The sequence below is a fragment of the Solwaraspora sp. WMMD406 genome, assembly GCF_029626025.1.
Lineage (GTDB): Bacteria > Actinomycetota > Actinomycetes > Mycobacteriales > Micromonosporaceae > Micromonospora_E.
In genome coordinates, this window is sequence record NZ_JARUBF010000001.1 from 2,359,123 (window position 1) to 2,416,165 (window position 57,043).

Genomic DNA, 57,043 nt, shown 5'->3' on the forward strand with positions numbered 1-57,043 from the left:
GGCGTCCAGCCGCAGCTTGGTGTAGGTCAGATCGTCGTCGTTGAGCAGCAGTACGTCGGCGGCGCGCTGACCGGCCAGCTCACCGATCTCGGTACGTTCCCCGCTGATGTCGACCTCGATGCGCTGCCGCCGCACGAGCGCCCCGTCTGCCAGGTCGTAGAGACCGATCCCGATCCGGTGCGTCCGCAGGGTCGGATGTCCGGCCGGCGCCTCCTGACAGACCGTGACCCGCTGGTACGTGCCGTCGGCGGCGACCGTCAGTTCCGGCCGTACGGTGTTGACCTGCGCCGTCTCCAGCCACTGCGCGGCGAACTTGCGCAGCTCCCGGCCGGAGGCGGCCTCCAACTCGGTGAGCAGGTCGTCGAAGGTCGCGTTGCCCCATGCGTGCCGCTGGAAGTAGGTGCGCAGCCCGGCCAGGAAGGCGTCCAGGCCGACGTACGCGACCAGTTGCTTGAGCACGCTGGCGCCCTTGGCGTACGTGATGCCATCGAAGTTGACCTCGACGGCCGCCAGGTCGGGCATCTCGCAGTAGACCGGGTGGGTGGAGGAGAGCTGGTCCTGCCGGTAGCCCCAGTTCTTGCGGACCGACAGGAACGTGGTCCAGGCGTCGGCGAACCGGGTCGCCTCCGAGTTGCACCAGTGGCTGGCCCATTCGGCGAACGACTCGTTGAGCCACAGGTCGTTCCACCAGCGCATGGTGACCAGGTTGCCGAACCACATGTGGGCCAGCTCGTGCAGCACGGTGTTGGCCCGCTGCTCGTACTCGAAGTCGGTGACCTGGGAACGGAACAGGTAATGGGCCTCGGCGTGCACGACCGCGCCGAAGTTCTCCATCGCCCCGGCGTTGAAGTCCGGCACCCAGATCTGGTCGTACTTGGGCAGCGGGTAGCGCACCCCGAACTGTTCCTGGAAGAAGTCGAAGCCCTGCGTGGTGATCAGGTGCAGGTCGTCGACGTCGAGGTACTGGGCCATGCTGGCCCGGCAGAAGTAGCCCAGGTCGACGCCGTCGTGGCCGCGCCGGACCTCGTGGTACGGGCCGGCGCACAACGCGGTGATGTACGTGCTCATCCGCGCGGACTCGGCGAAGTGGACCGTCTTGGTGCCGGCACCGGCACCTGTGTCGGCCGGCTGTTCGCTGGCGACCGGCATGTTGGAGATGACCCGCCAGTGTGCCGGCACGACCGCGTGCCAGGTGTAGACGCTCTTGAGATCGGGCTGGTCGAAACAGGCGAAGACTCGCTGCGCGTCGGCGGTCTCGAACTGGCTGTAAAGATAGGTCTCGCCATCGACCGGATCGACGCTGCGGTGCAGACCCTGCCCACTCGCCGAGTAGAGGAAGTCGGCCTCGACGACCAACGTGTTCTCGGCGGCCAGGTCCGGCAGGGGCAGGCCCGCCTCGGCAGACCAGCCGGCCGCGTCGAGCGGGTGTCCGTTGAGCGTCGCGGTGTGCAGCCGGTCGGCCGCCACCTCGATGAAGGTGCTCGCTCCCGGTTCGGCGCAGCGGAAGGTGACCGTCGTCGTCGAGCGGAACACCCGGTTGTCCGTGGCGTTGCCGGCGGCGGACAGGTCCAGGTGGATGTCATACCCGGTCACCTCGAGCAGGCGGGCCCGCTCAGCCGCCTCGACCTGGGTCAAATTGCGCACTCCAGCCACCGTGTGCCTCCGTCCGAATCGTGCTGCCGTCGGCGTCGACGGCGCCGGAGCCAGCTGGGAATGACTCCGTGCGGACAAGTCTTTCACGTCATGAACACTTGGCGAGGCCGGCCCACATTTCGGACGCCGGGTAGGTTGGCCCGGTCCAGCCAAGGAAGCCAGGTAACGGTGACTGTCCCCGACCAAACCGAAAGAGGGAGTCCGATGTCCGACCGACAGACCGTCCAAATGTGGTTCGACCCGATCTGCCCCTGGGCGTGGCTGACCTCGCGCTGGTTGCTGGAGGTCGAACAGGTCCGCCCGGTCGACGTCCAGTTCCGGGTGATGAGCCTGTCCATGCTCAACGAAGGCCGTGACCTGGGGCCGGAGTACAACGAGATGATGCTACGGGCGTGGGGTCCGGTCCGGGTCAGCGTAGCGGTGCAGGAACAGCACGGTGACGAAGCGGTACGGGCGCTGTACACCGCGCTCGGCAACCGGATCCACCTGGAGAAGCAGGAGTTGGGTCCGGACCTGTACTCGGCCGCCCTGACCGAAGCCGGCCTGCCGGTGTCGCTGGCCGGGCTGGCCGACGACCCGGAGTGGGACGGGCCGCTGCGGGCCAGCCACTCGGCCGGCATGGCTCCGGTCGGCATGGACGTCGGTACGCCGGTGATCCACGTCCCGAACTCCGACGGCACCGACCCGGTCGCGTTCTTCGGGCCGGTCGTCACCCCGGCGCCCAAGGGCGAGGCGGCCGGACGGCTCTGGGACGGCGTACTGCTGGTCGCCGGAACGCCGGGATTCTACGAGCTGAAGCGTTCCCGTAACGAGTCTCCCACCTTCGACTGACCCGGATCAGCGGCGCGCTGCACAGCCAGTCGCAGGCGATCAGCAGGTGAACGTGCGGCCGTACGGCGACTTCACGACGTTCGGCGTGTCGCCGCACGGCGCACGTGACCGGCCGCAGTCCCGGTCGTTGCCCAGGATGTTCACCCCGCCGGCCGACTTCGCCGGCCCACACCACCGCATCGGAGGTCAACATGCTGGTCGACATCGACTCCGACTACTGGGACCTGCCCGTGCTGCGCGAGGCGATCGCGGCTCGGGTGTGGGGATCGCACGACAGCAGCCGCTACCGGGTCGAGTCCCGCACCGGGCAGGCCGCCGGCCTGCCCGCGCCGCAACAGCCGGTGGTGCCGGCCGCCCGGACCGGCGGCGGGCGGCACCGCCGACCGACCCCGGTCGGGTGATTCGGTGCCGCCGGTCGGCCCGCCGGGTGAGTCCGCACCGCCCGGCGGGCCGCCCGGCGGGCCGACCGGGCGAGCCGACCGGGCGAGCCGACCGGGCGAGCCGACCTCCGCCGACGGGGCGTCCAGCGGGTGGACACCACCGATGTATCGGTCGTCACAGCGGGTGCCGCCGGTAGCGTCCGCGCCATGACGGTTGTGCACCCGATTCCCCGCGCCTGGATCACCACCGGTGACACCGGGGCGCAGAATTACGACGAGTTCGCCAACGACGCCGAAATCACCTCGATCATCACGGCGAACCCGCACAGCGCGCTCGCCGTGGAAATGCCGCACCTGGCACCGGAGAGCCTCGGCCGCTCCTTCCTGGATTGTCTGCCGGCGGCGGCCCAGCGGCTCGCCGAGGCCCGCCAGGACGGCAGCTACACCCCGGCGGAGCGGGTCGTCGTCCTCTACCGGATCACCGAACCCGCCAGCGACACCGCCGCGTACGGCCTGTTCGTCATGGTCGACACCGACCAGATCTCCACCAAGCCGGACGAGCCCGGACTGGTGATCCGCAACGAGGACGTGTTCATCGCCAAGGTCCGCGAGCGGGTGGCGTTGGCCGAGGCAGTCGGACACCTGCTCTCACCGGTGCTGTTGTTGCAGACCGGACGGGGCGACGAACTGCACGTCACGCTTGCGAAGGCCTGCGACGCGGCCGGTGCACCGGCCGCCACCGACCTGGACCAGGCCGGCCGGACACACGCGATCTGGCCGGTCGGACCGGGCGAGCTGCAGGACGAGCTCTGCGCGTTGGCCGGCGGAGGGGATCTGGTCGTCGCCGACGGCAACCACCGCAGTCTCGCCGCCCAACTCGGTGAGCTGCCCCGGTTCCTCGCCGTGGTGACCACCCCACCGTCGGTGTCGATCCAGCCGTACAACCGGTTGGTCGGCGAGCTGTCCCACAGCCCGGACGAGGTGCTGGCCGGGCTGCGTGCGGCCGGGGCGACGGTGGAACCGTTGGCCGGGGAGCCGACCGTGCCCGTACAGGGCGGCGCGGTCGCCCTCTACCTGGCCGGGCGGGGCTACACAGTGACCCTGCCGGCCGGGCCGGGCGACCTGGTGGACAACCTCGATCACGCGTTGGTGGAGCGGGTGCTGCTGCGCGGCGTGCTCGGCCTCGACCCAGGCGACAAGCGCATCACCTACGTCGGCGGCGACTATCCGGCCGGCTGGCTGACCGCCGAGGTCGACGCCGGGCGGGCCGAGCTCGCGGTGTTGATCGCCCCGGTCACCGTGGCCGACTTCGTCGCGGTCAACCTGGCCCGCCAGAAGCTGCCGCGCAAGAGCACCTGGTTCACCCCGAAGGCGCGTGGCGGCCTGGTGCTCGCGGAGATCGCCTGATCCGCTGGCGGAGATCGCGTGACCCCCACGCGGAGATCTGCTGACCCGGGTGTGCCACGGCCGAGCCGACGCTGACAGACTGCGGGTATGCGCGTCTACCTGGCAGCCGATCACGCCGGCTACGAGCTCAAGGTGCACCTGGTCAACCACCTCGCTCAACAGGGGTACGAGGTGATTGACGTCGGACCACCCGAGTTCGATCCGGACGACGACTACCCGGCGTTCTGCCTGCACGCGGGCGCTCGGGTCGTCGCCGACCCCGGCAGTCTCGGGGTGGTGATCGGCGGCTCCGGCAACGGTGAGCAGATCGCCGCGAACAAGGTCGTCGGGGTCCGGGCGGCGCTGGCGTGGAACCTGGAGACGGCGCAGCTGGCGCGGACACACAACGACGCCAACGTCGTCGCTCTCGGCGCCCGCCAGCACACCCTCGACGAGGCGACCACCCTGGTGGAAGCGTTCCTGGCCACCGGCTTCTCCGGCAACGAGCGGCATGCCCGGCGGATCGCCCAGGTCGCCGCGTACGAGGTGGACCGGGAGCTCCCGCCGCTGCCCTGACCACGGGCGGTGCGGGACGGTCAGCCGCCCCGGCGGGGGAGTTCCTCGCGCGGCACCCAGTGCCGCCGGACGATCGTCAGGTCCTCGGCGGCGGCGAGGTCCGCCTCGCTCGGCCGGGACGCGTCCCGCGCCCGCAGCGCCGCGCCCGGGCTGACCTGCGACGTGCCGGAGCCGACCAGCCCGCGTAGCCCGCGATCGGTGTCCCGGTCCTCGGCGGCACCATGGTGCCCGCCGGCCGTACCCGTGGCACCGGCCGGGCGACCCGACCCGGACGGACCCGACGCCGCTGGACGGCGGGGTCGATGCGCCGATCCGGGATCGGGCCGCCGGGGCGTGCCGACCGGGCCGGACCCGGTGCCGCTGTCCCCGATGCCACCCACGCCGCCGACTCCGTCCGGCTCCAAGTCGTGCACCTCGGGTGTCGTCGCGCTGATCCCACCCGTCGTCGCCGGGGGTCCGTCAGCGGCCAGCGCGTCCGGTACGTCCGCACTCGTGGTCGAGTCCGGCCCGGCACTCGTCGTGCTGTGCCGATGCCGGCGCCGCCGTCGTTCGGAATCCGCCATCCGCCGACCGTACCGTGGCGGTTGCGGGTTTCAGAAGATCTCGACTCCGGCCGGGGACCGGTCCCAGCCGAACGCGATCGTCGCCTCGGCCACCGCGCCATGACGAAGCTCCCGGATCAGTCCGGCGTCGGCCAACGACCGCAGCGACGACCCGCCCAGATAGACCGCGCCCAGATCGCGGACGTCGCAGGCCAGATCGCTTGGTTCGGTGCTGGGTACACATCTGGCGCGTTCCCGGTCGCCGGTGAGCCGCCACCGGCCGGTGTTCTCCGGCACCAGTGGATCGGTGACGTCGATCACGAGGTCGACGGCTGCGGCGTACCGGCGGGCTTCGAGCGCCGCCGCGACGTCGACCAGCCGGACCCACAGGCTGTCCGCCAGCGTCGCGCCCAACTGGCGCGGCTCGTCGACCAGCTGGATCAGGGGCTCGTCCACCGCTCCGAACGAGTAGCCGACGCTACGGCTCAGATCGATCGTGGTCAGAAACCGCCACAACGCGAGGTACGCCGGGGGTTCGGTGGCGGCCACCTCGATCACCTGCACATGTGCCTTCGGCCCCCGGGTGTCCCAGCCGCCCCGGGAGCGCCACAGCGCGTACCCGTCGACCCCACCGGGCCCGTCGTGCAGCACGGCGCGCAGCGCGGTCTGGCTTTCCCGCCGGGCCGGGGGGTCGGCCAACACGTTGCGCCACCACCGGTCGTCCCGGCTGGACCACCCCGGCCGGCCCGGACGTAGCCGTTCGTAGACCGTGGCCATCTCCGGTCGCAGTTCGTCGGGATCCCCGCTGCGCAGTCGGGCGTCGCCGGCGTCGGCCGGCAGGCGCAGTTCACGAAGGTCGATGTCGAATATCAGCCGCTCGGCGGCGAGCCCGTAGCCGAACCGGGGATAGATCCGGCCTTCGCTGGCCCACAGCACGGCGATCGGCTCCCGGCCCTGGTCGCGGACCTGCCGCAGTTGCCGCCGCATCAACCGGGTGAGCAGCCCTCGTCGGCGGTGGGTCGCGGCGACCGCGACCATCGTGACGTGCGCGGCCGGCACCACCGCGCCGGGCACGGTCAACTCCCGGGTGTACGCCCCGGCGTGACCGACGATCCGGCCGTCGTCCACGACGGCGAGTGACCGTGCCGGTTCGTAGACGCCACGTTCGATCTCCGTCAGGTCGGGATCCGGGTTGTTGTGGAACGCGGCGTGCAACAGGTCGAGAGCGGGTGCGAAATCCTGCGGCAGGCCGTCCCGGATGGGCAGCGGGGAATCGGTCACCCCGCATGTCTAGCCGATCGGCGGCGGGTCGGCGACCAATTTGCCGGCTCGCTACGCTCGGATGTGAGGGCAAGCGGTACGGGGTTCCGCCCGCAGCCGTGGGGAGGAAGCATGCAAGACCAGAACACTCCGTGGGCCGAACGTACGGTCGAGGTGCCGCCGCAGCGCCGGCCCGGTGGCGACCCCGGGGGCGCGGGCGGCGACGGCGCGGAGATCTTCCAACGGGGAGTGGCGCAGGTCGGTCGGGCCACCGCACCGACCGAGACGTTCACCGCACCGCACGAGCCGACCGGCACCGGTTGGCCGGACGCGGCGGGTCCGGGATGGTCCGACGGCCGGGCGGCCGCCCCACGCCAGCCGATCAGCTATCATCTCGCCCAGTTGCGGCGCGGCGGCGAGTGGAGTGTGCTCGGCGGGCTGTTCGCCTTCGTCTGTTGGGGGATCTGGGCGATCTCGGCCCGGGGCAACCTGGTCAGCCCGGTTCTGACGTTCCTGTTGACCCTGCTGGTCGGGGTGGGGCTGTTCGCCCTGTGCCGGGTGATCGGTCGCGTGGTGCTCGAACGGCAGCTGGGCCGGGTACGGCGTACCGCCCGGGCGGCGCACATGGTCGCCGGGGCCTATCTCATCGCGGTCGGCTTCGCCTATCTGCGGCAGACCGAATGGGTGGTCAGCGCGTGGAACTGGATCACCGGCTGGTTCTGACCGCCGCCCGAACTCGGTGATCAAGGACCGATACGGTGAAGGCATGCGCGGTTGGGACAGGATGCTCCTGGTGGTCTGGTGCTTTCTGCTGGCCGCCGCCCAGACCGCCGCTTTCGTTGGGGTTTGGTGGTTCTTCGTCCGGACCCCGCGCGGCCAACTCCTCGACACCATCGCGCTGACCGGCAACTCGATCGGGCAGGACGAGACCTACGCGCCGGCGAGCACCGTACTCAGCGTCGTCTCGGTCGCCTCGCTGGCGCTGGCCACCGGGGTGATCGGGTTCATCGCGCTGATTCGTGGCCGGGTCCTGCTCGCCGTGGTGGCGACCGTGCTGATCGGCGGGTCGAACCTGACGACGCAGCTGGTCAAGTACGGCACCGGCCGGCCGGATCTGGGTATCGACCCATACGAGGCCTACACCAACAACAGCCTGCCCAGTGGGCACACGACCGTAGCGGCGTCGGTGGCGGTGGCGTTCATGCTGGTCCTGCCGGCCGCGCTGCGCGGAGTCGGCGCACTGATCGCGGCGGCGTACGCCGCGATCGCCGGGGTGGCCACCCTGTCCGCGGGCTGGCATCGGCCCAGCGACGCGGTGGCGGCGATCCTGGTGGTCGGGGCCTGGGCCGCCGCCGCCATGCTGGTGCTGGCGCTCGGGCAACGCGACGATCACGAGGTACGCCTGCGGGACCGGCATCCGACCTCGTTGGCGCTGCTGGTGATCGGCGGGGTGGCGGCCCTGGCGGTGGCCGGGCTGGCCATGGTGTTCACCAACGAGGTCATCGGCGTACCGCTGACCGATCTGAGCCGACGCCGGTTGTTCGTGGCGTACGCGGGCAGCGCCGCTGGCATCGCCGGCACGGCGGCGATGGTGACAGCGCTGGTGTTGGCGACCGCGCACCGCGCGGTGCCGGCGCAGCGCCGGCTGACCGACGACCACGTCGTCGCCACGGATTCCCCGGCGGTGCCGGGCCGATAGACATCGGCTATCGGGCCGGTAGGCACCCGTGAGCGGTCGGCTATCGACGGCGGCAAGATCTCAAGGATCTCGATCGAGCGGGGAACCGTACCCGATCCGGCCACGTCTCAGCGGGTATGACGACTATTCGAGGCGTACGGGTGGCGGTCACCGCCGTTTCCCTGCTGCTGCTCGCCGCCGCGTGCGGACAGAATGCCGGTGTCGACTCGTCGGGCGACGCGGCCGCTGGCGGATCCTCGTTGCCGGCCGACACGCTCGTGCTGCGGGTGGACTACACCGGGGGCTTCACCACCCCCGCGATGCTGGCCACCCGACTGCCGATGATCAGTGTGTACGCCGATGGCCGGGTGATCACCCAGGGCCCGACGATCCTGGTCTATCCCGGCCCGGCCCTGCCCAACCTGCAGGTGCAGACGATCAGCGCCGAACAGGTGGACGACCTGGTCAAGCAGGCGCGCGCCGCCGGTGTCGGTACCGAACAGGACCTGGGCACCCCGCCGGTCGCGGACGCGGCGTCGACCCGGTTCACCGTCCGGACCGAGGAGGGCGTCGAGCAGCTGGAGGTGTACGCGCTGGGCGAGGCCGACCTGGGCGGGTCGGGGCTGACCGCCGAGCAAACCGCCGCCCGGCAGAAGCTGCAGGCGTTCGCTGACTCGCTGACCGAGCTGTCCGGCACGTCGGCCGAGGACTCCGCGCCCTACACCCCTACCGCGATCGCCGCGGTCGCCGAGCCGTGGGTGTCCGGCGACGAGGGTCTCGGCGAGCAGCCGGAGGTCGCCTGGCCCGGCCCGGAACTGCCCGGTGAGTCGCTCACCGAGACCCTGCAGTTGGGGTGCGTCACCGTCACTGGTGACAGTGCCTCGGAGCTGCTGACCGTGGCGGCGGACGCGACCACCGCCACCCCGTGGACCTCGGGTGGCAAGCGCTGGACCGTCACCCTGCGGCCGCTGCTGCCGGACGAGACCGACTGCGCCGATCTCGCCGCCGCGCGCTGACCCCAGCCAGCCGGCCTTCCCAGCTCGCCGCCGCGCGCTGACCCTCCCCAGCCAGCCGGCGAGCCGGGGCCCGGGTACGCGGTTCGTCCCGCGTACCCGGGGCCCGGACAAGGACATTGGACATATGGACGTGGACAAGGACGTGGATGTGGACCGGTCGCGCGGTGGCGCGGTGGTCAGTCCGGTTCGTAGCCGAGGTTGGGGCGCAGCCAGCGCTCCACCTCGGCCAGCGGCATCCCGCGTCGGGCGGCGTACTCCTCGACCTGGTCGCGTCCGATCCGCCCGACCGTGAAGTACCGGGACGACGGGTGCGCGAACAGCAGCCCGCTGACGCTCGCCGCCGGGGTCATCGCCCCGGACTCGGTCAGGCTGATCCCGGCCTGACCCGCGTCCAACAGGTCGAACAGGTGCCACTTCTCGCTGTGGTCCGGACTGGCCGGGTAGCCGAGCGCCGGGCGGATGCCCCGGAACCGTTCGGCGTGCAGGTCCGCCACGTCCGGATCGGCGTCCGGTTCGTACCACTCCCGCCGGGCCCGCAGGTGCAGGTGCTCGGCGAACGCTTCGGCCAGCCGGTCGGCCAGCGCCTTCACCATGATCGCCCGGTAGTCGTCCTGCGCGGCCTCGTAGCCGCCGGCCAGCTCCTCGGCACCGTGGATGGCGACCGCGAAGCCGCCGAGGTGGTCGCCGGACGGGGCCACGTAGTCGGCCAGGCACCGGTTGGGCCGACCGGCCGGCTTGGTGGTCTGCTGCCGCAGCATCGGTAGCCGCACCAGCTGGTCGGCGTCGCCGTCGAGCACCAGGTCGTCGCCGTCGGAGCGGGCCGGCCAGAACCCGTACGCGCCGTGGGCCCGCAACGACCCGTCGGCGATGATCTGGTCGAGCATCGTGTTGGCGTCGTCGAACAGTTCCCGCGCCACCGGCTGCTCCAGGATCGCCGGATACTTGCCCTTGAGCTCCCAGGCGAGGAAGAGGAACTGCCAGTCGATCATCGGCCGGAGCTCGTCGAGACTCGGCTGGACGTAGCGCACCCCGGTGAACGCCGGTACCGGCAGCTCGTCGAAGGAGACCGTCTCCCGGTTGGCCCGCGCCTGGGCCAGGCTGAGCAGCGGCTGCCGACGGTTGGTGTGCTGCTCGCGCAGCCGCTCCTGCTCGACCCGGTTGTCGCTGTCGAACTGCTCCATCCGGTCGGCGCTGAGCAGATCGGAGACCACCCCGACCACCCGGGAGGCGTCGAGGACGTGCACGGTGCTGCCGTCGTACGCTGGCGCGATCCGCACGGCGGTGTGCTGGCGGGACGTGGTGGCCCCGCCGATCAGCAGCGGCAGCTTCAGCCCTCGGCGCTGCATCTCCCCGGCGACGGTGACCATCTCGTCCAGCGACGGCGTGATCAGGCCGGACAGCCCGATCGCGTCGGCGTTCTCGGCGATCGCGGTGTCCAGGATCTTCGCGGCCGGCACCATCACCCCGAGGTCGATCACCCGGTAGTTGTTGCAGCCCAGCACCACCCCGACGATGTTCTTGCCGATGTCGTGCACGTCGCCCTTGACGGTGGCCAGCACCACCGTGCCGGGCCCACGCTCGCCACTCGGGTCGACCGCGGTGCCGGCGGCGGTGGCGTCCTGCCGGGCCTGCTCCTTCTCGGCCTCCAGGAACGGCTCCAGGTAGGCGACCGACCGCTTCATCACCCGGGCGCTCTTGACCACCTGCGGCAGGAACATCTTGCCGGAGCCGAACAGGTCACCGACCACCTTCATGCCGTCCATCAGCGGGCCCTCGATCACGTCCAGGGGCCGGGCCGCCTGCTGGCGGGCCTCCTCGGTGTCGGACTCGATGAAATCGACGATGCCGTGCACCAGGGCATGCGACAGCCGGGCGGCGACCGGTGCGTCGCGCCAGGACAGGTCGACGGCGCGTTTCGTACCCGAGCCGGAGACCGTACCGGCGAAGGTGACCAGCCGGTCGGTGGCGTCCGGCCGGCGGTCGAACAACACGTCCTCGACCAGCTCCAGCAGGTCGGCCGGGATGTCCTGGTAGACGGCGAGCTGGCCGGCGTTGACGATGCCCATGTCCAGCCCGGCCCGTACGGCGTGCAGCAGGAACGCCGAGTGCATCGCCTCGCGGACCACGTCGTTGCCCCGGAACGAGAACGACAGGTTGGAGATGCCGCCACTGGTGCGTACGCCCGGGCAGCGCTGCTTGATCTGCGGCAGCGCGTCGATGAACGCCTTGGCGTACCCGTTGTGTTCGCTGATCCCGGTGGCCACGGCCAGCACGTTGGGGTCGAAGATGATGTCGGTCGGCTCGAAGCCGGCCTCCCCGGTGAGCAGGTCGTACGCGCGGGCGCAGATCTCCACCTTGCGTTCGGTGGTGTCGGCCTGGCCCTGCTCGTCGAAGGCCATCACGACGACGCCGGCGCCGTACTCGCGGATCTTGCGGGCCTGGTCGAGGAAGACCTCCTCGCCTTCCTTGAGGCTGATCGAGTTGACCACGGCCTTGCCCTGGACGCACTTGAGCCCGGCCTCCAGCACGCTCCACCGCGAGCTGTCGATCATGATCGGGATCCGGGCCACCTCCGGCTCGGTGGCGATCAGGTTGAGGAAGGTGACCATCGCCTGTTCGCTGTCGAGCAGGTCGGCGTCCATGTTCACGTCGAGCAGGTTCGCCCCGCCCCGGACCTGGTCGAGCGCCACGTCCACGGCGGCCTGGAAGTCGCCGGCCTCGATCAGCCGGCGGAACTTCGCCGATCCGGTCACGTTGGTCCGCTCGCCGATCATCACGAACCCGGTGTCCGGGCCGATCTCGAACGGTTCCAAACCGCTGAACCGGCTGGTCGCCGCCGGCTTCGGCACGACCCGGGGAGGTGCCCCGGCGACGGCCTCGGCGATCTTCGCGATGTGCGCCGGAGTGGTGCCGCAGCAGCCGCCGACGAGGTTGACCATGCCGGAACCGGCGAACTCGCCGACCAGCGCCCCGGTCTCCTCAGGCGTCTGGTCGTAGCCGCCGAACGCGTTCGGCAGCCCGGCGTTGGGATGGCAGGCGGTGAACGTGTCCGCGAGTCGGGTCAGCTCGGCCACGTGTGGCCGCATCTCCTCCGCGCCGAGCGAGCAGTTCACCCCGACGACAAGCGGATGGGCGTGTTCGACGGAACGCCAGAACGCCTCGACGGTCTGCCCGGACAGGGTCCGACCGGACAGGTCGACGATCGTGACGGAGATCCACAACGGCAGCTGCGGTACGGCCTCGCGGGCCGCCGCGATCGCCGCCTTGGCGTTGAGCGTGTCGAAGATCGTTTCGATCAGCAGCAGGTCGACGCCGCCCTCGGCGAGCGCCACCATCTGTTCGGCGTACGTCGCCTTGACCTTGTCGAAGGTGACCGCCCGGTAGGCCGGGTCCTCCACCCGGGGCGACAGCGACAGGGTGACGTTGAGCGGGCCGACCGAACCGGCCACGAACCGGCCACCGAACTCGTCGGCCGCCTGGCGGGCCAGTTGCGCCCCGCGCACGTTCATCTCGTGCACGTACGCTTCCAGCCCGTAGTCGGCCTGGGCGATGCTGGTCGCGGTGAACGTGTTGGTGGTGGTGATGTCCGCGCCGGCGGCCAGGTACTGCCGGTGCACGTCGAGGATCACGTCCGGCCGGGTCAGGTTGAGCAGGTCCGGGTCGCCGGTGACGTCGCGCGGGTGGTCGCCGAACCGGTCGCCGCGATAGTCGTCCGGGGTGAGCTTCGCCCCCTGCAGCATGGTGCCCCACGCGCCGTCGAGGACCGCGATGCGTTGGCTCAGCAGCTCGCGGAGCCGCTGCTCGCTGTCGCCTGAGCGGGACAAATCAACCACTGGCTACCTCCGTATCGCTCGGAGGCGCCCTTGAACCGCTGGTCACACCCCCGCTCGCGGGATGATCGGGGTCGAGCGTGGCGGGTGTACGCCCGTCGCAGCGCCTCTCGGCCCCGCAAAGAGTCTAACCCCGGCGGTGGGGGACACACCGGTGTCCAGGTTGCTGTGGTGTTCGCACACGTGTGCGGTAGCTTCGGTGACCGGCCCGCCGCCATCCGGCGCGAAGCTACCCGCGCCCGCGCGGTGCTGGCGGATGGAAGCCCGCGCGGTGCCGGCGGATGGAAGCCCGCGCGGTGCCGGCGGATGGAAGCCCGCGCGGTGCCGGCGGATGGAAGCTCGCGGCGACGGCCGACGAAGGCTCGAAGAGGAGATGTATCAGCATGGGCAGGAAGACGGTTTACGTCTCCGACTTCACCGGCGCGGTCCTCCAACCCGACGACGAGGTGGTCCGGATCGTCGTACTCGAACACCCGGATCTGGTCGCCGGACCGGTCCGGTTGGAGGCCAGACCGGCCGAGGTGGAGAGCATCGACGACGCGGCGCTCGACGTGGCCGTGGTGGAGATCCACGACCAGCACGACGGCGGCGAGCCCCGCCGGGTGGTGCTGACGGCCAGCGAGTTCGACGCGCTCGCCACCGACGTGCCGATGGCGCAACTGCTGCGGACCGCCGAACGGGTGAAACCCGCCAAGACCAGCCGGCGGGCGGCCACGGATCGGCTCGACTACGCCACCCTGGAGCACGCCGGCAAGCCGCACCGGGGCAAGACCACCGACGAGGAGGCACGGCTGGTCCGCGAACACCTCGACGAAATCAACAAGCGGCTCGCCGACGAAGGCCTGCGGCAGATCGATCCCACCAACCCGAGCACGCCGACCGGTACGGCTTCACCGTCGGTTAGCAGCCGCCCTGAGCCCGGGGTGCCGAGCCGCCGTGGGCCGGCGATTGCGACCCGGCGTGGAGTGTCGGTCCGCCTCGGCATACTCCCGGTCGTGCGGGCGGCGCCTCGCCCGTCGTGAACGACCGGGAGGATGGCATGGAGACTGACCATACGGGGGCACCTCGGGCGGAGACCCTGCTGGCGATCGGGACCGGAAAAGGGCTGTTCGTCGCGGCCAGCGGCGACGACCGGCGGAGCTGGCAGGTCAGCGGCCCGCACTTCCCGATGACCGCCGTGTACGCGGTGGCCGTCGACAAACGTCCGGCCGTACCCCGGCTACTGGCCTCGGTGGCCAGCTCGCACTTCGGGCCCAGCGTCGCCACCAGCGACGACCTCGGCCGTACCTGGTCGGAGCCGGAGCAGCCCTCGGTCGCCTTCCCGGCGGACACCGCCACCAGCCTGGAACGGGTCTGGCAGCTGGCCCCGGCATCACCCGCCGAACCCGGCGTGGTCTACGCCGGAACCCAGCCGTCGGCGCTGTTCAAATCGACCGACGGCGGTGCCAGCTTCGAGCTGGTCCGCCCGCTGTGGGAGCACCCGCACCGGCCGGACTGGGACGCCGGGTACGGCGGCCAGGCGATCCACACCATCCTGCCCGACCCCCGGGATCCGACCGCCGTGCTGGTGGCGATGTCCACCGGAGGCGTCTATCGCACCGGTGACGGCGGGGCCAGCTGGGCACCGGCCAACACCGGCATCCGCGCCTGCTTCCTGCCCGACGAGTGGCCCGAGTTCGGCCAGTGCGTCCACAAGGTGGCCCGCGACGCGGTCGACCCGGACCGCCTCTACGCGCAGAACCACCACGGCGTCTACCGCTCCGACGACGCCGGTGCCAGCTGGTCGTCGATCGCCGACGGGCTGCCCAGCGACTTCGGCTTCCCGATCGTCGCGCACCCGCACCGCCCCGGGGTGATCTACACGTTTCCGTTGGTGGCCGACTCGCGCCGGTTCCCGGTCGACGACCGCTGCCGGGTCTTCCGCTCCGCCGACGCCGGCACCACCTGGCAGCCGCTCACCGCCGGGCTGCCGCAGCACCCCTACTATCCGGCGGTGCTGCGCGACGCGTTGACCGTCGACGACGCGCCGGTGGCCGGCGTCTATTTCGGCACCCGCAGCGGCGACGTCTACGCCAGCCGGGACGAGGGCGACACCTGGCAGGCCGTCGCCACCGGGCTGCCCGACGTGCTCAGCGTCCGGGCGGCGACGGTCTGAGACGGGCGGTGTGACGATGGTGACACTACGGGTGCCAGGTCCGTTACGCGCCGACAGCGGTGGGCAGTCCCGGCTCACCGTCCCCGCGTCCGGGTCGCTGCGGGCGGTCCTCGACGAAGTGTCGCGCCGCTGGCCGCTGCTGGCCCGCCGGATCCGTGACGAGCAGGGACAGGTCCGCCGGTACGTGAACGTCTACGTCGACGGGGTCGACCATCGGCACGCCGGCGGCCTCGACATCGCCGTGCCCGACGGCGCCGAGGTGCAGGTGATCCCCTCGGTGGCCGGCGGCTGACCTGAGGCAGGATGCGGTGGGTGTCGCGCCTGTTGATGGACCTCGGCCCGCTGCGGGCCAGCCCGCCGTACCGCCGGATGTGGGCCGGCACCGCGCTGTCCGGGATCGGCACCAGCCTGACCACCGTCGCCGTCGGCCTGCAGGTGTACGCCATCACCGGTTCGACGTTCCACGTCGGCCTGGTGGGACTGTTCGCCGTGGTGCCGCTGATCGCCCTGGGCCTGTACGGCGGATCGATCGTCGACGCGTACGACCGCCGTCGGGTGGTGATCACCACGTCGGTGGGTCTGCTCCTGGTCGCGGTCGCGTTCGCCGTCCAGGCCTGGTTCGACGTCGGCCGGGTCGGCCTGCTGTACGCCCTGGTAGCGGTGCAGAACGGGCTGTTCGCGGTGAACAACCCGGCCCGTACCTCGATCGTGCCGAGGCTGCTGCCGATCGGCCTGCTGCCGGCGGCGAACGCCCTCACCGGCCTGTCGATGGGTCTCGCCTACACGGTCGGACCGCTGCTGGCCGGTCTGCTGGTCGGCTGGTGGGGTTACGCCGCGACGTACGCCGTGGAGGTGGGGCTGCTGACGGTGGCGTTGGCGACGTTGATCGCGCTGCCGCCGGTGCCGCCGGAGGGGACCGTACGCCGGGCCGGGCTGGCCTCGGTCTGGGAAGGGCTGCGCTTCCTCGGCACCCGTCCCAACGTACGGATGACGTTCCTGGTCGATCTGGCCGCGATGGTACTGGCCATGCCCCGGGTGCTCTTCCCGGCGATCGGGGCGACCGCGCTCGGCGGCGGCGCGACGACGGTCGGCGTGCTGACCGCCGGGATCGCCTTCGGGATGGTGACCGCCAACCTGCTGTCCGGCCCGCTGGGCGGGGTCCGTCGGCAGGGGCAAGCGGTGCTGACGTCGGTGGTCGTCTGGGGCGCCGCGATCGCCGTCTTCGGGCTGATCGTCGCGGCGGCACCGGGACCGGCGCCCGGCGGTGGCGCGCACCCGATGCTGTGGGCGGCGGTCGCCGTGCTGGTGGTGGCGGGTGCGGCGGACGCGGTCAGCGGGGTGTTCCGGATGACCATCCTGCAGGCGGCGACCCCGGACGGGCTGCGCGGCCGGCTGCAGGGCGTGTTCATCGTGGTGGTCGCCGGCGGCCCGCAACTGGGTCAACTGGTGCTCGGCAGTACCGCCCAGTTCACCGGGGAGGCGTTGGCCGCCGTCGCCGGCGGCCTGGCCTGCGTGGCGGTGGTGGTGGCGCTGGCCCGCTACCAGCCCGCCTTCGCGCACTACGACGCCCGCGATCCCACCCCGTGACGACGACGCCCGCGGTCCCACCCCGTGACGACGACGCCCGCGGTCCCACCCCGTGACGACGACGCCCGCGGTCCCGGCCGGTGACCGGACGGCACAATGAAGCCGACCGGCACACCCCCGCCGGCATCCCGCGCCGAAGGAGTCGCCCGATGGAGAGGTTCACCGACCGGATCGCCGTGGTCACCGGTGCCGCACAAGGCATCGGCGCCGCGATCGCCCAGCGGCTGGCCGCCGAGGGCGCCGCCGTGGCGGTGGTCGACCTCAGCGCCGAGCGGGCCCGGCCGGTGGTCGAGACGATCACCGCCGCCGGTGGCCGCGCCGTGGCGCTGGGCTGCGACGTGACCGACCCGGCGGCCGTGACCGCGATGACCGACGAGGTCGTCGCCACGTTCGGCCAGCTCGACATCCTGGTCAACAACGCCGGCATCACCCGGGACAACCTGCTGTTCAAGATGCCGGCGCAGGACTGGGACGCGGTGTTGACCACCAACCTGTCCAGCATGTTCCACTGCTGCCAGGCCGCCCAGCGGCACATGGTCCCGGCCCGCTACGGCAAGATCGTCAACCTGAGCAGCCGCTCGGCGCTCGGCAACCGGGGTCAGGTCAACTACGCGGCGGCCAAAGCCGGGGTGCAGGGACTCACCGCGACCCTGGCGATCGAACTGGGCCCGTACGGCATCAACGTCAACGCCGTCGCGCCGGGCTTCGTGGCGACCGCGATGACCGCTGCGGTCGCCGCCCGGATCGGGATGGACACCGAGCAGCACCGTCGCCAGGTCGCCGAGCAGACCCCGTTGCGCCGGGTCGGCCGGCCGGAGGAGATCGCCTCGGTGGTCGCCTTCCTGGCCAGCGAGGACGCCTCCTACGTCAGCGGACAGACGTTGTACGTCAACGGGGGCGCGCGCTGACGACATCGGTCCCGCGCCGCCGGTTCGCCTGGCGGCGGGACCGGGGCTGACCGGTTCGCCTGGCGGCAAGACCCGTGCCGACCGGTACTTCTGGCGGCGGGACCAGGGCCGACCGGTCACCTGGCGACCGCCCGGCGGGCAGGCCGACCGCTGCCCGGTCGGCCCGTCCGTCCCCACCGGGTAGCCGATCATGGTCGCCCGGCAGCCAAATACCGGGTGGCACCGGTTTACCCCGGACCCCGGTCACCGCAGACTCGGACCCCATGAGCCGTCGCAAGACCGTTGTCCTCGGTGCCGCCGTCGTGGCCGTGGTTTCCCTCCTGGCCGCTGTCGCCGTCGTGGTGTTCGCCCGGGGCGGCGGTGTCCCGTTGAGCGCCCGCGACGACGAGGCCGGCGTCTCGGTACGGGTGGACGGCTCGGCGGTCGACGGCCGGGGCGCGACGCTGCGGGTCGCGGTCGCCGACGACGCACCCGACTTCCCCGAACCCAGCATGATCACCCCGCTCGGCGCGGTGGTCGACATCGCGCTCGACGGCGGCGAACTCACCGGGGCGGCCACCATCACGTTCGACTATCCCGCCGACGCGCCGGTCGACGACATGTTCATCGCGACCTACGTGGCGGACTGGGGCCAGTGGCTGCCGCTGGGCGGTGACGTCGACCCGTCGTCGCGCACCATCTCCACCCAGACCCGGCACTTCTCCTACTGGGTGGTGGCCGCCTGGGACCAGGAGGAGACCGCCGCCCAGGCCGCGCTGGCCCTGCAACGGGGGGTCAACGCCAACCGGTACGTGGCCGGAATCGCCGGGATCCTCTCCGTACCGCCGCCGTTGGAGTGCCGCTATCAGGCCCTGCCGGTCCGGGTGGAACGGACCAACTGGGTGCCGGGCCTGGAGACCTGCGCCCAGTTCCATCCCGACCGCGACGGCACCTACACGTTCAGCATCGGCAACACGGTCGGCTATCCGCTGTTGCTGGAGTTCCCGCCGGCGTTGACCGTCGAGTCGGGGCCGAACTCGGCGACCGGTCCGACCGGTCGGGAGAACATCTACACCGCCCTGATCGAGGACGTCCGGACGCTGATGGGAGACACCGCCGTGGTGCTCAGCTCCGGCACCCGCGTCACCTTCCGGCTCGACCCGGCGAAGTTGCCCGAGTCCGGCACGATCACCCTGGCCGCCCGGCTGGACTACGGCCACGTCCTGCTCGACGCCACCGGGCTGCTGCTGCAGCTGCTGTTGCCGCTGAGCCCGGACAGCAAGGCGTTGCAGCTGTGGCGTCAGTCGGAGAAGTACCTGCAGACGGCGCAGTGCATTCTGACCGAGAGCATCAAGCTGGCCGAGGTCGTCGGCAATCCGGCCGGCCGCAGCCTCGGGCAGTGGGTCACCGCCGCGACGACCGCCTACTACGAAGGCGTACTGCGCTGCGCCGACGCGATCGTCGACTTCGTGCTGAAGTTCATGGAGAAGCCGGCGGACGCGTACGTCGAAGGGATCTTCAACGCGCTCAGCAACAGCCTGCGGGGCCTGGTGAAACGGCGGCTGGACGCCGTACTGGCGATCTGGCGCAACAGTGGGGCGATCCGGGAGCTGCTGTCCGGCACGGTGGAACTGGCCCGGCAGGCCTTCACCGGGGACAGCGGCCGGCGGTCGCTGCGCCTGGCCGTCACCGATCCGCCGCTGGACCGGCTGCACGAGGTGATTCCCCGCCCGTCGGAGGGCAACTTCCGGGCCGGGACCAGCGCCGCCGACTTCGTCGTCGCGCAGGAGGACCGGTACGCCCCGTTCGGGCCGTACCGGGGTTGCGAAGGCGACCCGGAGTGGCAGCTGAACTGGGCGTCGGTCCCGCACGGCACCGGCTATCTCTACCTGGACGGCGCCAGCGATCTGATCAGTGCCCAGGTCCAGGTCGGCCACGTGCCGGCCGGGCAGCGGGACGCGGTCGAGGCGTACCTGCGGCAGCTGGCCGGCACGGACCAGTGCCGGGCCGAACGGTCCGAGTACGACGTCACCGACTACGGCGTGGTGGTGACCGCCAAGGACTATCCGGCGGTGACCCTGGTGCTCAACGCCCTGGAGCAGACCCCGGACTACACGACGACCGGCACCGTCTGGTGTGGCTTCGACCCGCGCACCGGCTATCTGATCACGTTGCAGACCCAGCCGTTCGACAATCCCGAACTGCCGATCGGCGAGTTGACCGAACACAGTGAGACCGCCTGGTATTACCTGGTGAAACGGGCGGAGGCGATGCTCGGCACCGGGCTGGCACCGGCGTCGTAGACCCGACGAGGTCTGCTGTGGACGGCGATCGGCGGTAGGCTCTCGAAGGTGACCAGCATCCTGGTGCCCTACCATCTCGACGAATACCTGCCCGAGCTCGACGTACCCGGGTCGGCGACGACCACGGTCATGCTGGCCCTGCCCGAGGCCGCCGACTCGTGGTCGCGGATGGCCTGGCTGTACGGCGCGGTCGCGGCGACCGTGTCCGGGGCGGTGGCCGCCGGCTCACGACCGGTGGTGTTCTCCGGCGACTGCACCACCTCGCTCGGGGCGGTCGCCGGTCTGCAACGGGCCGGTGTCGACCCGGCGGTGGTCTGGCTGGACGCCCACGGCGATCTGCAGACCCCGGAGACGACGGCCAGCGGCTATCTCGGCGGCATGCCGTTGCGGCTGCTCACCGGCTACCGTCCGGAGCTGATCGGGTCGGCGCTCGGCCTCACCGCCGTGGCCGAGTCCCGGATCGTGCTCGGCGACGGCCGGGACCTCGATCCACCGGAGGCCGACTACCTGCGGGGATGCGCGATCCGCCGCCGTCCGGTCGACGAGTTGACCGCCGAGGTGCTGCCGGACGGTCCGATCTATTTGCATCTGGACGCCGACGTGGTGGATCCGGTGGACCTGCCCGGTCTGCGGTTTCCCGCGCCGGGTGGCCCGCATCTGGAGTCGGTCGCCGACGCGGTGCTGCGGGTGGTCGACACCGGCCGGGTGGTGGCTGTCGGGGTCGCCTGCACCTGGGATCCGGGGCACGGGTCGGCGGCACGGTTCGGCCCGCTGGTCAAGGAGATCATCAGCCGGCTGACCTGACCCGGGCCGAGGCGCGCCGGGCCGGCCGGTTCAGCCCGCGTCGACGGGCCGGCAGGCTCAGCCGGTCGCGTCGAGCGCGGCGCGCCAGCCACCGGCGGCGGTGACGTCGACCGCGTCCCGTACGCCGTGTTCCTCGGTGAGGAATCCGGCGACCCGGCTGCCGTCGTCGAGTTCCACCGACCCGAGGCCGAGCGGCGCCGGTACGGTGGCCAGCAGCGCGCCGACCGCCTGATGCGGCAGTCGCCACACTTCGACGGCGATACCGCCGGCCGGGCCGTCGCCGGTGTGCAGCAGCCCGGGGCGAGGCAGACCCGGTCCGGGCAGCCGGTAGAGCCGGTAGCCGGGTGCGGTACGGGCCCGGTACGCCAGCCGTCCGCCGAGTTCGACGAGCTGCGGGTTGAGCGGCAGGCCGGTCAGGTGTGCCCCGGCGACCGCGACCGCGATCGAGCCGCTGTCCTCGGCGAGGCCGGCGTTCGTGGCCGGCTCACCGCACCAGGTGGCGGCCAGGTCCAGCAGCGGCGCGTCGGCGAACGCCGGGGCGATGAACTGGACGCCGAACGGCAGCCCGTCGGGTCGGGTCCCGGCCGGTACGGCGACCGCGCACAGATCGAGCAGGTTGACGAAGTTGGTGAACCGGCCGAGGCGGGCGTTGACGCCGATCGGGTCGGCGGCGACGTCGGCCAGGGTCGGGTGGCCGGGGGTGACCGGCAGCAGCAGCGCGTCCACGTCGGACCAGATCGGTTCGCTGTCGCGGCGCAGCGCGGCGAGCCGGTCCAGGCCGGCGAACACGTCCGGCCCGGTGACGTCCCGGCCGCGTCGCACGATCGCGCGGACCGTCGGGTCCAGGTGCGGGCCGTCCGGTTCGAGCAGGTGCCCGAACGCCGCCCACCGGGCGGCCAGCCACGGTCCGTCGTAGAGCAGCCGGGCGGTGGCCAGGAACGGGGTGACGTCGACCGTGACGACGTGCGCGGCGACGTGGCGCAGCCGGGTCAGCGCCGCCTGCCAGGCGGCCTCGTGCGCCGGGTCGAGGTCCAGCGGAGCATCGGGTACGGCGACCACCCGCATCCGGGCGGCGATCCCGGCCGGTAAGCGGGCCGGCAGCGGCCGGGACCACGGGTCGTCCGGGTCGGCCCAGGTCAGCGCGGCCAGCGCCGGGCGGGCCTCGGCGACGGTACGGGTGAACGTGGTGACGCAGTCCAGCGAGGCGCAGGCCGGCAGCACGCCGGCGGTGGAGACCAGCCCCCGGGTCGGCTTGACGCCGACGATGCCGTTGAACGCGGCCGGCACCCGGCCGGAGCCGGCGGTGTCGGTGCCCAGGGCCAGCGGCACCAGACCGGTGGCGACGGCGAGCGCGCTGCCCGAGCTGCTGCCGCCGCTGACGTGCGCCGCGTCGGCCACGCTGTGGCAGGCCCCGTACGGGCTGCGGGTGCCGACCAGGCCGGTGGCGAACTGGTCCAGGTTGGTCTTGCCGACGACGACGGCACCGGCGTCGACGAGGCGCCGGACGGCGGTGGCGGAGGTGGTCGCCGGGCGGTCGGCCAGGGCTGGGCAGCCGGCGGTGGTGGGGTGTCCGACGAGGTCCAGGTTGTCCTTGACGGCGACGGCGGTGCCGGCGAGCGGGGCGGCCGGGTTGACCCGGGCAGCGGCGTCGGCCACCTCGGCCGGGTCGAGCAGGGTGATCCAGATCGGCTGGTCCGGGTCGGTGGCCTGGCGGGCGGCGAGGACGGCGGCCACGGGGTCGTGGCGCACTGGTGCGGTCGATGTCACGTCGGGTGAACCTCCGAGGGCCGGGGGACAGGGCTGGTCGGGAACCCGGCGCGGCCGCGCCGGACCAGTCCCGTCCCCCGGAAGCTGGGCGAGGTGGGGTGGGGGTCAGGACGAGGGGATCTGGCCGACGACGCCCTCGACGAAGTAGTCGATCGATTCGATCGTCTGGTAGTCGGGGATGGTGCCGGCCGGTACCCGTACGGTGCCGGCCTGGTCCACGACCGGCCCGGCGAACGGTGAACCGTCTTCGGCGCTGATCCGTTCCTTGGCCTGCTCGACGAGGGCCTTGGCCTCGTCGGTGACCGCCGGCCCGTACGCGGACTGCACGAACGGGTTGTCGCCGGTCTTGAGTCCGACCCGGTAGTTGGCGTTGTATTCGCTGCCGGTGAACTCTCCGGCGAGGATGGTCTCGACCATGGTGGTGTAGAGCGGTCCCCAGTCCCATTCGGAGCCGGTGAGCCAGCCGGTCGGGGCCAGGTCGCTGGCGTCGGCGTGGTAGCCGACGGTGTAGGCGCCGGCCGCCTCGGTGGCCCGGATGATGGTGGCGGTGCAGTCCTGGTGTTGGCTGATCACGTCGACGCCCTGGGAGAGCAGGCTGTTGGTGGCTTCGGCCTGTTTGGCCGGGTCGCACCAGCTGGAGGTGTTGACCACGTACGTCTGCACGTCGGGGTTGACCGACGCGGCGCCGAGCTGGAAGGCGTTGATGTTGTCCAGGGTCTGCGAGATCGGGAACGCGTAGACGTACCCCAGCTTGTTGCTCTTGGTGGTTGTTCCGGCGATGATGCCGGCCAGGTAGACCGGTTCGTAGACGGTGCCGAAGTAGGTGCCGAAGTTGGGGGGCGCGTCGCCGTCGACGATGTTTCCCTGTTGCAGCACCACGACGTCGGGGTTGGCGGCGGCGACCTTGAGCGCCGGGTCCTTGTGCCCGTACGAGGTGGCGAAGATGATCTTCGCGCCCTTGCGGATCATGCTTTCCATCACCCGGGTGGCGTTGTCGTCCTCCGGGACGTTCTCGGCGGTCAGCACCTCCAGGTCCGGGTACGCGGCGGCGACGGCCTGACTGCCTTCGTACGCGGCCTGGTTGTAGCCGTAGTCGTCCTTGGGTCCGACGAAGATGAAGCCGATCGCGGTGCCGCCGGTGCCGGGGGCCTCGGCGGCGTCGCCGGTCGGCGCGGCGGTGGTGGAGTTGGTGGCGCAGCCGGCCAGCAGCACGGCGGTCGTCGCGGCGGCGGCCAGCGCGACCAGCGGACGTCGGCGGGACAGTCTTCGCATGCTCATCTGGTGTTCCTCCGGTGATCTGGTCGGGGAGCTATCTGGGGATCTATTTGGCGGGGGTCAGTTCGAAGACCCGGGACAGTCCTTCGGGGGCGGCGTTGCTGCGTCGGCGGCCGAGCAGCACCAGCGCGACGATGGTGACCAGGTACGGCAGGGCGTCGAGGGCGAACTGGTTGAACCCGAAGCCCCGGGCCTGCAGCGCGGGGGACAGGGCGAGCGCGACCCCGAACAGGTAGGCACCGCCGACGGCGCGCAGCGGATGCCAGGCGGCGAAGATGACCAGGGCGACGGCGATGAAGCCCCGCCCGGCGGTCATGTTCTCGAACCAGGCGTTGGCGTACGCGGTGGCCAGGTGCGCGCCGCCGACGCCGGCGAGCAGCCCACCGGTGACCACGGCAAGGTAGCGGACCAGCTGTGGGGAGTGCCCGTACGCGGCGAGCACCTCGCCCCGCTCGCCGGCGCCCCGGATCGCCAGGCCGGGACGGCTGCGGTAGAGCAGCCACCAGATCGCCGGGGCGAGCAGGTAGGAGCAGTAGACCAGCGGGTCGTGCTGGAAGAAGATCGGTCCCAGCGCGGGGATGTCGGACAGCAGCGGGATCGGGTACGGCCGGAACGGGCTGATCGCCCGACCGACGTACGCGGCCCCGAACATCGAGGTCAGCCCGAGGCCGAGGAAGAGCACGACCAGGCCGGTGGCGAGCTGGTTGGCGGCCCGGCCGAGCACCATCACCGCGTGGACCAGGGCGAGCAGGCCGCCGGCGGCGGCACCGGCGACGACTCCGGCCCACGGGCTGCCGGTCTCGGCGGTGACCGCGTAGGCGGCGAGTGCGCCGGTGAGCATGCTGCCCTCGGTGCCGAGGTTGATCACCCCGGCGCGTTCGGCGATGGTTTCGCCGAGGGCGGCGTAGAGGATGGCGGTGCCGCCGCGCACCCCGCCGGTGAGGACGTCGACGATCACGACTTGCTCCTTCGGTTGAAGCCGAGCACGACGAGCAGCACGATGGCCATCAGGACGTTGACCGAGGCGGCCGGTAGGCCGGCGTCGATCTGCAGGCTGTCGCCGGCCATCGCGATCGCCGCCAGCAGCAGCGCGGCCAGGCCGACCCGTAGTGGTCGGTGCAGCGCCAGCCAGCTGGCCAGGAAGCCGACGTAGCCGAAGTTGGTGGTCATGCCGGGGCGCAGCTTGAACTCCGTACCGGCGAAGTGGACCAGCCCGGCCAGGCCGGCGAGTGCGCCGCCGACGAGCATCGAGGTGACCAGCAGGGTGCCGACCCGCAGGCCGGCGCGGCGGGCCGCTTCCGGGTTGCCGCCGACGACCCGCAGCCGGAATCCCCAGCCGGTGCGCGCCATCAGCCACCAGATGGCGGCCAGGGCGATGCCGGCGACGACGATGCCGGTGTTGAGGGTGCCGCCGGGGACGAACAGGGGCAGCCGGGCGGTGTCTTCCAGCGGCCGGCTGGCCGGTTGGCCGAAGCCGGAGGCGTCCTTCCACGGGTCGTAGATCAGCAACAGCATGATGTCGATGGCGATGAAGTTCATCAGCAGCGTGGTGATCGCCTCGTTGACCTTGACGGTGAGCCGCAGGCCGGCGGCGATGCCGGCCCAGATCGCGCCGCCGGCCATCGCCGCGACGATCATCAGGGCGAGCACGACCGGGCCGGGCAGGCGCTGGTCGGTGACCAGGCCGACGCCGGCGGCGCTGACCGCGCCGATCACGATCTGACCTTCGCCGCCGACGTTGAGCAGGCCGGCCCGAGCCGGTACGGCGACCGCGAGCGCGGCCAGCACCAGCACCGAGGCCCGGACCAGTACGGTCTGCGCCTGGGCCGGGTCGGCCAGGGAGAGCAGCATGTCGGCGTACATGGTGAACGGGTTGACGCCTTTGGCGGCGGCGAAGGCACCGAAGATCAGCGGTGCGGCGAGTACGGCGACGACGACGCGCAGCCACAGTCGCGGTCGATTGTCGACAGTTTTTGCTTGTTCGGGGGCGGGGCGTACCAGCGTGTCGGTCACCTCAGGTCACTCCCCACCCGCAATGTCGTGCTCGCCGCCACCAGCGCCGCCGCCACCAGCGCCGCCGGCGTGGTTGCCGCCCAGCATCAGTTGACCGATCGCGTACCGGTCGGTGCTCACCGGCGTGACGACCCCGGCCAACTCCCCGTTGTGCAGCACCGCGATCCGGTCGCTGATCGACAACAACTCGTCGAGATCCTCCGACACGACCAGCACCGCCGCGCCCGCGTCCCGCTGCTCCAACAGCAGCTCCTGGGTCCGCCGGGTGGTCGCGATGTCCAGCCCACGACTCGGGTACGCGGCAACCACCACCGTCGCCGGTGCCCCCAACGCCCGGGTCAACACCACCCGCTGCACGTTGCCGCCGGACAACTCGGCCACCACCCGGTGCTCCGGTGCCATCCGCAGCCCGGCGCGCTCCTCCCGTACGGCCGCGCCGGCCCGTACCGCCCGCCAGTCGATGCCCAGCCCACGCCGGACAGCCGACAGGTCGGCCAACGCCATGTGCTCGGTGATGGTCAAGCCCGGCACCACCGCGTCGGTCAGCGGATCCTCCGGCACCCCGACCGCCCCGGCGGCCAGAGCCTGCCGGGGCCGGCCGCGCAACTCGGTATCCCCGATGTGGACCGTCCCGGCGGTGGCCCGGCGCTCACCGAGGATCACCTCGCACAGCTCCCGCTGCCCACTGCCGGCCACCCCGGCGACCCCGACGAGTTCACCGGGGCGCAGGTCCAGATCGACGCCGCGTAACGCCGGCTCACCCCGGTCACCGGTGACGTCGACGCCGCGCAGCCGCACGATCGGCGCCACGTCAGCGCCCGGCGGCTCCCGGTGACTGGCCAGACCCGGCACCGACCGGCCCACCATCGCCTCGACCAGTTCGGCGTCGGTGTGGTCGGCCGGGTCGGCGTTGCGCAGCACCACCCGCCCGCCGCGCAGCACCGTCACCCGGTCGGCGATCGCCCGCGCCTCACCCAACTTGTGGGTGATGATGATCATCGACAGTCCGTTGGCCCGCAGCGCCCGTACCGCCGCGAACAGCGCGTCGACCTCCTGCGGGGCGAGCACACTCGTCGGCTCGTCCAGGATCAGCAGCCGCGCACCGGCCATCAGCACCTTGAGGATCTCGACCCGCTGACGTTCCCCGATCGACAGATGGGCCACCAGCGCGTCCGGGTGCACCGGCAGCCCGTACCGCCGGGACTCCTCGGCGATCCGCGCGGACAGCGCCCGCCGCTGGAACCGCAGCCCACGACCCGGCAGGGCCAGGGCGATGTTCTCGGTGACGGTGAACGCCGGGATCAGCCGCATGTCCTGGAAGACCATGCCGATGCCGGCCGCGCGGGCCGCCGCCGGCGAGTCGATCGCCACCGGTACGCCGTCCACTCGCAGCTCACCGGCGTCCGGCCGGTACACCCCGTAGATCAGCTTCATCAGTGTGCTCTTGCCGGCACCGTTCTCGCCGAGTACGGCGTGCACCTCGCCCGGTGCCACGTCGAAGTCGACGCCGTCGTTGGCGACGACCTCACCGAATCGGCAGGTCAGACCCCGTACGGACAGCAGTGCGGTGGTGCTTTCCACCGCCGCCGCCACGGCGGTCATGACAGCTCTCTAGTCTCGACGGCCATCATCCGGGTCAGGGCCTGCGCGGCCCGTTGCTCGACGACGGCGACGGATTCCCCCAAATGCATCGTGAACCTCCGGTGGGCGGTGTCGAGGTCGCCGCCGAGGACGGCCTCCAAAATGCCGAGATGCTGGGTGATCGTGCGATCGATCCGCTCGGCGGAGAGAAAGTCGTGCATCCGGACCACCCGGATGCGTTCGTTGACCACGCCGAGCATCCCGGCGAGAGCGTTGTTGCCGGCGGCCTCGGCCAACCGGACATGGAAGCTCTCGTCGAGCAGCACGAACCCGGGATCCGGGTCCGGGGTGTCGCGGCGCAGCACCAGCCAGTCGTCGCGCAACGGCTCGACGACGGACAGATCGTGCGGTTCACCGGTTTCGGCCGGGCGGTGCAGCGCGGCCAGTTCCAGCGCGCGACGCACCTCGTACAGCTGCCGGACCTCGACCAGGTTGGACGCCGCCGGTACGTAACCCCCGTCCGGCAGGCGTTCGACGAGGCGTTCGGCGTGCAACCGGGCCAGGGCCTGGCGGACCGGGGTACGCGACACCGACAGCAGGCTGGCCAGCCGCTCCTCGCCGAGCCGGATCCGCAGCGGGAAGTCGCCGACCAGCAGCCGCCGCTTCAGCTCGGTGTAGGCGTGCTCACCGGCCTGCGTACGCGGGGGTGTGTCCAGTCTTGTATCCAACGCCGGATCCATGAACGGACCGTAGGGGCGATGTGCTTCGGAGGTGTTTCCTGACGGTAAGCAGCCCGACGCGGCAACGAACACACCGCATCGGGCTCGTACAAATCGCGGAATCTACCGGTATAGCCGCTGATTATTGGTCAACGACCGGTGGAACCGTCGATCTGCTCGCGCAGGATGTCGGCGTGGCCGGCGTGCCGCGCGGTCTCCTCGATCATGATGCACCATCACCCAGCGCCGGGTCGGCGGCAGGCCGCGCCCCGGTGGCCGGGGCGCGGGACCGGCAAGATCGGTCCAGCCGTCGACGACCTGGTTGGCCCGCGCGATCGTCTCCCGGTAGTCGGCCAACAGGCCCTCTACCGTCTCCTCGGGACCCGGCCGCAGGGCGGCGCGCAGGTCGGCGATCGGCTCACCGAGGGAGTAGAACCGTTCGACGTGGGCCAGATGTTTGATCAGCCCCAGCAGACTGGTGCCGGACGGCACCCCGGCGGTACGGACCTGCGGATCCGGCGTGCCCGCGGCCTTGCCGGCGATCGAGTCCCGCAGGTAGTCGAGAAATCCCTGCAGGGTGGCCTTCTCACCGGGAGCGGTCCACGCCGGCCCGGTGTCCTTGCGCCTGCGCCGTGGCGCCGAGGCGTCGGCCGATCCGTTTCTGGCGCCGGCCGCTCCGTTCCCGGCATCAGCCGATCTCGCCGGCGCGCCACACGATCAGCACGTTGTCGGTGACCGTCGCGGTCTGGCCATCCGGCCCGGTCGCCCGCCGCTGCGGCATGTCCGCACGCAGCACCTGCCACTGACCGGGGTCGAGATCGAGTCCGGCGGCCACCTCGTCCGGGGTGGGGAAGCGGGCGTCCGGGTCCTGGTTCCACGACCAGGGGGCGGCGGAGCCGTGGTCGACGATCAGCAGCCGGCCGCCGGGCCGCAGCGCCAACGCGGCGGTACGCAGCACCCGGCTGCGGTCCAACGCGAACGGGGTGTGGAAATACTGCGCGTTGACCAGGTCGAACGTCCCGGCGGGGAAGCTGCGCGCCAGATCGTGCCGTTCAGCGGTGACCTGGTCGCCGAGACCGAGCGCGTCGGCCTTTGCCGCGACGCGGGCGACGGCCGTGGCGGAGATGTCCACGGCGGTGACCCGCCAGCCGCGCCGGGCCAGCCAGAGGGTGTCGCCGCCGGGGCCGCAGCCCAGGTCCAGGGCGGTGCCGGGCGTCAGCGCCTCGGCGGTCTCGACGAGCATCGGGTTGGCCGGCCGGTCCGAGGCGGCCACGCTGCCGTGCAGCCCCTCCCAGAACAACTCGGGGTCGGTGCCCAGCGGCGGGCCCTGCCATCCATTCATCGGTTTCCTCCTTCGACGAACAGCATCCTGACCACCGCCCGACAGTTGCAAGAAAAATTGCCGATCCGCATCATGGGTGCCATGAGTGTCACCGCAGCGGACGTCCTCGCCGGGGTCGGGCCACGGCTGCGTGCCCTACGCCGGGCACGTGGCGTCACCCTGGCCGGCCTGGCCGAAGAGACCGGTCTGACCCCGAGCACGCTGTCCCGCCTGGAAAACGGCAAACTCCGCCCGACACTGGAGCAGCTGCTGCCGTTGGCGCGGGCACACGGCGTACCGCTCGACGACCTGGTCGCCGCCCCACCCACCGGCGACCCGCGCATCCACCTGCGGCCCGTCCGGCGCTCCGGGCTGACGATCGTGCCGCTGACCCGACGGGCCGGCGGCGTCCAGGCCTACAAGGTGATCTACCCACCGGCGGGCCGGTCACCCACGATGAAGCTGCAGACCCATGACGGGTACGAATGGTTCTACGTACTCAACGGGCGGATCCGGTTCATCCTCGGCGACCAGGAGTTCCAGCTCGGCCCCGGTGAGGCCGCCGAGTTCGATACCCGTACGCCCCACTGGATCGGCAGCGCCGACGCCCAACCAGCGGAGACGCTCACCCTCTTTGGCGCCCAAGGCGAACGCGCCCACCTGTCGCCGAAACGGACGGGGTGAGACCAGAGCCGCCATCGAGCTCGATAACACGGATCGATCGTTGGCTCGCCGGCAGGCGCTCCAACATGATCACCTGTTCCCGAACCAGCCGTCGCAGCTCGGGCCAACCTCGCCGCAAGCCGCTACAGCAGACCAGCTCAATGACTCGCAGCGGGGAGCGAACGGCCCGATGGCGCACCGACCGGCTGGGGGCCGGTTGGGCCACCACGGGTTACGATGCCGTCATGAACTTCGAGCGGATCACCGTCAACCCTGCCCAGATGGGTGGGGCGCCGTGCATCCGGGGGCTGCGCATCCCGGTCGCGACGGTGGTGGCGATGGTCGCGGACGGCATGAACGCGGACGAGATCGTGTCAGAGCTGCCGGACCTGGCCGTTGATGACGTCTGGGAGGCACTGCGCTTCGCGGCCGAGGCTGTCCGGGAACGGGAACTCCCGTTGCATCACGCCGCATGAGGTTCCTGGTCGACAACAACCTGTCGCCGACGGTGGCGATGGATCTACGCTCTCACGGACACGATGCCGAGCACGTCAGGGACTACGGCTTGGCTGCGGCGCCGGATGAGGTCGTACTGGAGCGGGCGCGTCAGGAACAGCGGGTGCTGATCTCCGCAGATACTGACTTCGGCACTCTGTTGGCATCTTCCGGGGCTGATGAACCGTCCGTGTTGCTGGTGCGCCGGATCAGCGGGCGTCGGGCTGCACAGATCGTCGCGATTCTGGTGGCGAACCTCGACGCGATCGCCGACGACCTGGCCAGCGGAGCGGTCGTGGTGGTTGGTGAGGACTGGCTGCGAGTCCGGCCGTTGCCCATCCTGCCCAGCAAGTGACCCCTTGCCGCTGCTCGTTGATTTGGATCGACGTGCGACGGCAGATGAGCTGGCACTACGCCGGGGTGAGCCAGCGGTGATGGCGTCGCAGATGGAGCACTTGGTCTCGCTGGCGCAGCGGCCAACTGCCGACGGCTCCGTACCTGGTGTGGTCCTGGGCCGTTGGTTGTTTGTTCAATCCACTCTGCAGCTGAGGGTAGTGCCGGCAGAGCCTTGACCTGACCGCAAGCATGGGTGGGAGATGGACCTGAACAGCGTGCGCTGGCGCAAGTCCAGCAAGAGCGACACCGGCAACTGCGTCGAGGTCGCCGACAACCTTTCTGGGCGCGTGTTCGTCCGGGACACCAAGGATCGCGACGGTGGCACGCTGCCTTCGGCTCGGCCGCGTGGTCGGCGTTCGTCGAGCTGGCCAAGGCCCGCGGACCCGACCATCTTGGCGACGGCCCCGTACCGGACGCGGTGCGGAGCCGTCGGTTGATCACCGGGTTGCGGTGGCGAGGCGGCGGACGGCCTCGTCCATCTGGTCGGCCGGGGCGGCGGCGTAGGTCAGGCGTAGGTGTGGGGCCGGTGGTTCGGCCGCGTACCAAGGACGACCAGGGAAGACGACCACGCCTTCGGCGGCGGCTGCTGCGGTGAGGGCGACGTCGTCGGTGCCGTCGGGCAGTGTCACCCACAGGTGTAGTCCGCCCCGCGGCACAGTGGTGGAGACGAGTTCGGGCAGGTGCCGGCGCAGCGCGGTCAGCAGCGCGTCTCGCCTGGCGCGAAGAGCGGTTCGCAGCGTACGTAGATGTCGTGGCCAGGCCGGGGCGGTGACCAACTCCAGGGTGGCCTGTTGTAGCGGCCCAGCGACGAAGAAGTCGTCGAGTAGTCGGGCGGCCCGAAGCCGGGCACCGGCCGGGCCGCGCGCGCCCAACGCCGCCACCCGCAGGCCGGGAGCTGCGGACTTGGTCAGCGAGCGCAGATAGACCACGTGCCCGTCGATGTCGTCGGCGGCCAGTGGCGGCGGAGCTTCGCCGTCGATGGTGAGGTCGCGGGCGTAGTCGTCCTCGATCAGAAACGCCCCGGCGTCGCGTACCGCCGCCATGACCGCCGCCCGGCGGTGCGCCGCCAGCGTCGCCCCGGTCGGGTTCGCGTGCAGCGGCTGGCAGTAGAACAGCCGCGCGCCGGTCCGGGCGAACGCGGCGGCGAGCTGATCCGGGCGTACGCCATCGGGGTCGGCCGGCACCGGCACCACCCGCAGCCCGTTCGCGCGGGCGGCGGCCAGCGCTCCGAGGTACGTCGGAGACTCGACGAGCAGCGTGTCACCGGGCGCGGCGAGCGCCCGCAACGCGGTGGAGAGAGCGGCCTGCCCGCCTGAACAAATGATCATGTCGTCGGTGCGCAGCTGGGCTCCGGCCGCCCAGGCGAACCAGGCACGCAGGTCTTCCCGCCCTTCGACCGGACCACGCTGCCAGGTGGCGGGCTGGCGGGCGGCGCGGGCGAGCGCCGCGCCGAGCGCCGCCATCGGCTGTAGCTCCGGATCCAGGTAGCCGCCGGTCAACGCGATCGCGCCCGGCCTCGGCAACGCCAGTAGCGCCTGCATCTCGTCCTCACCTGGCCGGCGTGCGCCGAGCGCCACCGTCTGCCACGACAGATCCGCCCCCTGGCCGGGGGTGTATCGATCGTCGGGCCGGGCAGCGACGTAGGTGCCTTTTCCAGGCCGCGCCTCGATCAGCCCACGTGCTACCAGCCGCCGGACCGCCTCGGCGACGGTCACCGGCGAGGCGGTGTGTCGAGCGGTCAACTCGCGTACCGAGGGCAGCCGCGTCCCGGGGGTTGCGGCGGCCACCAGCCGGAGCAGATCTTGGATAACGCGGTCGGCCGCGTTACCGTCATTCATGAAAGACAAGAGTAGCGTTACTGCTGTCCGACCGGTAACAGCGGACCGGCTAACCGGACTCGCCCTCGGCGCGCTGGGCGTCCTCGCGTTCAGCATGTCGCTACCCGCCACCAGGGTCGCCGTGCAACACCTCGACCCGTGGTTCGTCGCCTTCGGCCGAGCCGTCGGCGCGGCGCTGCTCGCCTGGGCGTACCTCTGGTTCACCCGCGCACCGCGACCCACCCGCAGCCAGTGGCGGCGGCTGTCAGTCGTCGCCGTCGGTGTCGTCGTCGGGTTCCCGCTGTTCACCTCGCTGGCGTTGACCACCCACTCGTCGGCGCACGGCACGGTCGTGATCGCCGTACTGCCCGCCATCACCGCCGTGTTCGCGGTGGTACGGGCTGGTGAGCGCCCACCTCCGCTGTTCTGGGCCGCCGCTGGCGGCGGGCTGGTCGCGGTGCTCGGCTTCCTCGCCGCCGGCGGCGCGGTGCGCGGTGCGCTGACCGCCGCCGACCTGTTCCTGCTCGTCGCGGTCGTCCTCTGTGGTCTCGGGTACGCCGAGGGCGGCGCGCTCGCCCGCGAACTCGGTGGTGCCCGGACGATCTGTTGGGCGCTGCTGCTGTCACTGCCGGCCACGGTGGTCGTAGCGTTGGTCGTCGCCGTGGCCCGGCCGCCGCGTGCCGACGCCGTCACCTGGTCGGCGTTCGGCTACCTCACCGTGGTCTCGATGTTCCTGGGCTTCTTCGCCTGGTACGCCGGGCTGGCCAGGGGCGGCGTCGCCCGCGTCGGTCAGGTCCAGCTCGCCCAGCCGGTGCTTACCCTGCTCTGGTCCGCCGCGTTGCTCGGCGAGACAGTCAGCGCCGCCTCGATCGCGACGGCGCTGGGCGTGCTGGCGTGCGTGGTCCTGACGCAATACCAGCGGTCGCGTGTCGGCTGAAGCCAGCGATCGATCACACGAAATGCCATCGGGGTCAGCCGGTCCAGTGCGCATAGCCAGTACTGCGGTGTGTGCGGTCAGGCCGCGTCGGCGTGGCCTTCGCGCTGGTGTGTGCGGTGACGATGCGGCGGAGCACGTCGAGGGCCTGCTCGGCCTCGTGCCGGCCGACGGGTGCGGTGCGGGCGGCCACGTACCCGGTCAGGGCGTCGCGGATGACGTCGGACCGGCGGGTCGTCGATTCGGCGATGCGGTCGAGTTGCTCGACGAGCGCGACGGGCAGCCGGATGCTCACCAGCATCATCGGCGCTTCCGGCGCTGGGCCGGTCGCTGGCGCGGGGTTCATGGACCTGATGACCGGTGCCAGGCTGTCGGTGATCTGAAACCAGGTGATGACCTCGTCCTTGGTCATCCGGTCGAAGTCCGGCTCGCTCACAGGACCCGCCTCCTCCACTCGTCCAAGTCCGCGCCGCCCAAGGCAGGGTACGCAACGTCTGAATGCTCCTCGACGAGGTCAGCGGTTGCTGGAGCGGCGCTGCGAGAATGCGTCCATGGGCGACCGTCTACGCGGCACGGTGCCCCTGACCAGGTGGCGGTGGTGGGACGTACTGCGGCTCGCCTTGGTCATGCTGTGGCTGGTTGCGGCGGGGACCGCCTGGTGGACGACACCCCGGCAGCAGAGCTACGAGCAGGCGAAGGCGGACGTGGCCGCCGGCCGGGTGGTGGCGTACCAGTGGGGTGACAATTGGGGCGCGCGAAACGGTGCGTGGTTCAGCCCGGCCCCGCTGCGCTCGTCCGGCGACCTCGGCCCGCTGTTCGTGTGGCGTACCGAAGCTGGTCGGGTGTATTGGACGAACACCGAGGTCTCCGGCGAGGTGACCCTCACCGACACCGCCGACGCGGAGAACTTCAGCGGCCCGGGTGCCGCCGGTCTCGCCAAGGATCTGCGGTCCGCCGGTCTGGAGCAGCGGATCGGTGGCGTCCATTCGGTCGGTCAAATCGGGACCCAGGTCGGATTCGTCCTGGGCGTCGTCTGCCTCGCCGTCATCGTCGGCGGTCCGGCTCCGGTCCGGGGTACGCGGTGGTACTGGTTCTGGCTGGTCTACCTCGTTCCGTACGGGCTCGGGATGGTGTTCTGGCTGGCGCGCGACCGGCCGTGGACGGGCACGGCGGCAGCGCCCCTCAACCTCCTCGACGGCGCTACGCCGCCTCGGGATTCCGGATTCGTCGGCTTCGGGCTCGGTCTGCTCGCGGCGATTGTGATCAGCTTCCTGACCATGGCCCTGCACGGGATCCTCGTGGACTGGTGAGCGCCGCGCCCCGGCGACATATGGTCGTAGCCATGACAAGCCTGGACGAGCTGCGGTTGCGGGTGGCGGCCGCGTACGACCGTCTCGGTCTGCCGTCCTGGCCGAATCCGCACGTCGGCATGGACTCACCGCCGGAGGAGGAGTACTCACGGGTCACCGATCCCGGCCGGTACGCGATCGTGTACGCCCGCGCCCGGGTCTGGGCCGACGTGCTCGGCGGGCTGACCGGAGTCGAGGTCGAGACGCTCGCGCCGGCTCCGCTGGACGCCGACGGACACTTCGGTACGTTCGACCGTGGCGTACGGATTACCTCGGCGCGACCGGACACCCTGCCGTTGCTGCTGCTGGAGCGCGACGCGCCGATCGACGGTGCCGAAGGAACGCAGTCGGTGCTGCACATCAGCGTCGGGCGGCCCGACATATCGGTGGGGATGCTGCCGGACTGCGGCTGCGACGCCTGCGACCACGGCTCGGACGACCTGCTCGACGCGATCGACATGTGGGTGGGTCAGGTCGTGGGCGGCCCGATGGTGGTGCTGCGTGGCCCGGGTTGGCATGCGCGGTGGTATCCGGACGGCGGTGAGTCGGGCGGCGTGGGCCGGGGCCCGGACCACGCCCGGCTGATGGAGCTGTGTCGCCGGCTGGCCGGCGGACAGGATGCCCGGCTACCCGACCGTTCGGAGGCGGTCGTCGGCGGTCCGTGGTTCGACTGAGCCGACCATTTACTCGGCCTGCCAGCGCAGCGGGTGCAGCGGGTACGCCCACGGCACCCCGAGGTCGTCTTCGAAATCGTCGTACAGACCCATCATCGTGTTCGGAACCAGCACGAGCTGATCGACGACCGCGTCGTCGCCGGCAGCCCGCAGCTCGGTGCCGTCCCGCACGGCCGCGTACAGCTGGTAGGTGGGTCCGATGCCCACCACCCCTGCCTCGACCTCGAGGTAGCGGCGGCCTTCCTTGTCCCGGTGCGTGGACGACGCGAGCCGTTCGGTCCGGGCCGTGCCACCGGTGGGCAGCTCCGCGCCGTCGTACGGTGGCTGGTCGGGGCCCGGGCAGACCGTGACGAGAACGCGTTCACCATCGTGGCTGAGCCTGACTGTCTTCCGGTCGGGCGCGATCCAGGTGCCGGTCCACGCCATCGGCCACATGTCGCTGCTCACCTGGTGATTGTCCGGGACCGAACCGCCCTACGTCGTCGACGTACGACTGTCGGTTGTGGTTCCGGGTGGTCGCGGATCGGACAGAACAGGACAGCGTGGTACGGCGCTGATGTCGTCGTTATGAAATCCTTGCCCGTTGAGGCCGACACTTTTCGGTGACTCAGGTGGCGTCGATTTCCGATCAGCGGACCATCCGCCCCAACTCCCGTCTAGTGTGCACACACCTCCGAAACCGGGCGCTGCCCACGAGTGTCGACGAGTGGACAACGGTCGGCCGAACGACGAATCGGCATTGGGTCTTCTCGGGTAAAGGTCGTTGCGACATCCGCCGGTAAATAATCGATGATGTTCGAGGTGTGAGATTTGTTGCCGTCTGCCTGTTTGTGCAGGTCAAGATGGCACTATGGATGATCGGCCGGCGCGACTTCGACGAATGGTCAGGTCTGGTGGGCCGGAAGAGTGAGGGCCGTCCGGTGGTGTCGCGATGCCGGCGAGCGCGCCCGATCCTGCCTGCTTGATAGGCGTGGGGCAAGACGGCTAATTGTCCACATGAACTATCCATCTGCACGTAGAGATTCCGTTGAGGACTGTCGTAAGGTTTGGCCAGCACCCTGGGGAATGCCGCCTTGTGGGCTGATTCATCCTCATCTGGGCTGAGGTGGTGAGCGGCAGTGGGCACTGATCTGTCGACCGGCGATCCTGAGACGACAGACGGCGCATGGGTCGACGAAGTTCTGTTCGCCGGACGTCCGACCGACGTGTGTCTCCGGCTCCCCGAGTCGGTGGACCGGACCACCCTGCACCGGCTGGTGGTCGCCGCGCAGCAGCGGCTGACCGAGGCGGGACTACGTCCCGGCGGGGCCGCCGCGCTCCGGATGCCACCCTCGCTGGCGTACGTGGTGAACCTCCTCGCGACCTGGCGGGCCGGCGCCCAGGCGATCCTGCTCGACCACCGGCTCACCGACCACGAGGTGGGCCGCGCCTTGGAACGCCTCACACCTCAGGTGGTCGTCGCACCGGTCCGTACCGGTGCCGGTGCCCTGCGGGTCTTCCTGGACGTGACCGAGGGCGTCACGCCCTACGCCGACCGCCCGGCCGTCAGCCGGCACGCGGTCATCCAACTCAGCTCCGGCTCGACCGGTCCGTCCAAGGTCATCGGTCGGACAGCGGCTGACCTGGTCGCCGAGGTGCACCGGTACACCCTGATGGACGGAGTGGCGCTGCCGGGCGAGCGGATCATCCTGCTTCCGTCGATGGTGCACGTGCTCGGCCTGGTCGGCGGTCTGCTCTACGGTCTGCACGCCGGTGTCGAGTTGGTCCCGCCGCAGCGGCTCACCGGTGACGCGGTACTCGACGCCATCGCCGCCTCCGACGCCCCGGCCACCGTGCTCGGCGTGCCGTTCCACATCGGGCTCCTGGCCGCCACCCGGCCGGCCGGCCCGCTGCCGCAGTTCAAGCGGATGACCACCGGCGGGGAACTCGTCCCGGCCGCCGTCGCCCGAGCCTTCACCGACCGGTTCGGGGTGCCGCTGGGCAACATGTACGGGATGACCGAGGTCGGCGTCATCGGCACCGACCTGTACGGGCGGCACCGACCCGCGATCATGCCGTCTTGGGGCATCGAGGTCCGTGTGGTCGACGGGGAGCTGCAGGTCAGCTGTCCCGAGTCCCCGTACGTGGGGCTCGTCGATCCGGACCGGTGGTCCGACGGCTGGCTGCACACCCGCGACGCCGGCACTGTCGACGAGGCCACCGGCCTGGTCACTATCCTCGGCCGGCTCGACTCCCAGGTGTCGGTGGGCGGTATGAAGGTCGACCTGACCGAGGTGGAGACCGCCGTCGCCGAGCTGCCCGGGGTGGCCGCCGCCGTCCTGGTGTGGGACGCCGGGATCACCGCGTACGTGCAGCCGGACGGGCCGTTGTCCGAGGAGGTGCTGGACAAGCTGATCGCCGAGCGGCTCGCCGGCTACAAACGCCCACGGACCGTGCACCTACTCGATCAGCTGCCCCGTACCACCACCGGCAAGCTGGTCCGGTCCGTCGACGCGTTGCGGACGGCGGCCACGTCGTGACCCGCGCTCGGCACCGCCTCGACGACGACGTCGACTCTGTCGGCAGCCCCGACCACCGCCACCGCCAGCACCAGCGCCTCGGCCACCCGCAGATGTCCGACCCGGACGGTGGGCAGGCCCGGCACCGGCCGCAGCGGCGCCCCGTCACGGTCGAGGGCCGGCATGACACGGCGGAGCCCGCCGTCGCGCAGCCCGAGACCGAGGGCCTTGCCGACGGCTTCCTTCGCGGTCCACAGCCGCAGGAAATCCGCCGCCCGGTCGCACTCCGGCCGGCCGGCCAGCCAGGCGGCTTCCGCCGGGGCGTACCAACGGCGGGCGAGTGCCCGGGCCGGAACGGGCCGGAGACGCTCCACGTCGATGCCGACTGGCCCGCGCGGTCGCGCGGCGACCACGACGAACCCGTCCGTTCGGCTGACGCTGACCGGCAGCTCGACCGGCCCGGCGGCAGGGTCTGCCCCGAGGCCAGGGTCCGCTCCGGACGGCTCGTCAGGGTCCGCTCCGGACGGCTCGTCAGGGTCCGCTCCGGACGACTCGCCGACCCGGACGGCCGGTCGACCGCCCGGTCGCTGCTCCACCACGACTCGATCGGCCGCCGCGCCGAGCACGGTCACGCCCGCCCGTCGCAGCATCGCCTCCGTCGGGGCCGACCGACCGTCGGTGTCCCGACCGATCCACACGTACACGGTGTCCCGACCGGCCACCGTCAGCTGGCTCACGGAAAGAAGACTAGCCATGAGAACCGAGGTCCGCGCCTTCGTCGTCGAACAGCTCGCCGACATGAACTACGACGTCGATGACATCGACGACGACACCACCCTCGGATCGTCGGGGGTGGACCTGGAGTCGCTCGCTCTCGCCGACCTGGCGGTGCGGGTCGAGGACCGGTACGGGGTGACGTTCGCCGACGACGAGTCGGAGAAGCTGGCCATGATGACGGTCGGCGAGTTCACCGCGATGGTCGCCGACCGGGTGGCGGCAGCGACGAGCGACCAGTCCTGATGGCCAGCGACGCCGACATCGTCCGGGAACCGACCGACGGCCCGCCCCGCCTGGAACGAGCTGACCTGGTCACCATGCTCGCCGAGCTGAACACGCTGCCCGTCGACGCGGTGCCCGACCGGATCGGTTCGATGGAGCTGGCCTGGCTGGTGCACGTGGTGGAGCAGCGGTACGACCGGCGGCTCGACCTCACCGACGACCAGCTCGCCGGCATCCGTACCGTCGACGACGCACTGGCGGTCTTCCTGACCTTTCTGACCGCTCCCGCAGATGGCTGAGCGGGCGACCGTCCAGCTGACCGGTGTCCACGCGACCAGCGCTCTCGGCCGGGGCACCGAGGCGCAGTCGGCCGGCGTGCTCGCCGGTACGCCGGCCTTCGGGCCGGTCGGTCGCTTCGACACGGGCGCTCGCCGGGTCGACGCCGCGGCCACCCTGCCCGACGTCGACGACCTGCCGGACGAGCTCGCCGCCGCGATCGACCTCGCCTGCGCCGACGCCGGCCTCGACGCCGCCCGGCGGGCCGGGACGGCGCTGCTGCTGGCCGTACACGGCGGCGTCGGGGTGCCGGAACTGGCCGCCGGATTGGCCGGGCGCACCGGCCTGGGCGGCGGGACGCGCGTGTACACCTCCGCCTGCGTCTCGGCGACCAGCGCGGTCGCCGCCGCCGCCGCGTTGATCGGGCGCGGTGACCTGGACCGGGCCGTGGTCGCCGCCGGCTACCTGGTCGAGCCCGACCAGTACGCGCTCTTCGACACCGGTCGAGCCCTCGCCGCCGACGGCGCGGTCCGCCCGTTCAGCACGGGGCGGACCGGACTGCTGCTCGGCGACGGGGTGGTCGCGGTGGTGGTGGAACGGACCGGCCTGGCCCGCCTGCCGGTGGCCGATCTGCTCGGCTGGGGTCGGGCCGGCGACGCCTTCCATCCCTGCCAGCCGGACCCGACCGGGCGCGGCCTGGCCCGCGCGGTCCGTGCGGCGCTGGGGCGGGCCGGACTGCCGCCGGAGGCGGTGGGTTACGTCAACGCGAACGCCACCGGCGCTGGCGGAAGCGACGCGGCGGAAGCGGCGGCGCTGGGCGCGGTCTTCGGAACGCGGACGCCGCCGGTCAGTTCCACCAAGGCGCTGCACGGGCACGCGCTGGAGGCATCCGGCCTGCTGGAGCTGGTGGTGACCGTGCTGGTGCTGCGGGAGGGGAAGCTGCCGGTGAACGCCGGCTGGCTCGGGCCCGACCCGCAGTGCCCGGTCGACGTCGTTCTCGACGCGCCCCGGCCCGCCGCGACCCGGTACGCGCTCACCCTCAACGCCGCCTTCGGCGGTGCCAACACGGCACTGCTGGTCGGTGCGGCATGAGCGCCGAACACCGTACTGCTGGTGGGTGCGGCAGCGCCACGCGGCGGCTGCTCGCGGAGGCGACGTGGCCGGAGCCGGGGGACGGTCCGCCGCCGGCGCTGCCTGGGTTCGTCCACTCCGACTTCAATCCGCTGGTCGCGGCGGTGGCTGAGCGGTGCCTGACCCGGGCGTACGGGCAGCGTCCCGCACCCGACGGCGCCCGGGTCGCGGTCGTGCTGGTCAGCGCGGACGGCGACCGGGCCAGCGCCGCGCACGTCCGCGCCACGGTGGCCGCCGGCGGACGACCCGGGCCGCTGTATTTCTTTCAATCGGTGCCCAACAGCGTGCTCGGGCACGTGGCCGCCCGCTGGAACCTGGACGGACCGGTTCTCTGCCTCGCGCCGACCGGCGACCCGCGCGACGACGGCCTCGCCGAGGCCGATCTGCTGCTGTACGACGGTGACGCCGACGCGGCGTTGCTGGTCCTGATCGAACAGATACCCGACGACGGCGGTGCGGACGACCCGGACCGGGTCCGGGCCGTCGCGGTGCTGGTGGGGGGAGGAGAGACGCGATGAAGATCAAGGGACTCCGTGGGGCGCTGGCCGCCGACGAGTCGATCGGCGCGGGCAACGTACTGGCCCGGGTGCTGGCGCACGGCGCCGACCTGGCCGGGCCCGGGCTCACCTTCGACACCCCGGTGGACGGGTACCCCGCCGAGTACCCGCTCACCCTGGGGCAGCTCGACGAGCGGGTCGCCGCCCGGGCGGCGTGGCTGCACGAACGCGGGATCCGGCCCCGCGACCCGGTGGCGGTCTGGGCGAGCGCCGCCACGGACATGGTGTTGAGCTTCCTCGCGCTCACCCGGCTCGGCGCGATCCCGGCGCTGATGAACGGCCGGCTGCGGCCGGAGATCGCGGCGGAGTACATCCGCCGGCTGCGCGGCGTCGGCGTGCTCGCCGACGACGACCACACGGCGCTGCTCGCCGCACACGACCTTGGTGTGCCGGTGCTCGGCACCCCGGCCGAGGCGGGCACCGGGGATCCCGCCGCCGCGCCCGAGCACTACCGGCACCATCCGGACGATCCGATCGTCATCACCCACACGTCCGGCACCACCGGGGTGCCGAAGGCGGTACTGCATTCGCACGCCAGCCTCTTCGCCGCGACCCGGCACCTGCTGTCCATGCCGCAGGCGCAGGGCACCAGCCGCATCCTCAACGCGTTGCCGGCCCCGCACACCGCCACCGTGCTGATGGTCAACCAGGCGCTTGGCAACCGCGCGGAGATGTTCCTGCTGTCCGACCAGAGCGGGGAGCGGGTCCTGGACGCGATCCAACGATGGCGGCCCGACGGCGTGTTCGGCTTCTCGGTCACCTGGGCGGAACTGGCCCGGTTCGACCTGACCGGCTACGACCTCGAATCGGTGCGGCTGTGGTTCAACACCGGGGACAGTTCGCACGAGCCGCACATCCGCCGGCTCGTGGCGGTGGGTTCCCGGGACACGGTGACCCGCGCCGGCGTCACCCGGGTGCCCGGCTCGGTCTTCATCGACGGGCTCGGCTCCAGCGAGATGGGGCACTCGATGTTCCACGTCACCCACACCAGCGACACCGACCGATACGGCCGTTGCATCGGCCGTCCGTACCAGTTCACGAAGGTCGCCGTCCTCGACGCGGACGGTGACCCGGTGCCGGCCGGCCAGGTGGGCTGGCTCGGCATCGACTCACCGTCGCTGTTCCGGGGCTACTGGAACGACTCGGCGACCACGTACCGGTTCCGCCAGCGTGGCTGGTACCTCACCGGTGACCTGGTGTACGCCGACGACGAGGGCCGCTACTACCACGTGGACCGGGCCGTCGACGCGGTCGACGCGGGGGACGGGAAGCGGTTCTACACGGCGCTGTCCGAGGAACGGATCCTCGCCTCCTGCCCCGACATCGTCGATTGCACGGTGGTCATCCTGCGTGAGGGCGACGCGGTGGTCACCGACGTGTTGGTGGAGCTGGCGGCCGGCGCGGACGCGACCGAGGACCGCACCGAACGCGTCCGGGTGGCCCTCGGCGCGGACGTGGGGGCGACCCTGCGGCGGGTGGTGGCGGTGCGGCCCGACGACATTCCGGTCACCGTCACCGGCAAGGTCCGCAAGGTGGCGCTGCGGGAGCGCTACCTCACCGAGGCCCGGTCGTGACCGCCGTCATCACCGGGATGGGCCTGTTCACCCCGGCGGGGCGGGGCGCGGACGCCACGTTCGACGCGCTGAGCGCCGGGAAGTCCGGACTGGCCCGGCTGCCGGAGAACCATCCGGCCGCCGGCTGTCTGGAGGTCGCCGGGGTGCTACCGGACGTCGACGCGCGCAGCGTCGCGTCCGGGCCGGAGACGAAGGTGCTGGACCGGATCGTGCTCCTCGCGCTGCTCACGGCCGCCGACGCGCTCGCCGACGCCGGCATCGAGGTGGGCCGGGACGTCGACCCGGAGCGGATCGCGGTGATCGTCGGCGGGGTGGGCGGAATGTCTACCATGGAACGTCAGGTGCTCGCCCGGGCCGAACGGGGCCGGGTCGCCGTCAACCCGTACCTGCTCACCGGGATCCTGCCGAACATGCCGTCGGCCCGGATCGCGATCCGGTACGGCATCCGCGGCTACAGCTCGTCGGTCGGCACGGCCTGCGCCTCCGGTGCCCAGGCGGTCGCCGACGCGGCCCGGCTGATCCGGGCCGGGGAGGCCGACGTGGTGCTGTGCGGTGCCAGCGAGGCGCCGCTGTTCCCGACCTTCGCCGACGCCTTCGGCAACGGCAAGGCCCTCGCTCGTGGCGGGGACGACCCGACGGCGTCGAGCCGTCCGTTCGACCGTCGCCGTGGCGGGTTCGTGCTCGCCGAGGGCGCGGCGCTGCTGGTCCTGGAACGCGCCGAGCACGCGGCGGCCCGAGGCGCCACCGGGTACGCCGAGGTGGCCGGCTACGGGGTGACCACCGACGCGTACCACCCGGCCGCCCCGCGTCCGGACGGCACCGGCGCGGCCACGGCGATGCGGCGTGCGCTGGCCGGCGGCGGTGTGCGGCCCGACCAGGTCGGCTACGTCAACGCGCACGGCACCGGCACCAAGCTGGGCGACGTCGCCGAGACGACCGCGCTCGCGCAGGTCTTCGGGGTCGGCGGGGTGCCGGTCAGTTCGACGAAGGCACTCACCGGGCACCTGCTCGGCGCGTCCGGGGTGCTGGAGGCGGCGGCCACCGCGCTGGCGCTCGGCCGGGGGCTGCTACCCCCGACGTACAACCTGGACGATCCGGACCCGCAGTGCCCGGCGGACCACATCCGCTCCGTGCCCCGGCCCACGGACACGCCGTACGCGCTGACCAACTCCTTCGGGTTCGGCGGCCAGAACGTGAGCCTGCTGATCGGGCGGGTCGCCCGCCCCCGCGAATGACGACACCACCGGCAACGACGACTACGGGGACCGAGGAAGGGCTGGTACATGGACATCCGTGGAATAGACCACATCGAGTTTTACGTGGGGGACGCTCAACAGGCCGCGTTCTACTTCTGCCGGGCGGTCGGCTTCGGCCTGCTTGGCCAGGGCGGGCCGGAGACCGGGCTGACCGGGCAGCGGTCGTTGCTGCTCGGCCAGGCGGACATCCGGATGGTGCTGACCTCCGGGCTGACCGCCGAACATCCGGCGTCGCGGTACGTGCAGCGACACGGTGACGGCATCGCCGTGGTGGCTCTCGAGGTCGACGACGCCGCCGGTGCGTACGCCGAACTGTTGGAGCGAGGCGCGACCCCGGTGACCCCGCCGACCACCGTCACCGGCGCGCACGCCGAGGTGGTCACCGCCGAGGTGGAGGGCTTCGGTGACGTGGTTCACCGCTTGGTGCAGCGGCGCGGCGACCGGCGGGAGTTCCTGTCGGGTGGCATCGAGGCGCTGCCGTCCGCTGGCGAGGCCGACAAGCCGCTGGCCGATGAGGCTGACAAGCTGCTCGCCGAGATCGACCACCTGGCGGTCTGCGTGCCGCCCGGGCAGCTCGACGCGACGGTCCGTCGGTACCGGGAGGTGTTCGGCTTCGGTGAGATCTTCACCGAGCGCATCGAGGTCGACGGCCAGTCGATGAACTCGACGGTGGTGCAGAGCCCGTCGCAGCGGGTGACATTGGTGCTGCTGGAGCCGGACACGAGCCGGCGACCGGGACAGATCGACGCGTTCCTCGACCGGCACACCGGTGCCGGGGTGCAGCACCTCGGGCTGCGTACCGACGACATCGTGACCGCCGTGGAGACGCTGGGCAGCCGGGGGGTGCGCTTCGCCGGCACCCCCGGCAGCTACTACGACACTTTGGAAGATCGCGTCGGTCCGGTCGACGCGCCGCTGGACCGGCTCCGGGACCTCGGCGTTCTCGTCGACCGGGACCACGGCGGTCAGCTGTTGCAGATCTTCACCGAGTCCATGCACGTACGCCGGACGCTGTTCCTGGAGCTGATCGAGCGGCGCGGGGCGCGGACCTTCGGCAGCGGCAACATCAAGGCGCTCTACGAGGCCAAGGAACGGGAACTGGCGGCCGCGGCGGCCGGATCGCAGGGGGTGGCCGGGTGACCACGATGGAGTTCTCGCCGGCGCTGACCGCCGAGGAAGAGGCGCTGCTGCCCACCGACGCCGAGGTGGCGTTCTACGCCGAGCACGGCTGGTACCTGTCCCGCAAGCTGCTCACCGACGACGAGGTGGACGCGCTCGCCGCCGCCGCCGACCGCTACTACGCCGGGGAGCGGGACCGCCGCCTGCCGGTACGCCCGCCCAAGCTAGCCTACTGGGAGCCGGACAAGGGCGACGTGCAGCGGCACAACGACTACGTCCATCACGAGCACGACGGACTCGCCGCGATCCTGCGCAAGCCGCTGATCGGCGCGGTCGCCGCCCGGCTCGCGCGGGCCACCGAGATCCGGATCTTCCAGTCCACGCTGATCCTCAAGCCACCCATCTCCGGCGAGCCGTCGAACATCGTGCCCTGGCATTTCGACAAGCACTACTGGGCCTCGTCGTCGTCGGAGAGCATGCTCACCGCTTTCATTCCGTTGCACGACTGCGGCGAGGAGATGGGCACCATCACGATGGTCGACGGGTCGCACCGCTGGAGGGAGATCGGCGCGGACGACACCGTGGTGCGGCACTTCGCCGAGCGGGACCGCGACCAACTGGAGGAGATGCTGGCGGAGAACGCGGCCCACAACGGCGCGACGATCCGCAAGGTGCCGATGGTGATCCCCAAGGGACACATGAGCTTCCACCACTGCCGGACCTACCACGGCAGCGGCGCGAACGTCAGCGGCCGACCCCGCCAGGCGATCTCGCTGCACCTGCAGGACGGCGACAACGCCTGGCGGGAGTACTCGCTGTCCGACGGCACCGTCGCCGCCTACAACCACGACGTGCTGGTCCGCCGTACCCCCGACGGGCGGCCGGACTACGCGGACCCCGAGTACTGCCCGGTCATCTGGCGCGACCGCACACAGCGAGGAGGCTGACGTGTCACGGTACGACTGGGGTGGGAGCCATCCGGGCATCGAGAGGCGGGAAAAGGCCGTCGCGACCAGGGGTCTCCCGACAGCCGCCGACAGCCCGCCGTGACCGAACCCGACCCGGTCCGGCTCTACCGGACCGTCCGGCTGATTCGCCGCTTCGAGGAACGAGCGATCGACCTGGTCCGGTCCGGGCACATCGTCGGCGGCATCCACCCATACCTCGGACAGGAGGGGATCGCCGCCGGGGTCTGTGCCGCGTTGCGCGCCGACGACCTGGTGGCCGGCACCCACCGGGGGCACGGGCACGTGCTCGCCAAGGGTGCCGACCCGGCCGGCATGCTCGCCGAGCTGTGTGGCCGGGAGACCGGGCTCAACCGGGGTCGGGGCGGGTCGATGCACGCCGCCGACTTCGGCGTCGGGGTGCTCGGCGCGAACGCGATCGTCGGCGCGTCCGGGGCGATCATGACCGGGGCGGTGTGGGCGGCTAGGCGGCGCGGCGGTGACACCGTCGGGGTGAGCTTCTTCGGCGACGGCGCGGTCAACGAGGGGATGCTGCTGGAGGCCTTCAACCTGGCCGCGCTGTGGCGGGTACCGGTGCTGTTCGTCTGCGAGAACAACGGCTACGCCACCACCATGCCGGTCGACCACGCGGTGGCCGGCACCATCACCGGCCGGGCCGCCGCGTTCGGCATGCCGGCGTGCGTCGTGGACGGTCAGGATCCGGAGGCGGTACGGGTCGCCACGGTCGCCGCCGTCACGCGGATGCGCGCCGGTGGCGGTCCCGAGCTGATCGAGGCCACCACCTATCGCTTCGACGCCCACCACACCTTCGAGCACGCGGTACGCCTCGACTACCGCCCGCCCGACGAAGTGACCCGGGGCCGGTCCCGGGACCCGGTGGAGATCGCCGGAGCCCGGCTGACCGACACCACCCGATCCGAGGTGGACGCCGAGGTCGAGGCGACGCTCGCCGCGGCGGTCGAGTTCGCCCTGGCCGGACCGGAGCCGGACCCCGCCGACGCGCTCGCCTACCTGTACGCCAGCGGGCTGACCGCCCGGGGAGGTGGCTAGATGCCGAAGCTCTCCTACCGCCGGGCGCTGACCCGGGCGCTCGCCGACGAGCTGGCCCGCGACGACGACGTGTTCCTCCTCGGCGAGGACATCCGGGTCGCCGCGTCCACCGTCACCTCCGGGCTGCTCAAGCGGTTCGGGCCGGACCGGGTGCTGGACACCCCGTTGTCGGAACAGGCGTTCACCAGTTTCGCCACCGGCGCGGCGATGGCCGGGATGCGGCCGGTGATCGAGTTCCAGATCCCGTCGCTGCTGTTCCTGGTGTTCGAGCAGATCGTCAACCACGCGCACAAGTTCCCGTTGATGACCGGCGCGCAGTGCGCGGTGCCGGTGACGTACCTGGTGCCGGCTTCCGGCTCCCGGCCCGGTTGGGCAGGTCAGCACTCCGACCACCCGTACAGCCTGTTCGCCCACGTGGGGGTGACCACGGTGGTGCCGGCGACCCCGACCGACGCGTACGGCCTGCTGGTGTCGGCGGTGCGCTGCGACGACCCGGTCGTGGTGTTCGCGCCGGCCGGGGCGATGGAGGTCCGCGCCGACGTCGATTTCGCCGCACTGGCACCGGTGCCGCTGGGCCGGGGGCGGGTGCACCGCCCGGGCGACGATGTGACAGTGGTGGCGGTGGGCCACCTCGTGCACGACGCGCTCGCCGTCGCCGAGGAGCTCGCCGACGAGGTGTCGGCGGAGGTGTTCGATCCGCGCACGCTGTACCCGTTCGACTGGGACGGCCTGCTGGAGTCGGTGTCGCGGACCGGGCGTCTGGTGGTGGTCGACGATTCCAACCGTTCGTGTGGAATCGCCGCTGAGGTGATCGCCGCCGTGGTGGAGCGGGTGCGGCTACAGGCGCCTCCGCGTCGGGTGACCCGCCCGGACGGTGCGGTGTTGCCCTTCGCATCTGCATTGGACCAGGCGGTACGGCCGAGCCGCGAACAGCTGCGCTCCGCCATCCAACATGTCATGAAGGACGGATAAACATGATCGACGTCGAATATCGCTGGCCGGCAGCGTCGCGGGCCTGGCTGGACCTCCCTGATGACGTCCGCGCCGACATGGTGGCCGCCGGGGCGCGGGCCTGGCGGGAGGTCTTCGACGGGCGGGCCACGTACAACGAGCGGTGGCGGCTGGCCCGGCCTCCGGTGATGGACGAGACCTCGTTCAGCGTGCTCAACGCGGTCAGCGATCGGCTGGCGCAGCTGATTTTCGAGGCGTGTCGGCGGCGCGCCGGTACGGCGGGGGACCTGCGGCGACTGTTGGGGGTCGCGCGTGGCGAGACCCGGCTGCTCGACGATGACGAACCGTTGACGGAGGCCTTGCTGGAGGCGTTCCGACCGGACGTGCTGTTCTCCGACGGGGTGCCGCGCTTCGTGGAGTACAACATCGACTCCAGCCTCGGTGGCGCGTTCGACGCGGACACCACCGTACGGCGGTTCGTCGAGGTCTATCGGCGGCACGGTCTCACCGACCGGATCCGCCTGGAAGCGGCGCCGTCCGCCGTGGACCGGCGGTTCGCCGCGATCCGGGACGGGCTCGCCCTGCCCGCCGGAGCGCGGGTGGCGATGCTGCTCGACTTCGACGCCGAGTATCCGGGACTGGACGACCCGGAGCGGTTCATCCGGGTACTGGCACCGGTCGTCGAACGGGCCGCCGCGCTCGGCCTCGACCTGGTCATCGCCCCGGTGTCGCAGCTGACGCTGGACGCCCGATCCCGGTTGATCGCGCGAGGCGCGCCGGTCGACGCGGTGTTCCGCCTTTTTGTGCCGAACCGGGTCACACCAAGCGCGGGGGTCGACGCTCTGGAAACGGCACTGGGCGTCGGCACGGTCCCGATGTGGTTGTCCACCGCCGCGTGGCTGATCGCCAACAAGACCGCGTTCGCGTGGCTCTGGGACGACGCCGACGGACTACCGGCCGGCGACCGGGACCTGGTGCACCGGCACGTGCCGCAGACCTGGATGCTGACTGTGGACCTGCTGGACCGGGCCGTCGCCGAGCAACGGGACCTGGTGGCGAAACCCGCCGACGGCTCGGCCGGGGCGGACGTGTTGATCGGGAGGGAATGCGACGTCGATGTCTGGCGTGCCGGCGTGCGCCGGGCCGCCGAGCGAGGTGGTTTCATCCTCCAGCGGTACGTGCGGGCTGACGACGTGCCGTTGGATTTCGTGAACATCGAGACCGGTGAGACGGTGTCCGCGGACGTCCCGTACAGCATCGCCCCGTACCTGTTCGGCCGGGAGCCGGCGGGTGCCTGCATCCGTACCGGATTCCCCGGTTGCGACGGGGTCCTCAACCTGGCCCGTGGTGTCCTGCTCTCCGGTCTTCTGCTGGTCGACTGACGACCGCCCGCTGGGTGCTGTGGCGATCGACGTGGTCGCCGAGGCGGCGGAGGGTTTCCGCTGTCGCCACCGCGTCGCTGCGGGCGCTGCCATGACGGCCGTCGCTGCTGTACATGGAGGGGTCCGCGGTGAGCGGATGGTCGGTCAGGTGTACGTGGATGGTGCCGAGCCGATCGGCCAGTGCCTTCGTCCGGGCGGCGAGCCGGCGCATGCGCCCACCGATGCCGGCGCGCAGGGTCGCCGGCACGGCCGGGCTGTGCGAGACGTCGAACATGCCCACCGTGATGACGTCCGCGCCCGCCGCCCGCAGTGCCTCGACCATGGCGGTCAGCTCGGCGTCGACCGCGTTCGCGTCGTATGCCGGGCGGAACGCGTCGTTGCCGCCGCACACCACCAGCGCGAGGTCAGGTCGGAAGTCCACCGCCGGGGCCAGTTGCGTCGCGCGCACCTCGCGGGCCCGTAGGCCGCGTAGCCCGAGATTGAGGTACGCCAGTTCGGGGCGGACCGCGCGCAGCTCCTCGCCGACACGGTCGGCCCACTGTGTGGTTGGGTACCCCGCCATCGGCTCGCACAGACCTTCGGCCACGCTGTCGCCCAACACCACGAACCGGCGCCAGGGATGGTCGCGCAGCAACGCCGCGCTCTCTCCGGGCCGCAGGCACCACGGATCGGTCGCTTCGGTCAACGTGGACGGCATGTCAGAACAGTACCGATCGATCAGCCTGGGGGGACCGAGGTGGTGTCGGGCTCAGGGGCTGCGGCGGTGTCGGGATCAGCGGCGGGGACCCGGTTCGAGTGCAGGGCGGTGACCAGCGGGACGAGAGTCACCAGCAGGGCGAACACCGCCGATGCCAACAGGGCGGGGACGAGGCCGAAGGCGGTGACCGTCCAGCCGCCGAGCAGCGCGCCGACCGGCAGCCCCGCGAAGGCCAGGGACCCGGCGAGCCCGATCACCCGGGTCTGCAACCCGGCCGGCACCCGTTCGTACAGCGCCACACCGAGCAGCGGGTTGACCACCGCGATACCGATGCCGGACAGGAACGTCACGACCAGCACCAGCGGCAGGTTGTCGCTGAGCGCCAGCACGAGCAGGCGGGGCGCGCCGCCGACCATCGCGCCGACCGCGAAGGTCAGGTCCCGGCGCAGCCGCGCCCCGTACACGGTGAAGAGCAGATTCCCCAGCAACGCCCCGGCGGCGAACACTCCGAGCACCAGGCCCAGCCCGGCCGGGCTGCCCAGCACCTGGACGATCCACAGCGGGATGTAGACGACGACGCTGGCGTTCACCACCATGTTGAGCGCGGAGAGGACCAGCAGCATCGTCAGCAGCAACCGGTCCCGGCCCAGGTGCCGGACGCCGTCACCGAGGGCTCGCAGGTATCCCCGCGGCTCGGCGGGTGCGTTGCCGCCACCTGCGGTGGGGGAGCGGACGAACAGCCCGACCAGCGCCGCGCACACGGCGAAGGTGGCCGCGTCGATGAGGATCGCCCAGGTCACCCCGAACCACCAGATGAGCAGGCCGCCCAGGCCGGCACCGAGGACGGTGACGAGTCGGCCAAGGCCGTCGTACACGGAGGTGAGCCGGATCAGCGGCACGTCCGCTGCCAGCGCCACCGGCCGGAACATCACCTGTTTGACCCGGTCGCCGGCCCCCCGCAGCGTGCCCACCACGGCGACCAGGGCAACCAGCGCGCCGAAGCCCAGCCAGGGGGCGAGCGCCACCGCGACCATCAGTGCGGCGCTGCCCGCGTCGGCCAGGATCGAGGTACGGCGGAGACCGATCCGGTCGGCCAGTGGGGCACCCAGCGCGCTGGACAGCAGGTAGGGCAGCATCTCGGCGGCGGCGACCAGACCCATCTTCGCCGGGCTGCCGGTGGTCTCCAGCACCAGCCAGGGCAGGGCGATCACCGAGATCCGGCTGCCGAGATTGGACAGCAGGTCCGCGCCGACCAAGACGGCGAGCTCCCGCCGAGGTGTCACGCCTGGTCCTCGATCGAATACACCGGGTGCTCGACGGTCGACGGGTGCGCCCGCGCGTACCAGGCGCGCAGCGCCCGCTTGTCCACCTTGGCCGATCGGTTCAGCGGCAGCCGGTCCACGAACTCCACCCCGCCGGGCGCCCACGTGTCGCTGAGCGAGGTGGTCACCAGGTCGATCAGCTCGGCGCCGGTCACCGTCCCGCCGGAGACCGGCACCACATAGGCGTACGGCAGTTCCCCGGCCACGTCGTCGGGTACCCCGATGACCGCGGCGGCCCGGACCTGCGGGTGCCCGGCGAGCACGTCCTCGATCGGGCGGGAGTAGATCGGCCAGCTCCGTCGTCGGGTCAGGATGCGGTCGGCGAGCCGGTCGACCAGATAGAGGTAGCCGTCGGTGTCGAGGTGCCCGATGTCGTGGGTCCGTACCCAGCCGTCGACCAGCGTCCGCGCGGTCAGGTCCGGCTGGCCGTGGTAGCCGGCGAAGCGGAGGCCGGTGTGCACCCACACCTCACCGTCGACGCCGGGTGGCAGTACGGTGCCGTCCTCGGCGCGGATCTCGATCCGCACGTCGCCGTACGGCTTCCCGGCCGAACACAGCCGCTCCGGGTGCTCCGGATCCTCGGTGAGCCCGGGAAGCGCGGTCACGACGACGGCCTCGCTCAACCCGTACACGATGCGAAGCACCGGGCCGAAGCGGGCGATCGCCTGGCGTAGCCGGGCGGGCGCGGCCGGCCCGGCACCGACGTTGAACATGAACATGGCGGAGAAGTCGGCGTCGGCCAGGGCCGGGTGATCGAGCACCTCGTAGAGCATCGGCGGGGTGACGAACGTGGAGGTGATCCGCTCGGTGTCGACGGTACGGATGAACGTCTGCGGGTCCCACCCGTCACGCGGGAACAACACCCCACCGGTGAACAGGTTGAACAGGGTGGTGATCTGGCCGCTGGCCAGCCACATCGGCGAGTACGACAGATGCCGCAGCAGCGGGTACCCGGCGGAGCGGAAGTCTGCGGCCAGAGCCAGGATCTGGGCGTGGAAGCTCTCCCGGTGGTGCACCAGCTTGGGCGTGCCGGTGGTACCCGAGGTCTGGAGAAACGACTCCGGAGCCGGCCCGTCCGGCAGGTCAGCGGCGGTATCGACCTCGGAGTCGGCAGACCACGCCAGCAGGTCCGGGACCCCATCGCCCGGGCCGAGGCAGAACACCGGGACGCCTGGCAGGCCGGCGGCCAGGTCGGGACCCATGCCGCTCGGGTCCCGCGCGTCGTAGAGCAGGGCGTCCGGGCGGGCCAGCCGGGCGAACTCGTCGACCTCCCGGCGTGACGTGACCGGGGCGACCCACATCGTGCGGCAGCCCAGCAGGTGCAGGGCGAGCTGCACCAGCGGTGCCTCCACCGGGTTGCCGAGCGCGACCAGCACCCCGTCGCCAGGTCGTACGCCGTGCCGGGACAGCGCGGCGGCCAGCCCGCGCACCTCGGCGCGCACGTCGCTGTAGCGCAACCGCCGACCGTCGCCGACGATGGCCTCCCGGTCGCCGAATTCCGCGAACAGGTCCAACGCCGTGTGCACGTAGCTCGTCCGACTGCTCATCGGCGGGCACTCCCTTGTCGAGACAACGGCCTGCCGGCGGCGTGTCGAAGCCGAGTCCCGGAGTGTCCAGCTACCGTGCCGCCGACTGCGAGCGTAGGCAGTCGGCCCGGACCCGGCACAGGGCCGAACGTCGTCCCGGCCAATCGGGAGGACATTTGATCACGCCGACCAGGCTGATTGACGCCCTTCGCCGGTCGCCACTAGCTTTCCGTCCATCGCCCAGGTGAGTGCCACCAGTGGACACCAACGGCCACCAGCCTGGGCTGGCCACGATGGAGGTAGCATGTCGACCAGGAAGAGATGGCACGTCGTCGCCGCTGTGGCGGTCCTGCTGGTGGCGGGCGCCCCGGCGATGGTCGCGAGCGCCGGCCCTTCGGACACCGTCCAGCGTGGCAACACGACATGGGCGGCCAGCTGGGCTACCGCGGTCACCCGAGGCAACGCGACCGGCCTGACCAACACCGGCCTCAACGACCAGAGTGTACGAATGGTCGTGCGCACCACCGTCGGCGGACACGCGCTCCGGGTGCGGCTCAGCAACATGTACGGTGAGCAGGCAGTTCTGGTCGGGCGCGCGACCATCGCCCGACCGAACACCACCACCCCCGACGATCTGTCCGACATCGATCCGGCGACGCTACGGGAGCTGACCTTCGGCGGCGCGGCCTCGGCGACCATGAACCGGGGCGCCGAACTGCTCAGCGACCCGCTCGACTTCCCGGTCGGCGACCAGTCCGACCTGGTCCTGACACTGCACTTCCCGGTCCTGACCGGCCCGGTGACCTTCCACGGCACGTCCCGGCAGACCAGCTACATCGGTGCCGACGACCTCACCTCGGCCGCTGACGGCGCCGGGTTCACGATCCGCCCGAACTGCTGCTGGTTCTTCCTGTCCGGGATCGACGTGCAGCGTCGGCACAGCCCCGGCTCGGTGGTGGTCTTCGGCGACTCGATCGCCGACGGCAACGGCAGCACCCTCAACGCCAACAAGCGCTGGCCGGACCTGCTCGCCGACCGGCTCATCGCCGCTCGGCCCGACGTACGCACCCCGGGCGTGCTCAACGCCAGCCTGGCCGGCAACCGCCTCAATCACGAAGGCCCGGAGCCGGGCGCCGGTGGCTTCCCCGGGTACCACGAACTCGGCCCGAACGCTGTGGCGCGACTCGACGAGGACGTGTTCTCCCAGACCGACGCGCGCACGGTGATCACCCACCTGGGCATCAACGACATCTGGATGTCGGATGCCTCCGCCGACGCGATCATCTCGTCGCTGCGGCAGATCAACCAGCAGGTGCAGGCGCGCGGCCTGCGCAGCCTGGTGGCGACTCTCACCCCGTACGAGGGGCACGGCAATCCGGGGGTGTGGACGCCGGAGAAGGAGGCCACCCGGCAGGCGGTCAACGCCTACCTGCGCGGCAGCGCCGAGTTCGACGGGCTGCTCGACTTCGACGCCGTGCTGCGCGACCCGACACAGCCCAGCCAGCTGCTGCCCGCCTACGACTCGGGTGACCACATCCACCCGAACGACGCGGGCAACCAGGCGATGGCGGACGCCGTACCGCTGTGGCTGCTCCGTCTGTGACATCACGGTGCGGGCGGCGGGGTGATCCCCGTCGCCCGCACCTTTCGATCCATGGGGGACCCGACGATGACTGACGCCGTACAGGTGCTGGTGGACCGCACGGCCGGACGGGAGCGCGTGACGTGGGCGAACATCCGCAGGTAGCGGCCTACCGGGCGGCCCGTGCGGCGGCCGGTACACCACCGTTGTACACCCAGACCCTGGCGCAGGCCCGAGCCGCCGACCTCGCCGCGATCCGCGCCGGCGGCGGCGCGGTCGAACAGGTGCACGAGGTACGCGACACGCACGTCCCCGGTCCCGGTGGTGACCTGTTGCTGCGGATCCACCGTCCGGCGAGCTCCGGACCGCTGCCCACGCTGGTCTACCTCTTCGGCGGCGGCTGGACGTTGGGCAGCGTGGACACCGCCGACGGGATCTGCCGCCGGCTCGCCAACGCCGTACCCTGCCAGGTCGTCACGGTCGGCTACCGGCTCGCCCCGGAACACCCTTTCCCGGCGGCGGTACACGACTGTCACGCCGCCGTGCGGTGGATCGCGCAGCACCCGGTAGAGTTCGGCACCGACCCGGAGCGGATCGCGGTGGGCGGGGACAGCGCCGGTGGCAACCTCGCCGCCGCGGTCACCCTCCTGGCCAGGGAGACCGGCGGCCCCCGGATCGCCGCGCAGGTGCTGGTCTACCCGAACACCGACCAGACCACCGACCCGGTCGGCGACGACGACCCGACGCTGTTCAACCGCCGGTCGGTCGCCTGGTATCGCGGCCACTACCTCGTTGACCCGGCAGACGCCTACGACCCGCTCGCCTCGCCGTTGCTCGCCGCCCACCTGGGCGGTCTCCCCCCGGCGTTGGTGGTCACGGCCGAGCGCGACCCGCTGCGCGAGGAGGGGGAGCGGTACGCCCACCGGCTGCGGGAGGCCGGCGTACCCACCACCCTCAGCCGGTACGCCGGCATGATCCACGGATTCTTCGCCATGCCCGCGTCGTTCGACGACGGCCGGCGGGCACAGGACGAGGTCGCCGCCTTTCTCCGCGACCGATTCGGCTCGCCACCCGTACCGCCGTCCGGCGCAAGGCACGTCGATGGCTGAGACCGCGTCGCCGGAGGCACCCCGGCACGTGGCGGACCTGCCCGCGCCGGCCAGCCTGGCTGACTTCGCCCGCCTCGCCCAGGCCGTACTTCCGGCCGAGGTGTGGGACTTCGTCGACGGGGGCAGCGGGGCGGAGACCACCCTCGCGGCGAATCGCCGCGCGTTGGACCGGGTGGCCGTGCTACCCCGGGTGCTGCGCGGGGTCCACACCCCGAGTACGGGTGCGTGGCTGCTCGGTGCCACCCAGGCCCTGCCGGTGGCGGTCGCTCCGATGGCGTACCAGCGGCTGCTGGACCCCGACGGAGAGCTGGCGCTCGCGGCGGCGTCGGGCGCGGCCGGCGTGCCCTACATGGCCAGTACGCTGAGTAGTGAGCCGATCGAGCGGATCGCCGCTGCCGGTGGGGCGGTGTGGTTCCAGATCTACTGGCTGCGTGACCGTGGCCTCGTCGCCGACCTGCTGGACCGCGCGCACGCCGCCGGGTGCACCGCGTTGGCCGTCACGGTTGACGTGCCGATCCTCGGCCGGCGGCTTCGGGACGTCCGCAACGCGTTCGCCATCCCACCGCACGTGGTCGCGGCGAACCTGCCTACCGGCCGGGACAACCTCGCGCACGCCGCCACGCCCGGCGTCTCCGCCGTCGCCGCGCACACGGGAGCGGTCTTCGCCCCGGCGCTGAGCTGGACGGATCTGGATTGGATTCGGGCGCGTACCGCGTTGCCGCTGGTGGTGAAGGGTGTACTCGATCCGCGCGACGCGGCCCTCGCGGCGGACGCCGGCGCGGATGCCGTGATCGTCTCCAACCATGGTGGACGGCAGCTCGACGGCGCACCGGCCAGCGCGGTCGTGCTCCCCGAGGTGGTCGAGGCGGTGGGGGACCGGTGCGAGGTGCTGCTGGACAGCGGCATCCGCAGTGGGACGGACGTGCTGCGGGCCCTGGCCCTCGGCGCGCACGGCGTGTTGGTGGGCCGGCCGATGCTGTGGGCCCTGGCCGCCGGGGGCCGGGCCGGGGCGGAGTCGGCGCTGTCCCTGCTCGCCGGGGAGTTCCGCGACGCCCTGACGCTCGCCGGCTGCGCCGACCCGGCCGCCGCCCGCGAGCTGCGGACCGTCCGGGCGGACTGACCGGTGACCGCCGACCTGTTCCTGGCCGACCTGCATC

52 protein-coding genes and 5 pseudogenes (2 of these 57 running past the window's edge) are annotated in these 57,043 nt (G+C 71.7%); 37 read left to right on the plus strand and 20 right to left on the minus strand.

Annotation, left to right across the window (positions count from 1 at the left end; all coding sequences use genetic code 11):
- Positions 1–1,644: the 5' portion of an aminopeptidase N gene (gene pepN / locus O7632_RS10755; RefSeq protein WP_278113634.1), read on the minus strand. It extends 921 nt beyond the left edge of the window; only the first 1,644 of its 2,565 coding nucleotides appear in the window; its start codon is at positions 1,642–1,644; its stop codon lies beyond the left edge, outside the window.
- Positions 1,645–1,857: 213 nt separating this feature from the next.
- Here pepN and O7632_RS10760 point away from each other — a divergent pair, with 213 nt between their 5' ends.
- From O7632_RS10760 to O7632_RS10775, 4 genes are all read left to right on the plus strand, one after another.
- On the plus strand, positions 1,858–2,484 hold the full coding sequence (locus O7632_RS10760) for a DsbA family protein (RefSeq protein WP_278113635.1): 627 nt from the start codon (positions 1,858–1,860) through the stop codon (positions 2,482–2,484).
- Positions 2,485–2,675: 191 nt separating this feature from the next.
- Entirely contained in the window at positions 2,676–2,885 is a 210-nt protein-coding gene (locus O7632_RS10765; protein WP_278113637.1) for a hypothetical protein, read from the plus strand.
- A gap of 186 nt (positions 2,886–3,071) precedes the next feature.
- Complete coding sequence (locus O7632_RS10770; protein ID WP_278113638.1) at positions 3,072–4,271, plus strand: DUF1015 family protein; 1,200 nt, start codon at positions 3,072–3,074, stop codon at positions 4,269–4,271.
- An 87-nt stretch (positions 4,272–4,358) separates the two neighbouring features.
- Entirely contained in the window at positions 4,359–4,826 is a 468-nt protein-coding gene (locus O7632_RS10775; protein ID WP_278113640.1) for a ribose-5-phosphate isomerase, read from the plus strand.
- Positions 4,827–4,846: 20 nt separating this feature from the next.
- On the opposite strand, the pseudogene O7632_RS32205 reads toward O7632_RS10775, so the two are convergent.
- Positions 4,847–5,125 (minus strand): annotated as a pseudogene (locus tag O7632_RS32205) (hypothetical protein); the annotation flags it as partial.
- A 294-nt stretch (positions 5,126–5,419) separates the two neighbouring features.
- A complete protein-coding gene (locus tag O7632_RS10785) occupies positions 5,420–6,649 on the minus strand; it encodes a GNAT family N-acetyltransferase (protein WP_278113643.1) in 1,230 nt (409 codons plus the stop codon).
- A gap of 111 nt (positions 6,650–6,760) precedes the next feature.
- Here O7632_RS10785 and O7632_RS10790 point away from each other — a divergent pair, with 111 nt between their 5' ends.
- The 3 genes from O7632_RS10790 (at position 6,761) to O7632_RS10800 (ending at position 9,322) form a co-directional block, all read left to right on the plus strand.
- On the plus strand, positions 6,761–7,351 hold the full coding sequence (locus O7632_RS10790; RefSeq protein ID WP_278113645.1) for a hypothetical protein: 591 nt from the start codon (positions 6,761–6,763) through the stop codon (positions 7,349–7,351).
- A gap of 43 nt (positions 7,352–7,394) precedes the next feature.
- The gene (locus tag O7632_RS10795) at positions 7,395–8,327 is read left to right on the plus strand and encodes a phosphatase PAP2 family protein (protein WP_278113647.1); all 933 of its coding nucleotides are present in this window, start codon (positions 7,395–7,397) and stop codon (positions 8,325–8,327) included.
- A 116-nt stretch (positions 8,328–8,443) separates the two neighbouring features.
- Positions 8,444–9,322 carry a hypothetical protein gene (locus O7632_RS10800; RefSeq protein ID WP_278113648.1) on the plus strand — a complete coding sequence of 293 codons (879 nt, stop codon included), beginning with the start codon at positions 8,444–8,446 and terminating at the stop codon, positions 9,320–9,322.
- Positions 9,323–9,498: 176 nt separating this feature from the next.
- On the opposite strand, the gene metH is transcribed toward O7632_RS10800, so the two are convergent.
- Positions 9,499–13,146: a methionine synthase gene (gene metH, locus O7632_RS10805; RefSeq protein WP_347403626.1), complete on the minus strand. Its 3,648-nt coding sequence runs from the start codon at positions 13,144–13,146 to the stop codon at positions 9,499–9,501.
- 389 nt (positions 13,147–13,535) lie between these two features.
- Here metH and O7632_RS10810 point away from each other — a divergent pair.
- From O7632_RS10810 to O7632_RS10840, 7 genes and pseudogenes are all read left to right on the plus strand, one after another.
- A pseudogene (locus O7632_RS10810) lies at positions 13,536–14,056 on the plus strand (hypothetical protein).
- Between the two features lie 135 nt (positions 14,057–14,191).
- Positions 14,192–15,307, plus strand: coding sequence for an exo-alpha-sialidase (locus O7632_RS10815; RefSeq protein ID WP_278113652.1), 1,116 nt, complete (start codon positions 14,192–14,194; stop codon positions 15,305–15,307).
- Positions 15,308–15,323: 16 nt separating this feature from the next.
- Positions 15,324–15,599 (plus strand): MoaD/ThiS family protein, encoded by a 276-nt coding sequence (locus tag O7632_RS10820; RefSeq protein ID WP_278113653.1) that lies wholly within the window; start codon positions 15,324–15,326, stop codon positions 15,597–15,599.
- Between the two features lie 20 nt (positions 15,600–15,619).
- Positions 15,620–16,894: an MFS transporter gene (locus O7632_RS10825; protein ID WP_278113654.1), complete on the plus strand. Its 1,275-nt coding sequence runs from the start codon at positions 15,620–15,622 to the stop codon at positions 16,892–16,894.
- Between the two features lie 149 nt (positions 16,895–17,043).
- Positions 17,044–17,802, plus strand: a complete 759-nt coding sequence (fabG, locus tag O7632_RS10830) for a 3-oxoacyl-ACP reductase FabG (protein WP_278113656.1) — start codon at positions 17,044–17,046, stop codon at positions 17,800–17,802.
- Positions 17,803–18,065: 263 nt separating this feature from the next.
- Complete coding sequence (locus O7632_RS10835; RefSeq protein WP_278113657.1) at positions 18,066–20,084, plus strand: hypothetical protein; 2,019 nt, start codon at positions 18,066–18,068, stop codon at positions 20,082–20,084.
- A 48-nt stretch (positions 20,085–20,132) separates the two neighbouring features.
- On the plus strand, positions 20,133–20,888 hold the full coding sequence (locus O7632_RS10840) for an arginase family protein (RefSeq protein ID WP_278113659.1): 756 nt from the start codon (positions 20,133–20,135) through the stop codon (positions 20,886–20,888).
- A 57-nt stretch (positions 20,889–20,945) separates the two neighbouring features.
- On the opposite strand, the gene atzF is transcribed toward O7632_RS10840, so the two are convergent.
- From atzF to O7632_RS10880, 9 genes and pseudogenes are all read right to left on the minus strand, one after another.
- The gene (gene atzF / locus O7632_RS10845; protein ID WP_278113661.1) at positions 20,946–22,655 is read right to left on the minus strand and encodes an allophanate hydrolase; all 1,710 of its coding nucleotides are present in this window, start codon (positions 22,653–22,655) and stop codon (positions 20,946–20,948) included.
- 105 nt (positions 22,656–22,760) lie between these two features.
- Positions 22,761–23,933, minus strand: a complete 1,173-nt coding sequence (locus O7632_RS10850; protein WP_278113663.1) for a BMP family ABC transporter substrate-binding protein — start codon at positions 23,931–23,933, stop codon at positions 22,761–22,763.
- A 43-nt stretch (positions 23,934–23,976) separates the two neighbouring features.
- Positions 23,977–24,888 carry an ABC transporter permease gene (locus O7632_RS10855; RefSeq protein ID WP_278113664.1) on the minus strand — a complete coding sequence of 304 codons (912 nt, stop codon included), beginning with the start codon at positions 24,886–24,888 and terminating at the stop codon, positions 23,977–23,979.
- On the minus strand, positions 24,885–25,943 hold the full coding sequence (locus tag O7632_RS10860; protein ID WP_278113665.1) for an ABC transporter permease: 1,059 nt from the start codon (positions 25,941–25,943) through the stop codon (positions 24,885–24,887). The genes O7632_RS10855 and O7632_RS10860 overlap by 4 nt, the downstream gene beginning before the upstream one ends.
- A gap of 6 nt (positions 25,944–25,949) precedes the next feature.
- Positions 25,950–27,545, minus strand: coding sequence for an ABC transporter ATP-binding protein (locus O7632_RS10865; protein ID WP_278113666.1), 1,596 nt, complete (start codon positions 27,543–27,545; stop codon positions 25,950–25,952).
- Positions 27,542–28,252 (minus strand): GntR family transcriptional regulator, encoded by a 711-nt coding sequence (locus O7632_RS10870; RefSeq protein ID WP_278113667.1) that lies wholly within the window; start codon positions 28,250–28,252, stop codon positions 27,542–27,544. Before O7632_RS10870 ends, O7632_RS10865 begins: the two co-directional genes overlap by 4 nt.
- A gap of 140 nt (positions 28,253–28,392) precedes the next feature.
- A pseudogene (locus O7632_RS32210) lies at positions 28,393–28,495 on the minus strand (DUF664 domain-containing protein); the annotation flags it as partial.
- 33 nt (positions 28,496–28,528) lie between these two features.
- A pseudogene (locus O7632_RS32215) lies at positions 28,529–28,819 on the minus strand (DUF664 domain-containing protein); the annotation flags it as partial.
- 112 nt (positions 28,820–28,931) lie between these two features.
- On the minus strand, positions 28,932–29,585 hold the full coding sequence (locus tag O7632_RS10880) for a class I SAM-dependent methyltransferase (protein WP_278113669.1): 654 nt from the start codon (positions 29,583–29,585) through the stop codon (positions 28,932–28,934).
- An 81-nt stretch (positions 29,586–29,666) separates the two neighbouring features.
- On the opposite strand from O7632_RS10880, the gene O7632_RS10885 reads away from it, so the two are divergent.
- From O7632_RS10885 to O7632_RS10900, 4 genes and pseudogenes are all read left to right on the plus strand, one after another.
- A complete protein-coding gene (locus tag O7632_RS10885) occupies positions 29,667–30,248 on the plus strand; it encodes an XRE family transcriptional regulator (RefSeq protein ID WP_278113670.1) in 582 nt (193 codons plus the stop codon).
- 224 nt (positions 30,249–30,472) lie between these two features.
- Complete coding sequence (locus tag O7632_RS10890) at positions 30,473–30,703, plus strand: DUF433 domain-containing protein (protein ID WP_278113671.1); 231 nt, start codon at positions 30,473–30,475, stop codon at positions 30,701–30,703.
- A complete protein-coding gene (locus tag O7632_RS10895) occupies positions 30,700–31,077 on the plus strand; it encodes a DUF5615 family PIN-like protein (protein ID WP_278113673.1) in 378 nt (125 codons plus the stop codon). Before O7632_RS10890 ends, O7632_RS10895 begins: the two co-directional genes overlap by 4 nt.
- 241 nt (positions 31,078–31,318) lie before the next feature.
- Positions 31,319–31,491 (plus strand): annotated as a pseudogene (locus tag O7632_RS10900) (DUF397 domain-containing protein); the annotation flags it as partial.
- 64 nt (positions 31,492–31,555) lie between these two features.
- Here the strand turns inward: O7632_RS10900 and O7632_RS10905 are convergent.
- The gene (locus O7632_RS10905) at positions 31,556–32,956 is read right to left on the minus strand and encodes a PLP-dependent aminotransferase family protein (protein ID WP_278113675.1); all 1,401 of its coding nucleotides are present in this window, start codon (positions 32,954–32,956) and stop codon (positions 31,556–31,558) included.
- On the opposite strand from O7632_RS10905, the gene O7632_RS10910 reads away from it, so the two are divergent.
- Positions 32,955–33,872 carry a DMT family transporter gene (locus tag O7632_RS10910; protein ID WP_278113676.1) on the plus strand — a complete coding sequence of 306 codons (918 nt, stop codon included), beginning with the start codon at positions 32,955–32,957 and terminating at the stop codon, positions 33,870–33,872. The two genes, O7632_RS10905 and O7632_RS10910, sit on opposite strands and share 2 nt — an antisense overlap.
- A 34-nt stretch (positions 33,873–33,906) precedes the next feature.
- On the opposite strand, the gene O7632_RS10915 is transcribed toward O7632_RS10910, so the two are convergent.
- Positions 33,907–34,305: a ribbon-helix-helix domain-containing protein gene (locus tag O7632_RS10915; protein ID WP_278113678.1), complete on the minus strand. Its 399-nt coding sequence runs from the start codon at positions 34,303–34,305 to the stop codon at positions 33,907–33,909.
- A gap of 115 nt (positions 34,306–34,420) precedes the next feature.
- On the opposite strand from O7632_RS10915, the gene O7632_RS10920 reads away from it, so the two are divergent.
- Positions 34,421–35,179, plus strand: a complete 759-nt coding sequence (locus tag O7632_RS10920) for a hypothetical protein (protein WP_278113680.1) — start codon at positions 34,421–34,423, stop codon at positions 35,177–35,179.
- 32 nt (positions 35,180–35,211) lie between these two features.
- Entirely contained in the window at positions 35,212–35,892 is a 681-nt protein-coding gene (locus O7632_RS10925) for a DUF6226 family protein (protein ID WP_278113681.1), read from the plus strand.
- Between the two features lie 9 nt (positions 35,893–35,901).
- Here the strand turns inward: O7632_RS10925 and O7632_RS10930 are convergent, their stop codons facing one another.
- Entirely contained in the window at positions 35,902–36,339 is a 438-nt protein-coding gene (locus tag O7632_RS10930) for a hypothetical protein (protein WP_278113683.1), read from the minus strand.
- A 671-nt stretch (positions 36,340–37,010) separates the two neighbouring features.
- On the opposite strand from O7632_RS10930, the gene O7632_RS10935 reads away from it, so the two are divergent.
- The gene (locus tag O7632_RS10935) at positions 37,011–38,411 is read left to right on the plus strand and encodes a class I adenylate-forming enzyme family protein (RefSeq protein WP_278113685.1); all 1,401 of its coding nucleotides are present in this window, start codon (positions 37,011–37,013) and stop codon (positions 38,409–38,411) included.
- On the opposite strand, the gene O7632_RS10940 is transcribed toward O7632_RS10935, so the two are convergent.
- Complete coding sequence (locus O7632_RS10940) at positions 38,339–39,040, minus strand: 4'-phosphopantetheinyl transferase superfamily protein (RefSeq protein WP_278119971.1); 702 nt, start codon at positions 39,038–39,040, stop codon at positions 38,339–38,341. The genes O7632_RS10935 and O7632_RS10940 overlap by 73 nt on opposite strands.
- Positions 39,041–39,143: 103 nt before the next feature.
- Here O7632_RS10940 and O7632_RS10945 point away from each other — a divergent pair, with 103 nt between their 5' ends.
- The 11 genes from O7632_RS10945 to O7632_RS10995 all read left to right on the plus strand — a co-directional run bounded on the left by O7632_RS10945 (position 39,144) and on the right by O7632_RS10995 (position 49,650).
- Positions 39,144–39,410, plus strand: coding sequence for a phosphopantetheine-binding protein (locus O7632_RS10945; protein WP_278113688.1), 267 nt, complete (start codon positions 39,144–39,146; stop codon positions 39,408–39,410).
- Positions 39,410–39,688: an acyl carrier protein gene (locus O7632_RS10950; RefSeq protein ID WP_278113690.1), complete on the plus strand. Its 279-nt coding sequence runs from the start codon at positions 39,410–39,412 to the stop codon at positions 39,686–39,688. Before O7632_RS10945 ends, O7632_RS10950 begins: the two co-directional genes overlap by 1 nt.
- Positions 39,681–40,757, plus strand: coding sequence for a beta-ketoacyl synthase N-terminal-like domain-containing protein (locus O7632_RS10955; RefSeq protein WP_278113692.1), 1,077 nt, complete (start codon positions 39,681–39,683; stop codon positions 40,755–40,757). Before O7632_RS10950 ends, O7632_RS10955 begins: the two co-directional genes overlap by 8 nt.
- Positions 40,754–41,314 (plus strand): beta-ketoacyl synthase chain length factor, encoded by a 561-nt coding sequence (locus tag O7632_RS10960; RefSeq protein ID WP_278113695.1) that lies wholly within the window; start codon positions 40,754–40,756, stop codon positions 41,312–41,314. The genes O7632_RS10955 and O7632_RS10960 overlap by 4 nt, the downstream gene beginning before the upstream one ends.
- Positions 41,311–42,927 carry a class I adenylate-forming enzyme family protein gene (locus O7632_RS10965; protein WP_278113697.1) on the plus strand — a complete coding sequence of 539 codons (1,617 nt, stop codon included), beginning with the start codon at positions 41,311–41,313 and terminating at the stop codon, positions 42,925–42,927. Before O7632_RS10960 ends, O7632_RS10965 begins: the two co-directional genes overlap by 4 nt.
- A complete protein-coding gene (locus O7632_RS10970; protein WP_278113699.1) occupies positions 42,924–44,162 on the plus strand; it encodes a beta-ketoacyl-[acyl-carrier-protein] synthase family protein in 1,239 nt (412 codons plus the stop codon). The genes O7632_RS10965 and O7632_RS10970 overlap by 4 nt, the downstream gene beginning before the upstream one ends.
- A gap of 48 nt (positions 44,163–44,210) precedes the next feature.
- Entirely contained in the window at positions 44,211–45,323 is a 1,113-nt protein-coding gene (hppD, locus tag O7632_RS10975) for a 4-hydroxyphenylpyruvate dioxygenase (RefSeq protein ID WP_278113701.1), read from the plus strand.
- Positions 45,320–46,249, plus strand: coding sequence for a phytanoyl-CoA dioxygenase family protein (locus O7632_RS10980; protein ID WP_278113703.1), 930 nt, complete (start codon positions 45,320–45,322; stop codon positions 46,247–46,249). Before hppD ends, O7632_RS10980 begins: the two co-directional genes overlap by 4 nt.
- 99 nt (positions 46,250–46,348) lie before the next feature.
- A complete protein-coding gene (locus O7632_RS10985) occupies positions 46,349–47,317 on the plus strand; it encodes a thiamine pyrophosphate-dependent dehydrogenase E1 component subunit alpha (protein WP_278113705.1) in 969 nt (322 codons plus the stop codon).
- Positions 47,318–48,289, plus strand: coding sequence for a transketolase C-terminal domain-containing protein (locus tag O7632_RS10990; RefSeq protein ID WP_278113707.1), 972 nt, complete (start codon positions 47,318–47,320; stop codon positions 48,287–48,289).
- 2 nt (positions 48,290–48,291) lie between these two features.
- On the plus strand, positions 48,292–49,650 hold the full coding sequence (locus O7632_RS10995) for a hypothetical protein (RefSeq protein WP_278113709.1): 1,359 nt from the start codon (positions 48,292–48,294) through the stop codon (positions 49,648–49,650).
- Here O7632_RS10995 and O7632_RS11000 read toward each other — a convergent pair.
- Genes O7632_RS11000 through O7632_RS11010 form a run of 3 tightly spaced genes read right to left on the minus strand, consistent with a single transcriptional unit; the run spans position 49,601 to position 53,216 of the window.
- The gene (locus O7632_RS11000) at positions 49,601–50,347 is read right to left on the minus strand and encodes an SGNH/GDSL hydrolase family protein (protein ID WP_278113711.1); all 747 of its coding nucleotides are present in this window, start codon (positions 50,345–50,347) and stop codon (positions 49,601–49,603) included. The genes O7632_RS10995 and O7632_RS11000 overlap by 50 nt on opposite strands.
- Positions 50,348–50,367: 20 nt before the next feature.
- The gene (locus tag O7632_RS11005) at positions 50,368–51,630 is read right to left on the minus strand and encodes an MFS transporter (protein WP_278113713.1); all 1,263 of its coding nucleotides are present in this window, start codon (positions 51,628–51,630) and stop codon (positions 50,368–50,370) included.
- The gene (locus O7632_RS11010) at positions 51,627–53,216 is read right to left on the minus strand and encodes an AMP-binding protein (RefSeq protein ID WP_278113715.1); all 1,590 of its coding nucleotides are present in this window, start codon (positions 53,214–53,216) and stop codon (positions 51,627–51,629) included. Before O7632_RS11010 ends, O7632_RS11005 begins: the two co-directional genes overlap by 4 nt.
- Before the next feature lie 283 nt (positions 53,217–53,499).
- Between O7632_RS11010 and O7632_RS11015 the strand changes: the two genes are divergently transcribed.
- From O7632_RS11015 to O7632_RS11030, 4 genes are all read left to right on the plus strand, one after another.
- Complete coding sequence (locus tag O7632_RS11015) at positions 53,500–54,798, plus strand: SGNH/GDSL hydrolase family protein (protein ID WP_278113717.1); 1,299 nt, start codon at positions 53,500–53,502, stop codon at positions 54,796–54,798.
- Positions 54,799–54,920: 122 nt separating this feature from the next.
- The gene (locus O7632_RS11020; RefSeq protein ID WP_278113719.1) at positions 54,921–55,886 is read left to right on the plus strand and encodes an alpha/beta hydrolase; all 966 of its coding nucleotides are present in this window, start codon (positions 54,921–54,923) and stop codon (positions 55,884–55,886) included.
- Complete coding sequence (locus O7632_RS11025) at positions 55,879–57,006, plus strand: alpha-hydroxy acid oxidase (protein ID WP_278113721.1); 1,128 nt, start codon at positions 55,879–55,881, stop codon at positions 57,004–57,006. The genes O7632_RS11020 and O7632_RS11025 overlap by 8 nt, the downstream gene beginning before the upstream one ends.
- A gap of 3 nt (positions 57,007–57,009) precedes the next feature.
- Positions 57,010–57,043, plus strand: the beginning of a protein-coding gene (locus O7632_RS11030) for a PLP-dependent aminotransferase family protein (protein WP_278113723.1). 1,286 nt of this gene lie beyond the right edge of the window; the window shows 34 of its 1,320 coding nt (coding positions 1–34); the start codon lies at positions 57,010–57,012; the stop codon falls past the right edge of the window.

Coding starts and splice junctions, on each gene's coding strand:
- O7632_RS10760 (WP_278113635.1), top strand. CDS start 1,858: ATGTCCGACCGACAGACCGTCCAAATGTGGTTCGACCCGATCTGCCCC.
- O7632_RS10765 (WP_278113637.1), top strand. CDS start 2,676: ATGCTGGTCGACATCGACTCCGACTACTGGGACCTGCCCGTGCTGCGC.
- O7632_RS10770 (WP_278113638.1), top strand. CDS start 3,072: ATGACGGTTGTGCACCCGATTCCCCGCGCCTGGATCACCACCGGTGAC.
- O7632_RS10775 (WP_278113640.1), top strand. CDS start 4,359: ATGCGCGTCTACCTGGCAGCCGATCACGCCGGCTACGAGCTCAAGGTG.
- O7632_RS10790 (WP_278113645.1), top strand. CDS start 6,761: ATGCAAGACCAGAACACTCCGTGGGCCGAACGTACGGTCGAGGTGCCG.
- O7632_RS10795 (WP_278113647.1), top strand. CDS start 7,395: ATGCGCGGTTGGGACAGGATGCTCCTGGTGGTCTGGTGCTTTCTGCTG.
- O7632_RS10800 (WP_278113648.1), top strand. CDS start 8,444: ATGACGACTATTCGAGGCGTACGGGTGGCGGTCACCGCCGTTTCCCTG.
- O7632_RS10815 (WP_278113652.1), top strand. CDS start 14,192: ATGGAGACTGACCATACGGGGGCACCTCGGGCGGAGACCCTGCTGGCG.
- O7632_RS10820 (WP_278113653.1), top strand. CDS start 15,324: ATGGTGACACTACGGGTGCCAGGTCCGTTACGCGCCGACAGCGGTGGG.
- fabG (WP_278113656.1), top strand. CDS start 17,044: ATGGAGAGGTTCACCGACCGGATCGCCGTGGTCACCGGTGCCGCACAA.
- O7632_RS10835 (WP_278113657.1), top strand. CDS start 18,066: ATGAGCCGTCGCAAGACCGTTGTCCTCGGTGCCGCCGTCGTGGCCGTG.
- O7632_RS10850 (WP_278113663.1), bottom strand. CDS start 23,933: ATGAGCATGCGAAGACTGTCCCGCCGACGTCCGCTGGTCGCGCTGGCC.
- O7632_RS10865 (WP_278113666.1), bottom strand. CDS start 27,545: ATGACCGCCGTGGCGGCGGCGGTGGAAAGCACCACCGCACTGCTGTCC.
- O7632_RS10880 (WP_278113669.1), bottom strand. CDS start 29,585: ATGAATGGATGGCAGGGCCCGCCGCTGGGCACCGACCCCGAGTTGTTC.
- O7632_RS10885 (WP_278113670.1), top strand. CDS start 29,667: ATGAGTGTCACCGCAGCGGACGTCCTCGCCGGGGTCGGGCCACGGCTG.
- O7632_RS10890 (WP_278113671.1), top strand. CDS start 30,473: ATGAACTTCGAGCGGATCACCGTCAACCCTGCCCAGATGGGTGGGGCG.
- O7632_RS10895 (WP_278113673.1), top strand. CDS start 30,700: ATGAGGTTCCTGGTCGACAACAACCTGTCGCCGACGGTGGCGATGGAT.
- O7632_RS10910 (WP_278113676.1), top strand. CDS start 32,955: ATGAAAGACAAGAGTAGCGTTACTGCTGTCCGACCGGTAACAGCGGAC.
- O7632_RS10905 (WP_278113675.1), bottom strand. CDS start 32,956: ATGAATGACGGTAACGCGGCCGACCGCGTTATCCAAGATCTGCTCCGG.
- O7632_RS10920 (WP_278113680.1), top strand. CDS start 34,421: ATGGGCGACCGTCTACGCGGCACGGTGCCCCTGACCAGGTGGCGGTGG.
- O7632_RS10925 (WP_278113681.1), top strand. CDS start 35,212: ATGACAAGCCTGGACGAGCTGCGGTTGCGGGTGGCGGCCGCGTACGAC.
- O7632_RS10940 (WP_278119971.1), bottom strand. CDS start 39,040: ATGCTGCGACGGGCGGGCGTGACCGTGCTCGGCGCGGCGGCCGATCGA.
- O7632_RS10945 (WP_278113688.1), top strand. CDS start 39,144: ATGAGAACCGAGGTCCGCGCCTTCGTCGTCGAACAGCTCGCCGACATG.
- O7632_RS10950 (WP_278113690.1), top strand. CDS start 39,410: ATGGCCAGCGACGCCGACATCGTCCGGGAACCGACCGACGGCCCGCCC.
- O7632_RS10955 (WP_278113692.1), top strand. CDS start 39,681: ATGGCTGAGCGGGCGACCGTCCAGCTGACCGGTGTCCACGCGACCAGC.
- O7632_RS10960 (WP_278113695.1), top strand. CDS start 40,754: ATGAGCGCCGAACACCGTACTGCTGGTGGGTGCGGCAGCGCCACGCGG.
- O7632_RS10965 (WP_278113697.1), top strand. CDS start 41,311: ATGAAGATCAAGGGACTCCGTGGGGCGCTGGCCGCCGACGAGTCGATC.
- hppD (WP_278113701.1), top strand. CDS start 44,211: ATGGACATCCGTGGAATAGACCACATCGAGTTTTACGTGGGGGACGCT.
- O7632_RS10990 (WP_278113707.1), top strand. CDS start 47,318: ATGCCGAAGCTCTCCTACCGCCGGGCGCTGACCCGGGCGCTCGCCGAC.
- O7632_RS10995 (WP_278113709.1), top strand. CDS start 48,292: ATGATCGACGTCGAATATCGCTGGCCGGCAGCGTCGCGGGCCTGGCTG.
- O7632_RS11000 (WP_278113711.1), bottom strand. CDS start 50,347: ATGCCGTCCACGTTGACCGAAGCGACCGATCCGTGGTGCCTGCGGCCC.
- O7632_RS11010 (WP_278113715.1), bottom strand. CDS start 53,216: ATGAGCAGTCGGACGAGCTACGTGCACACGGCGTTGGACCTGTTCGCG.
- O7632_RS11015 (WP_278113717.1), top strand. CDS start 53,500: ATGTCGACCAGGAAGAGATGGCACGTCGTCGCCGCTGTGGCGGTCCTG.
- O7632_RS11025 (WP_278113721.1), top strand. CDS start 55,879: ATGGCTGAGACCGCGTCGCCGGAGGCACCCCGGCACGTGGCGGACCTG.